Below are 47,393 nucleotides of genomic sequence, written 5' to 3'. Positions count from 1 at the left end.
CCGGCAGCACTCCGTTTTTACGGGAGATACCCTCTTTGTAGGCGATGTGGGCCGACCCGACCTGCGGGAAGAAGCCGAGCAGGCCGATACCCAGCGGGAGCACCTGGCCCGCCAGCTGTATGCCAGCACCCGCGAGGTACTCATGCAGCTTGAGCGTAATGTGCTGGTGTATCCCGCACATGGCGCAGGCTCTCTTTGCGGCAAAAACCTGAGCAAGGACCTCACCAGCACCATCGGCCGGGAGCTGGAGCAAAACCAGTCGCTGCAGCCCATGTCGGAAGCCGCCTTTGTCAGTGCCCTGCTGGAAGACCAGCCCTTTGTGCCCAAGTACTTCAAGAGCAATGTGGCCCTCAACAAGCAGGGCGCCCCTGCCTATAGCAGCAGTCTGGATGAGGTGCCCCGCCTGCCGGCCGATGCTCCCCTGGAGCCTGGCGTGCTGGTGGTGGATGCCCGGGATCAGATGAAATTCAAGAACCGCCACCTGAAAGGTGCCATAAACCTGATGGATGGGGCAAAATTTGAGACCTGGCTGGGCAGTATTGTAGGCCCGGAGGAGCCCTGGTACCTGATAGCCGAAGATGAAGAAAGCCTGGAGCGCCTGATCCGGAAAGCTGCCAAGATTGGCTATGAGCGTACGCTCAAAGGGGCTATGGCGAATGCCAAGCCCGGTCATGAGCATGATGCCTGGATCATCCTGGAACATTTTAAGGCCGCACCGGAAACCTATACTGTGGTAGACATCCGCAATGCGGCAGAAGTGAAAGAAGGAAAGTTCTTTGCCCATGCGCTGTGCATCCCCCTGCACCAGTTGCGGGAGCGCGCCGCCGAAGTACCCACCGACAAGCCGGTAGTGGTGCATTGTGCCGCCGGTTACCGATCCGCTGCAGGCTTCAGCATCCTGGAGGCAGCCCTGCCCCAGACCAAGGTATATGATCTGGGAGAGGCCATTAAAGACTTTGAACCGATCCGCTGATTTTTCCCTAAAATAAGCTCAGGGGCCGCAAACAAGCGGCCCTTTTTTTTGCTTATCCATTTAGTAGAGCAGCAGCCTGAATACCCGGATTTTTTGGCGCTACATCCCTGCCTGATGTTCAGCCCCGGCCACAGACAGGCAGTTTTACAACCCCTCTCTCAACGAGGGCTGTAAAAAGAAAAGTGCTGCTATTTGCTGGAATAAGTCTATAATTTAACGTATTTTAAAGGAAGAGTTCTGCACAGGGCGGCAGAGCCGGCTTGCGCAATTTTTTTGTACTGATTCAAAGATGGCACTGCTTGTGATGATATGGAGAAGGGGGGGCGTTTTACTGCTGTTGGCAGTACTGGTTTCCTGTGGTGTGTCTGACAAAGCAGCCCTCAGCCCCCTGCAGTTTATTGCCGCCCAAAGCACGCAGCCCGGGCAGCTGATTGATGTACGGCTCTCTGCCGAGCTGGAAACCGCTTCCATTGGCCGCGCCCTGCTGCTGAACCCCGATGATGCCCCAACCTTTAAGCGTTCCATCAATAAACTGAACCGGAAGCAGGTATTTTACCTCTACTGCACCAGCGGAAACCGCGGCGCACAGGCAGCGGCCCTGATGCGCCAGGCAGGCTTTTCCCAGGTCTATTACCTAAAAGGTGGGCTTCTGTCCCTGCAGCAGGAGGGCTATAACGTAGCCGCGCTCTAGCGTACAGGCCGTAGGCAGCTGATTCAACCGTAAGGCTCGGCCTGCTGCGCCCCCTCCGCTGCAGGCCGGCACTTCAGGCTGCTAGTCTTTTGCCGGCAGTTGGTACCCCCGCTTAGCAGATTTTTTGCTTTTTTTGTCCTAAACATCTCAGCGGCTGCGCTGGTTTTTTCGGATATGAGCATACAATCTGTTAATCCCTTCAATAACGAGATCATTCGTCAGTTCCACGAAGCTACTGATACCGATATACAAGCCGCCCTGGAGGCATCTGAAGAAGGCTTTCGCCACTGGAAGCAGGTGCCCCTGCAGGAGCGCAGCAGCCTGATGATGGCCGCAGCCCAGGTGATGGAAGATGATCTGGAGCATTACGCCCACCTGATGACCCTTGAAATGGGCAAAACCCTGCGCGAAGCACGTGCCGAAATTGAAAAATGCGCTGCCTGCTGCCGCTATTACGCCACCCATGCCGAAGCTTTCCTGAAGGATAAAGTGCTGGATGTATCCCAGGGCAAGGCCTTTATTTCCTATGAGCCCCTGGGCCCGGTACTGGCCATCATGCCCTGGAATTTTCCCTTCTGGCAGGTGATTCGCTTTGCGGCGCCCAACCTGATGGCAGGCAATGTGGGCATCTTAAAGCACGCATCCTCCGTGCCGCAGGTGGCGCTTGCCCTGGAAGAGATCTTTCGCAAAGCGGGCTTTCCCGATGGGGCGTTTCTCTCGCTACTCATTGGCAACAAAAAGACCGAGAAGCTGATAGCACACCCGACCATACGGGCTGTAACGCTCACCGGCAGCGAAAGGGCCGGCAGCAGTGTGGCCGCCCGGGCAGGCAAGTACATCAAAAAAACCGTGCTGGAGCTGGGCGGCAGCGACCCCTTTGTGGTACTGGAGGATGCCGACCTTGACAAAGCCGCCGAATGGGCCGTAAAGAGCCGCATGATCAACATGGGCCAAAGCTGTATTGCGGCCAAGCGATTTATTGTGCTGGATAAGGTATATGATGACTTCATTAACAGGTTCAGAAGCCGCATGGAAGCCCTTAAAATTGGCGATCCGCAGGATGATGATATGGACCATGGCCCCATGGCCCGGGAAGACCTGGCCGAGGGGCTGCTGGAGCAGGTGCAGAAAAGCCTCAAAAAAGGGGCTACCCTGGTAACGGGCGGTGATCGGCCCAATTCCAATGGCGCCTTTTTTACCCCTACCATTCTGGCCGATATACCTAAAAATGCGCCGGCCTTTAAAGAGGAATTATTCGGGCCGGTAGCCTCAGTGATACGGGCCATGGATGAGGCGGAGGCCATAGACCTGGCCAATAGCTCGGTATATGGCCTGGGAGGTTCGGTCTGGAGCCGGGATCTGGAGCGGGGGCAGGCCATTGCCCGCCAGATCCAGAGCGGGGCCGTGTATGTCAATAAAATGATGGCCAGTGATCCGGCCGTACCCTTTGGGGGCATTAAACTCTCGGGCTACGGGCGGGAGCTTTCCTACCTGGGCATGCACGAGTTCCTGAACCAGAAGACCATTTGGGTGCAGGAGTAGAGACCTGTATTAAATGTAGCCTGCCACCTTATAGCTTATAAAGCCTCCCCACTCCTTCAGCAGTCTGGACCAGGCCTGCACCGCTTCCGGATCGGGCACCAGCAGGTGCTCCAGCCCGTAGGCGCGTTCCATGCTGTAAAAATCCGTGCTGAAGGGGGTTACCTGCAGGCCCTGTTTCTGAAAGCAGGCAGCCGCCCGCCGCATGTGAAAGGCTGAGGTCACCAGCAGCACGCGCTGGCTCCCCTGGGGGTATAGCTGCTGCAGGGCATCCCGGCTGTAGCGTGCATTCTCATAGGTGTTTCGGCTTTGGCCTTCTATCAGCAGGGCTTCAGAAGGCACACCGGCCAGCAGCATCACCCGCTGCATGCGGGTAGCTTCGGAGATGGAATCGCCCTGCAGGCTGCCAGCGCCCCCGCTCAGCAGCAGCTTCTCTACTTTGCCCAGCTTATAGAGCTGTACCGCATGCATAATGCGGTCGGCCCCCTTGTGCAGGTGTATGCGGTCATAGGGGCCGCGGTTTGGAGCCGTTACACCAGAGAGCACCACGGCCACATCATAGGAGCCCTCCAGCTGGTTGTAGCGCAGGGCAGGGGTCTCCCACAACAACAGCATTTCATTGGTGAGCAGGGGGTTGGAGAACACAAAGGCCAGAAAGAAGAATGCGCCCAGCAACATACCCCTGATCCGGGCTCTTTTAACCAGCAGGCCGGCAATCAAAAGGGCAAATAGCAGCACCAGGGGGTTTACCAGCAAGCCCACTGTTTTGGAGAGTACAAAATACATAGCCGCAAAAATAACACTATTTTCCAAGCTTTCTACCAGTAGCCTGGCAAGGCAGGTGGCCGAGCAGAGGCAGGAGTGTGTCGGGGCTAACGGTCTGCAAATCAGGCGCATGAAAAGGGGTGTAGGTCTGGCAATACCCCTTAGATCAGGCCGGTCTCAGGCCGCCGCGCCTACGGACCTACCAGGCCCGGCGCAGCATGAGTCGGTAAAAGTGGCTCAGTTCTCCATCGGTTTCCTGCTCCCTGTAGACCATCACAAAGCGGTGGTCCTCAAATTCTGTAAAAAAGCGCTCCCAGCTGATCTCCTCAAGCCCTGCCTCCTGCGGACTATCCGCAAAGCAGATGCAAAGCTCAGGTGGAGTCTGCTGGTGCTCAGCTGCTCTTAGTGCAGGCTTACCGCCGCGGGCTTCGGCCCACGTTCTGATGGTGCTGGTATCCGTTGTTTTATGGGGTTCGGAAAGGCTTTTCGCTCTGGAAACGGGCTGTCCGTAAAAGAGATTGGTGTAAATGTTGTAGGCCATCGTATCGGTGCATTAGATGAAAAAATAGTATACCCAGGGGTAGGGGCGCCTGGCTATACAAACTAGCTGGGGCAAAGGGTTCTGCAGCAGGGGGTGGTTGCCTCCTGCGCACATGCCATTGCCGGTAAGGGGTTGGTTTTTAGTCGGTTCTTTTCTCTACGAGCTGCGGGCTACTTCAGTTTTGGCTTTTGCAGCTTTTCTTTTTTAGAAAGGGGGGTGCAGGTCTGGCAGCCCCATCACTGGGCAGGCCAGGGGAGGGGGGCAGGCATTTTTCCGGAGCCAATAAACATATCCCCCGCACAGGCGTTTTACAAAGGATACTACTACACATCACCTACAGCATGATACGGCAAGGAAGTAAGGTGCGCTGGCAGTGGGCCAGTGGTACCGCCAGCGGCAAGGTAATAGAAAGCTGGGATCACACCGTCAGCAAAACCATTAAGGGGAGCCAGATAACCCGCCGGGGCGAGCCGGGCAACAAAGCCCTGCTTATCCGTCAGGAAGATGGCGATGAAGTACTAAAGCTGGAAAGTGAAGTAGAAAAGGTGTAATTCAATTTTTTCTTCCCATGAACAAGAAAGCAGAAAAACTCTCCAAGAAGATAAAGGACCAGTCTATGCCCACCCCAGGCAAAGAATCGGCCATGCAGCCGCAGCCCCAGGTGATCCGGGAGGATTATAAGGGCAGTGGCAAGCTCAAAGGCAAAATTGCCCTGATCTCCGGCGGCGATAGCGGAATAGGCCGATCAGTAGCGGTGCACTATGCCCGGGAAGGGGCCGATGTGGCCATCATCTACCTGAGCGAAGATGCAGACGCTCACAAAACTAAAAAACTGGTGGAAGCCGAGGGGCAAAAATGCCTGCTCCTGCGCGGTGATCTGGGCGACCGCACCTTTGCCGAAAACTGCATTAAAAAGACCGTAGAAGAATTCGGCTCCCTGAACATCCTGGTAAACAATGCTGCCGAACAGCATCCGGCCGATGAACTGGAAGAGCTGGATCTGGACCTGATGGAGAAAACCTTTCGCACCAACATCTTCTCCATGTTTTACCTTACCAAGCCAGCGCTGGAGCATCTGCAGGAGGGAGACAGCATTATCAACACCACCAGCGTTACTGCTTACCGGGGCAGCCACCACCTGATCGATTATTCGGCCACCAAAGGGGCCATTACCGCTTTTACCCGCAGCCTGGGCACCAGCCTGGCCTCGCGCAAGATCCGGGTGAATGGTGTGGCACCCGGCCCCATCTGGACCCCCCTTATCCCCAGTACCAAAGACAATGTGGATGAGTTTGGAAAAGATGTGCCGCTGGAGCGCCCCGGCCAGCCAAGCGAATGCGGCCCGGCCTATGTTTTTCTGGCCTCGGATGATGCCTCCTATATGACCAGCCAGATCATTCACATCAATGGGGGTGAGGTAGTAGGCGGATGAAGCGAGCCAAAAAACGGGCTGCCACGGTCTGGACTTTTCTCAAGACCACCTACCATAAGTGGATGGAGAACGATCCCTTCCGGCAGAGTGCTGTTATTGCATACTATACCGTTTTTTCCATGCCAGGCTTATTTCTGGTGATCTTTTATGTGACCGGCCAGCTGTTTGGCGAGCAGGCAGTGCGCGGTGAGGTCTATGGTGAGATCACCGATCTGCTGGGCTCCGAAGGGGCCCGGCAGGTGGAGGAAACCATTCGCATAGCCGGTCAGGCCCAGAACTCTACGCTGGCCACCATCATTGGCATTCTGTCGCTGGTCTATGCCGCTACCGGGGTTTTTTTTCACCTCAAGATCAGCATTAACGATATCTGGGAGCTGCGCGTAGTGCCCGAGCGTGCGTTTTTGCAGGTGTTGCTGGACAGGCTCTTTTCCTTTGGGATGATCCTGGTTCTGGGCTTTTTGCTGCTTATGTCTCTGGTTATCTCCTCGGTGATCAGCGCCATGAGCGGGTATATCTCGCAGTACCTGGCTACGCTGTCGGCCTACCTGATCGATTTCATCAACTTTTCAATTTCCGTAGGGGTGATCACCCTGCTGTTTGCCACCATTTACAAGGTGCTGCCCGACGCTATCGTAGCCTGGCGCGATGTGTGGCTGGGTGCCTTTGTTACCTCCCTGCTGTTTATTCTCGGCAAAGCCATGATCGGCCGCTACATTGGCATTGCTGATCCGGCCTCGGCCTATGGAGCGGCCAGTTCGCTCATTCTTATCCTGCTCTGGACCTCCTATGCCAGCCTGGTCTTTTTTCTGGGCGCTGCCTTTACAGCAGTCTGGGCCCGTATGTACGGCAGGGGCATTGAGCCCAAAAGCTATGCCATTCCCGTCTATGAGTACTACAGGCGCATATCCAAACTGGGCGAGGCCGAGTATGTAAAAGTAGAAAGCAAGAAGGTAAAAGAAGTACTGGACCGGGATTATGCCACCCCTCGCCTGACCGACGAGGGCGAAAAGCCTTCTGATGACGAGGTTGAGGAGGAAGATGAGAAGCTGCAGGCCCCCAGAGGCCATAAAAAGCGCTAATGCCAGCAGATTGGGAAAGTTGCCTGCAACTTTTTCAGCCCGGGCAGGGGGTAATGCGAGCAGAGGCATTACCTTTGCAGGCGGTAATCAGGCCCGGCCGGCCTGCCGCCAGGCACAGCAGGCTCTGCCTGTGCCGGATCATTTCTACTAATCTGCATTTCTGTAACGCATATGAGCTTAGGCTATCTGTGGAGTACCAGGCATCTTGCCGCTATCTGTTTGCTGCTGGTTTTCCTGCTGGCGGGTTGTCGTCAGAGCAATGAAGAGCGGGCACTGGAGCTGCTGCGCGAGGGCAATTCCTACCTGCAGCAGGGACAACATCCCGAGGCAATTCGCCTGTATACCGAATCCCTGAAGCATTTTCCCAAATATGCCGATGCCTATAACAACCGGGGCATTGCCTATTACCGCACTGGCCAGCTGCAGCAGGCGCTGGACGATTACAATGCCGCCCTGCAGATACGGTCCGACTATACCGATGCCCGCTTTAACCGGGCCAATGTTTTTCTGTATACCGAAGAGTGGGAGCGGGCCCTGGACGATCTGCGTCAGATAGCCGTGCCCTACCAGGATTCGGCCTCTGTATACTTTGCCAAGGGGCTTGCCTATAGCCATTTGCAGGAAGAAGACTCGGCCCTGCTGGCTTTCAACCGGGCCCTCTCACTAGACCCGCGCCATGTAGAAGCTTATGTGAACCGAGGCATTCTGAAGATGAACCAGCAGGACTTTACCGGCGCCCGCCTGGACCTGGAAACGGCCATTAAACTCAACCGCAATGAAGGCAATGCCTACAATGCCCTGGCCATGCTGCTGGTGGAGCAGAAGAATTACGACGAAGCCCTCAAGCAGGTGAACCTGGCCGTGCGCCTGCAGCCCAAAAACCCCTATTACCTCAACAACCGGGGATTTATTCTTACCCAGCTGGAAAAATACCGGGAAGCGGCCAGCGATATTGATGCCAGCCTGGCCATAGACTCTACCAATGCCTGGGTGTACCGCAACAAGGGCATTCTGCACCTCTACCGGGAGCAATATGCCGCTGCCGAAGAACTGCTGCTGAAAGCCGCCGGCATGGACCCCTTTATGGAAGAAGTATACTACTACCTGGGCGAGCTCTACTACCGTCAGAACCAGTTTGAAAAGGCCTGCACCGCCTGGCGACGGGCAGCCGAAAAGGAAGAACCAGCAGCAGTTGCAGCGCTTAAGGAGCTTTGTTCGCAAGATCCGGAATAAATCCTACATAGCCAGTTTGCCCAGCCCGCATGGAGCCTTCCCCATGCGCCAGGTGTACAGGGAGCGCGCGCAATCGATTGCTGTTCTATTGCTGGTGCGGAATAGGTGCAAAACCAAGTGTTGTTAAGGTGATAATTCTGCGAAAAAAATGCATTCTATCACCCAAAATGGCGTCTGCTTATTCTTTAATTCGTCTTTAATATCTGCAGCAGAGTTAGGAAATACCTTTGTATTATCTAATTCTCTGTACGAATGTACATACCCCCCTTTCTTCGTATTGCTGGCTTCTTGCTGTGCGTAGCTACCGCAGCACTGGCCCAAACGCCCGGCGCCATTTACCAGGCTACCGTACCTGCCACAAGCCCGCTTAACCCCAATGGCGATGGCTGGATTTCAGGGGGTGCCGCCTTTACTACCGCCACCGGCGAAACACCCATGGAAGTGCCCTATGTGGCCATTCCGCAGTTTTCGCTGGTAGAGCCCAATGGCGATACCCGCACCGGCGGTAGTTGCGGCAATACCGATGTGGTAGACCGCTTATCGGTAGGCGCCAGTGCCAGCTATGTGTACTATACCAGCTGGAGCGGTGTACCCATTATGCAATACCGCATGCGCATTGCCCAAAACGCTACCGGTGCCTTTGGCTTTAGTGTACTGGTAGATGTAGACGGCCGCATTGGCACCTCAGACCCAAACTACATAGCCCCGGGCGGAAACAAACCCGGCAACCCGGGCTTTGAATTTGAAATTGCCTATGTAACCGGCGGCGGCAGCAATGGGGTAGTGGTATATGATGTAGATGGCGCCACCACCGGGGTAGAAGTAGCCCGCTATTCGCTCAGCACCCACAGCCAGCGCTCCTATGCCCTTTTTAGCAACTGTACCGGCCAGGCGCCTGTCTTTTACGATTTCTGGGTGCCCATTTCGGCCATGGGTCTTACCAACAGCTCTACCATACGCCTGGCCGCCGCAACCACCAGCCAGCCTGGCTCCATCTTTGGCAACGTATCCGACATTGCCGGGGTAGCCGATGCTCTTTTCCCGGTGCCGGACGATGCCTTTATTGCCCTGGTAAACCTTCAGAACCCAACCCCTGTGAGCAACCTGGGCAGTTCGGGTTGCTTTATCAATGGCACCACCGCTGCCCCTGTGGCAAGCGGCGAGCTGTTTGACAGCCAGCGCCTCATCAGCGGCACCAGCAGCGAGGCCAACGGTACGGTCATTAGCCTAAGTATTAACGGTGCTGTGTACGCCACCACCACGGTAACCAGCGGCAACTGGTCCTTTAACCTGCCCCGCTATCTGCTGCGCCCCTTCGACCAGCTTTCATTCACCGCCAAAAACGCCTGCAAATACATATCCACCCCTGTGCTGCGCTTTGTGCTCGACGATCTGGATTCTGACGGCGATGGCATTCCCGACATTGAAGAGGGCAGGGGCAAAGACCCCGGCGCCGATGATGACGGCGACCGCATACCCAACTTTATGGATTCCGATTATCCGGGCTTTGTGGATAGCAATGGCGACGGCATCAATGATTATTTTGATGCAGATGGGGATGGCATTCCCAACCACTATGATCTGGACAGTGATAACGATGGCATCCCCGATGTGGTGGAAGCCGGTGGTCGGTCACTGGATGCCAATGCCGATGGCCGTATCGACTCCCAGGCCGATGTGAACCTGAATGGCCTGGCCGATGCACTAGAGGCCGAACGAGGCGGTACCCCCCTGCGCAATCCGGATACCGACCGTGATGGCCTGCCGGATTTCCTGGATCTTGACGCCGATGGCGACGGCCTCTCCGACCTGGTTGAAGCCGGGGGCACCGATAGCGACCGCAACGGACGGGTCGATGGCTTTACCGATGCCAACCAGAACGGCCTGCATGATGGGCGGGAAGGCAGCCTGCTGCCCCTGCCCGATACCGATGCCGATGGCCTGGCCAACTACCTCGACATTGACTCCGATGGCGATGGCATACCCGATAACCGGGAAGGCCAGAGCACGGCCGCCTACCGCACTCCCCTGGGGCTGGATGCCAACAGCAATGGCCTGGATGACGCCTACGACCCCGCCCGTGGCGGAACCGGCCTGCTGCCCGTCAATACCGACGGCGATGCTCTGCCCGATTACCTGGACCCGGATAGCGACAATGATGGCATCTCCGACCTGATAGAAGGCAATGATGCCAACCGCGATGGCCGGGCCGATCGCACTCCGTTCGGTCAGGATACAGACGGCGATGGCCTGGACAATGCCTTTGATTCTGTCGCTCCCGGCTCGGGCAATGCCCTGGGCAGCAATGTGGCCCTGCAAAATACCGATGGCACCGACGAGCCCGACTGGCGCGATGCCGACGATGATAACGACGGCACCCCCAGCCGCCTGGAAGATACCAATGCCAACGGCCGCTGGGACGACGACTTCTCCAATGGCGGGGGCATTTACCCCAACTACCTCTACCATGGCGATTCGGACCGGGATGGCGTAATGGATACAGCCGATGCCGATTCCGATAATGACGGCATACCCGATCTGCAGGAAGATGGTGGCACCGGATACGATCCCAAAGGCTTTACCGGCGGCAGCCGCTTCATGAACTATATGAACGCACTGCTCCCCGGCTTTGTAGATAGCAATAACGATGGCATCAACGACCGCTTCGATCGGGATCTGGACGGTATTCCCGATTTCCTGGACCTGGACAGCGATAACGACGGCATTCCCGATCTGGTAGAAGCCGGCGGTGTAGATACCAATGGCGATGGAATAGTGGATACGTTTACAGACACCAACAGGGACGGCCTGCATGACCCCCTGCTCTCCAGCCCGCTGCCCCTGCCCGATACCGATGGCGATGGCCTGCGCAACTACCTGGATATTGACTCCGATGGCGATGGCATACCCGATAACCGGGAGGCCCAGCGTTCTGCCAACCACCGGCTGCCCCGCTATGCCGATACAAACCGCAACGGCCTAGATGATGCCTATGAAGCTGCCACCGGCGGCCAGGCGCTGGTGCCGGTAAATACCGATGGCGATGCCCTGCCCGATTACCTGGATCCGGACAGCGATGGAGATGGCATAGCCGATGCCATTGAAGGCTTTGATTTCAATAAAGATGGCATAGCCGACCGCACCCCCTCGGGCCAGGATACCGACCGCGATGGTCTGGACAATGCCTACGATACTCTGGCCCCCGGCCGGGGCAACGCCCTGGGTAGCAATGCTCCGCTCCAGGATACCGATGGGGATGGCTGGGCCGACTGGCAGGATACCGACGATGATGGCGATGGCCTGCCCACCCTCTCCGAAGGCTTTAATTTTGTACAGGGCGGCCGCCCCTCGCCCGACTATCTCTACCGTGCCGATGCCGATGCCGATGGGGTTGTAGACCTGCTGGACATTGATGCCGACAACGATGGTATTGCCAATGCGCAGGAAGATGGTGGCACGGGTTACAACCCCACCGCCGATCATGACGGTGACGGCATTCAGAACTACCGCGACCGCGATATTCCCGGCTTTGTGGATAGCAATGGCGATGGCATCAACGACCGTTTTGATACCGATGGCGACGGCATCCCCGACTTTCTGGACCTGGACAGCGACAACGATGGGATGCCGGATCTGGTAGAGGCCGGGGGCTCCGATCCTGACGGCGACGGGCGCATAGCAGGTCCCTTTGCGGCAAACGGTCTGGCCACCAGCCTCAACGGCCAGCCCCTGCAGGCGCCCGATACCGATGGCGATGGACTGCGCAACCCCTACGACCTGGATTCTGATGGCGATGGCATACCCGATCTGCTGGAAAACCGGGGCCCCGACAGCAATAAAGACGGCCGCATCGATGGCTTTACCGATACCAACCGTAACGGCCTGGACGACCGCTTCGAGAGCCTCCTGGGAGGTACGCCCCTGCTCATCCGCAACACCGATGGCGATGACCAGCCCAACTACCTGGACCTGGACAGCGATGGCGATGGCCTCTTTGATCTGGTTGAAGCCGGCGGGCAGGATGCCAATGGGGATGGCCGGGTAGATGCTGCCCAGGATACCAACCGCAATGGCCTGGCCGATGCGGTTGATCCGGCCCGCAATAACGGCCCCCTGCCGCTGGCCGATGCCGATGGCGATGGCCTGCCCAATGCCTATGATCAGGATTCGGATGGCGATGGCATACCGGACAGCATTGAAGCCCGTACCACTGCCGGCGTGCTGGTAGCGCGTGGCGTAGATTCCGATGGCGATGGCATTCCCGATTATCTGGATCTGGATAGCGACAATGATGGTATCTCCGACCTGATAGAGGGCAATGATGCCAACCGTGATGGCCGGGCCGATCGCCTGCCTACAGGGCTGGATTCGGATGGCGATGGTTGGGACAATGCCTTTGATACTTCCACCGGCGGCCTGGCCCCCGTGCGGCAGGACAGCGACAGCGATGGCCGCCCCGATTACCGTGATAATGATGATGACAACGACGGCATCCCTACCATTGACGAGCCGCTGGACATTGCTCCGGCCAATGGGGTGCGCGATTATCTCGAAAACAGGGTAGGCAGCTGTGGGCTGGGCTTTATCACAGCGCCCTTCAGCGGCAATGCCGATGATCTTCAGTTTTCTTCCGAGGTGCAACACCCGCAGCGGGCCGTAGGCTCGGCCGACGGCACCATTTCCGGCGGCACCATCAGCAATGCTGCCATTCTGGATAATACCGCAGATGTGCTGGTGCTGGACCTCACCGATCTGGTGCCCCTTAACCGGCTCATCACCATACGCTGGTATGCGCCATCGGGCCACCGTATGGTGGTCAGCGGGGGCTCGGTGGCCACTGCCTTTAGCAATCCGGCAACCTATACCTCCAGCCAGAGCACAGCCTTTGCTTCGGTTACCTACACAGTCGCACAGGCGGCAGGTGTGCGTTACCTGCGCATTGTGGTGCCGGCCAACAGCCCGGTGTACATCGATGCGGTAAGCTACCAGTACGATCTCTGCCTGGCCGATTATGATAATGATGGGGTGTCCGATCTTCTGGACCTGGATGATGACAACGATGGCATTCCCGACCTGTTGGAGAACAACGGCCTGGATGCCAGTGGCGACCACGATGGCGATGGAGTGCCCAATTTCAGAGATGCGCAGTTTCCCGGTTTTGCAGACCTGAACCGGGATGGCATTGATGACCGTTTTGATGCCGATGGGGATGGCATCCCGAATCACTTTGATCTGGATAGCGATAACGATGGTATTCCCGATGCAGTTGAGGCCTATGGCGGCCGCTTTCCGGCCAATATGACCCAAAATGGCACCTTTACGCTGGCCTTTATCCGCAACTATGATTCTAACCGCGATGGCCTGGCCAATCCGGTAGATCCGCAGGCCGGCGGCAGCGCCTTTACCCGTCCTGACACTGACGCTGATCAAGTGCGGGATCTGCTGGACTGGAACTCCGATAACGATCCTCAGCCCGATTGGGTAGAAGCCTTTGACGATGATACCAATGGCGATGCCCTCAACGACCTGCTGGCGCGTGCGCTGCTGTGGGAGACCGTTAATGGAAATCCGGGCATTTACACCCGCGCCGATGCCGACGGCGATGGCATCCCCAACTGGATGGAAGACGATGACAACGATGGCATCCCTAACTTCCTTGATCCCACTGCAGGCGCCTACTACCGCGATACCAACCGCAACGGCCTGGTAGACCTCTTTGATGTACTCATAAGCGGCAAAGCTACCAACCTGCCCGATCGCAACCGCGATGGCATAGCCGACTATCGCCAGATCAGTGTAATCATTACCCTGCCGGTAGAGATGCTGCATTTTGGCGCCACCACAAGCCCTGAAGGGGTGCTGCTGCAGTGGCGCACCGCCCAGGAGAAGAATAATGCTGGCTTTGAGGTTGAGCGTTCAGCGGATGGGCGGGCGTTTCAGCAAATTGGCTACCAGCCTGGGGCAGGCACCACCAACAACCTGCAGCACTACACCTACCTGGATAAAGGGCTGGCGCAGGGTGTGTACTATTACCGCCTCAAACAGGTGGATTATGATGGTACCTATAAATATTCCGCTATTGTGCGGGTGGCCTGGACAGGGAATACTGCCGATATATTACAGGTGTCGCCCAACCCGGTGCGTAGTCTGCAGCTGAAGGCACTGCTGGGAGTTCCTCAGGCAGGATCTGTTCACTACAGAATTCGCAACCTGCAGGGGCAAGTGGTGCAGCAGGCTGAGCTGTACCTGAGCAGTCCCGCCAGCCAGCTGGAAATTCCCCTGCATAGTGAGCTGATCAATGGGGTATATGTGCTGGAAATTAGTACCAATACAGGCAGACAAAGCCAGCGCTTTGTGCTGCTGCAATAGCATCTGGCAAGAAAGAAAGCATAAAAGACCCCGTCTCCTGGCAGGGTCTTTTTTATGAGAGGGGTATCCATGGGCAGCTCTAGGGGTGCCGGGCGCCTTCTATGATGCGGAAAATATGCAGCACTGCCGGAAAAATGGCATCTACGGATTCGGCAGCGCCCCGGGTAGAACCTGGCAGCGCCAGTACCAGCGTATCGCCGATCAGCCCCGCTACCGAACGGGAGAGCATGGAATATGGGGTGCGCAGCTGCCCGTAGGACCGAATGGCTTCTGCCACACCGGGAATTTCCCGGTCCAGGAGCGGGCGTAGGGCTTCCGGCGTCACATCCCGCTTCGAGAGGCCGGTGCCCCCGGTGAGAAGCACCAGCTGGCAGCCGGCAGCACAAAGTTCGCTCACCTTTTGCTGAATCAGCAGCAGCTCATCGGGTATTACGCTGTATTCGGCCAGGGTAAGCCCGTGCTGGGTCAGTTTCTCGATAATGGCCTTGCCGGCCCGGTCTTCTTTTTTTCCGGCAGCAATGGTATCAGAACAGACAATAACACCGGCCTGCAGGTCTTTCTTAACCTGATCGGTATAGTCCGATTTTCCTCCTTTTTTCTCCTGCAGCCGGATGTTACGGATCTCAATGCCCTTGTCGATAGGCTTTAGCATGTCATATATGGTAAGAGCCACAACTGAGGCCCCATGCATGGCTTCTACTTCTACACCCGTTTTGTAAATGGTGTGTACTTCTACTTCGATGAGAATCTCCAGTTCCTGCACCTGGTAGCGTACGGCGGTATATTCTATGGGCAGGGGGTGGCAGTCGGGGATGGTGTCGCTGGTTCTTTTTACCGCAAACAGGCCGGCTGTTTTGGCCATTTCAAATACATCGCCCTTAGGCACCTGCTTGTTTAAAAGGGCATCAATGGTTTGCTGGCTGCTAACCCGTACGGTGGCCTGGGCAATGGCCTGGCGCAGGCTGCTGGTTTTAGGGGTGATGTTGACCATGGGGTAGGGGCTGAGGATGGGGTTAAAAATCAGCTGTTTACCTTCCAGCTGTAGCTGTTGTCTTCAAATACTTCTTTGCCCCAGACGGGTACTTCCTTTTTGATGCGCTCTACAATGGCACTGCAGGCATCCTGGGCATCTTTGCGATGTTTGGAAGAGGTGAAGACAAAGAGGCAGATCTCGCCGGCTTCTACACGGCCCAGGCTGTGGTAGATGTGCATACAGGTTAAGTTATACTGGCCAAAGGCCCACTCCCGGATGCTGTGCAGGCTCTCTTCGGCCATGTCGGTATAGGCGGTATAGTCAATGGCCTTCACTTCTTTTCCCTCCAGCAGGTCATTGCGTACCTGGCCCAGGAAAATACTGTGGGCGCCAATCTCTTTCTTCACACTATGCTTGCTGATGGAATCTGCGATAAAGACCGGAGAGATTGGGCCTTCGATAAAGGAGTTTCTTTTTTGGGTTTCTTTCATGTCAAGTGAAAAAGTAAATTACCGATCACCCCCCGGAAAAAGGCGGGAGCAGGGCCAGTTCAGCCCCCTCGCTCAGGGGGGTGTCGGCTGTTATGATCTTTTTATTGAGGGCAAGGGCATAGCGCATGCCCTGCAGGGCCGGGTAGGTGGCCTCCAGCTGCTGCCGTACCTCCTCAGTACTGCGCACCCCCTGCATTTTCCATTCCCGGGCAGCCGTAAGCTCGGCAATTCTGCCAAAGGCCAGTATGTTTACTTCCATACCTGATTTCTGTAAAGATGTAGATCTGCTGCCTTAAAAACACATAGACAGCCTGTTAATCGTTCCCTGCCCCTGTTGCTTTTTCAAACTCCTCCGGCGTATTAAGGTACGCAAACAGCCGGGGCTGTTCTTTGGCCAGGGCATCCAGTGGCACAAGCTGATGGGCGGACTGCCGGATCAGGGCTTGCAGCTTAAATTCCCCGCGCCTGAGGCTCATTTCCAGCGGGGGCAGGCAGTTTTTCCGTACAGGCCAAAAAGGGGCTGCAGGTGCCCCTGTAGGCTGGCCACACAGATGTCTGCGTCTGCCGTGCCTGCCCGATCAGCTTCCCTAGGGCTTCGGCCGTGATAAAGGGCATGTCGCAGCTCAGAACCACATTATACTCGCTGGCAGAGGCTGTTAAGCCGGTATAAATGCCGCCCATGGGCCCGGCTTCTGCCACCAGATCCGGCACCACCCGAAAGCCGTACTGCCGGTAGGCAGGCGCATTGGCCACCAGCAGCACCTCGGCTACCTGCGGCTGCAACTGCTCGATCACAGGCAGCACCATGGCTTTGCCCTGCAGCAGCATCAGCCCCTTGTCCTGGCCCATGCGGGAGCTTTTGCACCCGGCCAGCACGATCCCCGTTATGGTTTGCTTATTGCTCATGTCAGTAAGAGTTTTGCACAGGCAATGATCAGCACCAGGGCCAGCATGCGTTTCAGCAGCAGCCCGCTGAAATAGCGGGCGCCCAGGTAAGCACCCAAGGCACCGCCAGCCACGGCAATGGCTACAAAATAAAGAATCTCGGGGCTAAACTGGAGTCCGCCGGCAGCATTTCCCAGCAGGCCTGCTATGGAATTTAAGGTAATGAAGAGCGCGCTAATGGCGGCCGTTTCTTTCATGCCGGCCCAGGCCAGCAGCAGGAGCAGGGGCGAGAGGATAATGCCCCCGCCAATACCGATCAGACCTGAGAAAAACCCTATGCCCGCCCCCAGAAGCAGTGCCAGCGGAAGAGAAACCTCTTTCTTTTCCGCAGCTTCCTTAGGCATAAAACCGGCAAAACGAATGATGGGAAAGAGCAGAAACAGGCCCAGTAATTGCTTGTACAAACCAGCATCAAGCGAGATGAGCCCCCCCAGAAAGGCAGCAGGTATGGCCAGCGCTGCCAGGGCCCATAACAGCCGCCAGCGGAACACCACCCAGCGGTAGTACTGCAAAAAGGCAATAAGCGATACAAAAATATTCAGCAGCAGGGCCGAGGGGCGCATCACCTCCGGACTGAGGCTAAAGAGCGCCATCAGGGCCAGGTAGCCGCTGGCGCCTCCATGCCCCACGGCGGCGTAGAGAAAGGCAACCACAAAGAGCAGCCCGTAAAAAAGCAGCTCCAATTCCGGCGATAGCGCACTCATAGCGGAGATGAAAACAGGGGGGTAGATACCAGCACCGGCCTCATGCCCACAATTGGTTGAGGGGGTACACCCGCACTAAGGTACCCCTCTGGATGTGGGTTGCGTCTTCTTCCAGCTCAACCAGGCAGTTGCTATCCAGATAGGCATTCATTTTATAGGATTCCTGTGCAGGCAGAATCGCCACCTCCTCTCCGGTCCATTTTGCCCTCAGAAAGAAGGTAAGTCCCCGCTTTTGGTGAAGTCCTCGCGTAGGGTTTTAAAGAAGGGGGGTGTGGCTTCGGCGGCCAGCCCCTTCATCTGCCGAATGGCGGGTACCACATACTGATAAAAACAGCTGAGGACGGAGGCCGGATTACCGGGCAGGCCAAAGACCAGCGTATCGCCTTTGCGGCCGCAGTAAAGGGGTTTGCCGGGTCGCTGTTTTACTTTGTAGAAAAGCGTTTCTACCCCTGCCTGCTGCAGAGCGGCATACACAAAATCATAATCCCCCACCGAAATGCCCCCGGTAATGAGCAGCAGCCGGCAGCCGGCCAGCCCCTCCTGAATGGCAGCATAGGTGGCTTCGGCTTCGTCTTCTACCTGGCGAAGCAGTACCGGGGTGATGCCCCCTTCGGCCAGGACTGCCCGCAGGCTGGCCGAATTGCTTTCATAGACCTGCCCCATCTGCAGGGGAGTGCCGGGCGCCACCAGTTCTTTGCCGGTAATCAGCAAGCCGGTTGCTGGAGCGGCAAAAACAGATGCCTCAGAAAGGCCTAGACCGGCCAGAAAGCCAATGCTGCCCGGGTTCAGGCGGGTGCCGGCCGGGGCGGCCAGGGCTCCCTTTTGGGTCTGGGAGGCAGGGGAGCGTACGTTGGCGCCCGCCTTCAGCTCCGGATCCAGCAGGCGAATGCCCCCCTCCACCAGTTCCACTTTTTCCTGCATCACCACCGTATCGGCCCCGGGAGGTACAGGCGCCCCGGTAAAGATGCGGATGGCCTCTCCGGCCGCCAGCCGGGGCAGCTCGGCAGCGCCCGCCTGTACGCTATGCCGCACTCGCAGCACCGCATCGGCCTCCAGCTGCCCGAAGTTAAGGGCATAGCCATCCATGGCCGATTGGGCAAAGGGAGGCATGTCGATGGGGGAGTAGAGGGCCTCGGCCAGCACATAGCCCCCAGCCTCGGCCAGGGAGAGTTGTACTGGTTGGGGCGGAGGGGTATTGGCCAGTAAAAGGTGTTTAGCTTCGGCGACTGAAATCATGAGGCAACATACGCATTAACCGCCAATTCTGATCATGCTGCGGTTTTGAAGGCTGGCGCCATCGGTTTGCTGATAAGTGTTTTCAAACTGCCCGCCCATTTTTTCGGCCTTGATGAGCAGGCTTTTCTGGATCAGGGGCAGCAGGGGTTCGCCCTGGCGAAGGGCCGCCAGCAGGTTCAGCTCGTCTTTGCCAAAGAGGCAGTTTTTCAGTTTGCCATCGGCGGTCAGGCGCATGCGGTTGCAGTCGCCACAGAAGGGGGCGCTCATGGTGGTAATAAAGGCAAAAGTACCCTGGTAATTCAGCACCTTGTACTTTTTGGCCGTAGCATGTTTTTCATCCTTTAATTTGATGAAAGAAAAGGCCTCTTCGGCCCGGGCCAGCAGCTGGGCGGTGGGTACTACCTTTCCCTTTTGCCAGCGGTTGCCATCAAAGGGCATGAATTCGATAAAGCGCACATGCAGGGGCAGGTCTTTGGTAAGGGCTATAAAGTCATTGACTTCCCCCTCATTTACCCCTTTCATCACCACCACATTCAGCTTTACATGAAAGCCCTCCGCCATCAGCAGCAGAATGTTGTTCCAGACCTTGTGAAAGGCATCCCGGCGGGTAAGGCCAAAGAATTTGCCCTCCTGCAGGGTATCCAGGCTTACATTCAGCGAGCGGATGCCGGCTTCTTTGAACAAATCGATGTACTGGTCTGCCAGCACCCCATTGGTGGTAAGGGTGAGCTCTATGGGGAGCTGGGACAGGCTGCGGATAATATCGCCTGCTCCTTTGCGCACCAGGGGTTCGCCGCCCGTCAACCGGATTTTTCGCACCCCCAGGCACACAAAGGTTCTGGCAATGGCCTCAATCTCCTGAGGCTGCATCAGGTGGTCATTGGGCATGCAGCTGATGGTTTCCTCCGGCATGCAATAGCTGCAGCGAAAATTGCAGCTATCCGTCAGGGAAATTCTCAGGTAGTCATGTATCCGGTTAAATCGGTCTTTGAGCATTTACTTGTACTTACTTCCGGTCTGTGCCCGCTTGCCTGTTCTGCCCTGGGGTCGGGCAGGTAACGAATTACAGCCAAACCGATCAAAAACAAAATAGTAGAGCCAATGGGTGCTGGTAGCGTCAGGACCTGGAGGCCTCTGTTTCCTCGGCCCGTTTTTGTTTCAGCTCCTGCAGGGCCCATTTGGTTTCGTTTACCTGGTTTTGCTGCTGCAGAATGCGGGGAGGCACGGCCCGCTCCTGGCAGTCTACGGCAGGGCATCGCTCGCAGGTCTCATTAACCCAGCGCACGGGGATGGCCGCATCATTCCACCAGCGCACTTTTCGTTTAAGCGCTTCGCTGATGCGCAGGCCTATGGACAGGCTGCTGTTTCGGTCGGGTTGCGGGTTATGCGCTTTGGCCAGGCTGAGCACCAGGTATTCATTTTCGCTGCCAATGTACTTGCTGCGCTGCACCCGGCAGAGCAGGGAGGGGGTAGGCTGCTGGTCAAGTTCTGCAAAGACGGTAAGCGAAATCCAGCGGCGGCAGTAGTGCTCGTTCATCATGCTGCCATGGGGGTTGTGCAGGCCGCTCAGGTGCATCTCCTTGGTCAGGTAGAAATGCTGGCTGCCAATGGGGTGGTTAAACCGCAGAAAAAAGAGCTCCCGCAGCCCAAAAAAGCGGGGGAGCAGGTTGGTAAGACGATGCAGCAACATCTCGGGGGTTGCGCCCCAGCCTTGCATCAGCTGCAGCAGAAAGTCAGGCTGCCACTCCCGTTGCTGCAGCCACTCCCTGAGCTGCTCTAGCAGGGGCTGGCGGGGCATCAGCAGGGCGCAGCTGAAATAGGATGCTTTAAAGTTGTTGAGTACCTGCTCAAAGCTATCCACCTCTACCCAACTGGTGGTGTAGGAGCGCTCGCTCAGCTTCAGGTAGGTGTAGGCCAGCTCCCGTCCATAGGCAAAGGCCTGCTGCCGCTCGTCCAGGGCAGGGTGCAGGTAGAGCATGGGCTGCCGGGGGTCGGGCAGCGTAATGGTGCGCAGGTGCTGCAGCTTGGGCATGTTGGCCAGGCTTTGCTCATCCAGCCCATAGCCATATACGTCCTGCAGCAGGCGGGCCAGATCTCCGGCTGCCAGCGCTTCTCCTTCGGGCAGCTGGTGTGCCTGTCGAAACTGCTGGGCGGCTTCTTCCAGCTCCTCAAAATAATTTTCGTGCATCTCCTGGTAGGAGCGCAGGGCCGAGAAGTAAAAATGCTCCACGCGCATATCATAGGTGCGGCTGATCTCCACCAGCGTACTCACAAACGCACTCAGCTTGCTGGGGGCATTGCTGAGAATTTCCAGCAGGTCAGGTACCTCAATGCCAAAGAGCTCCAGGGGCAGCTCGTGCAGCAGGTTGGACTGCAGCAGCTCGGCAATGGGGGCCATTTTTTTGCTGAGCTGCAGGCTTACCAGGTAGTCATATTCAGCATCGAGCGCTTCGGCCAGGGCGGCTATTTTGGTGCCTTTCGGATATTTTTTTCCCTTTTCGATCTCATTCAGATAGCTAACCGAGATGCCGGTTCGGGCGGCCAGGTCGGTCAGGGAAATCTTGCGGTCCAGCCGCAGCTGCCGCATTTTAAGGCCAAAAATCAGGCGAATGGTATCGTCGGTCAAGGGGGTAGTGAGATGGTGACAGAGGCAAAAATAGAAAATCTCCAGCCTACTTTGAAATCGTGCGAAAAAAAATCAAATAAAAGAAAAAACACTTTTAGCGAATTTTCGCTTTTAATTCTACTTTCGCTTTTATACCTTTGGTCTAGTTGATTTTTTTAATTCCCCACGTTTAGTCCTATGCCCACTGCTACCCAACCCCTTTCTCAGCTGCAGCTCAAGGGCGCAGCCTACCCCCACCTCCTAACCCCTGCGGCACAGCAGTTTCTGCTTCACCTGCACCGGCACTTCAACCCCAGGCGCAAAGCCCTGCTGCAAAAGCGGCAGGAGCAGCAAAAGCTGCTGGATGCAGGCGCGCTGCTGGATTTTAGGGAAGATACCCGCCACATCCGGGAGAGCAGCTACACCATTGCACCCCTGCCGGACGATCTGCAGGACCGCCGCACCGAAATTACCGGGCCGGTAGACCGCAAAATGATCATCAATGCCCTGAACTCCGGCGCCCGGGTATTTATGGCTGATTTTGAGGACGCTACCTCGCCCAGCTGGCTAAACCTTATGGAAGGCCAGCAGAACCTCTACGACGCCATCCGGCGGCAGGTGGATTTTACCGCAGAAGGGGGGAAGGTATATGCCCTCAAAGAGCAAGTGGCCACGCTGAAGGTACGCCCCAGGGGCTGGCATCTGGAAGAAAAACACCTGCTGCATGAGGGGGAGCGCCTGTCGGCCTCTCTGGTTGATTTTGGCCTCTACTTCTTCCACAATGCGCAGGAACTGTTGCGCCGAGGCAGCGGTCCTTATTTCTACCTGCCCAAGCTGGAAAGCTATGAGGAGGCCGCCCTTTGGAACGACGTATTTGTAGAAGCCCAGACCTATCTGGATATCCCCCATGGCAGCATTAAGGCTACGGTCCTGATCGAGACCATACCGGCGGCCTTTCAGATGGATGAAATCATTTATGCGCTCCGCCAGCACATGGCGGGCCTGAATGCCGGCCGCTGGGATTATATCTTCAGCTTTATCAAAAAATTCAAACGGCATGCCGATAAGGTGCTGCCCGACCGCCAGCAGGTGAGCATGGGCGTGCCCTTTATGAGTGCCTATGCCCGCTTGCTGGTGCAAACCTGCCACCGGAGGGGCGCGCATGCCATCGGGGGGATGTCGGCCTTTATTCCGGCCAAAGACGAAGCCCAAAATGCCCGCGCTTTCGAAAAAGTAAAAGCCGATAAGGAGCTGGAAGCCAGCAGGGGCTATGACGGTACCTGGGTGGCGCACCCCTTTCTGGTAGAAACGGCCCGTCGGCAGATCGAAGCAAAATTTGCCGCCGGGCAGACCCATCAAAAGGAGCAGCTTTTTGAGCAGCTTCAGGTAAATCAGCAGGACTTGCTCAACACCCAAATAGAAGGGGGGGAGATCACCGAAGGGGGACTGCGCACGAATATCAATGTAGGCATACTGTACATCGAGCACTGGCTGGGCGGCACCGGCGCTGCTGCCCTCTACAACCTGATGGAAGATGCCGCCACAGCCGAGATCAGCCGGGCGCAGGTCTGGCAGTGGCTGCAGCACGGAGTAGAGCTGAGCGGGGGGCAAAAGGTGACGGAAGAACTGGTGGATCTGCTGATTGCCGAAGAACTGCGCAACATCCGGCAGCTGCTGGGCGAAGAGCGCTATGAAAGGGGCCATTTTACGCAGTCCGCCGAGCTCTTCCGGCAGCTGGTGTTCTCCCCCCATTTCCCTGAATTTTTAACCCTGGAAGCGTACGAGCTTTTAGAATAGGCAATAGACAATGGACAATAGATGCTGGACTTTGCGCCTATCTGATTAAAGCAGTGTCTTTTGAACTTCTCTGATCTGGTTTTATAGCTTCAGTCTATTGTCCATTGTCCAACGTCCATTTTCCATCAACCAACAAAACACTTATATAAACTCCAATTTTTTTCTCCCATACTACTATGAACAAGCAAGACCAAATCAACCAACTGAAATTAGAATGGAAAACCAACCTGCGCTGGAAGGGCATCGAGCGTCCCTATACCGCCGAAGAAGTGCTGCGGCTGCGCGGAAATTTTTTGATTGAACATACCCTGGCCCGGCTGGGCGCCGAGCGCCTCTGGGAACTGCTGCATACCGAAGACTATGTAGCCGGACTTGGCGCCCTTACCGGCAACCAGGCCGTGCAGCAGGTGCAGGCCGGCCTTAAAGCCATTTACCTCAGCGGCTGGCAGGTAGCGGCCGATGCCAACCTGGGCGAATGCATGTACCCCGATCAAAGCCTCTATCCGGCCAATTCCGTACCGGCCGTAGTGCGCCGTATCAACAACGCCCTGCTGCGGGCCGATCAGGTCAACAGCCTGGGTGGCGAGCAGGGCATCCACTGGCTGGCACCCATTGTGGCCGATGCCGAAGCAGGTTTTGGCGGTAACCTGAATGCCTTTGAGCTGATGCGCGGCATGATTGATGCCGGGGCCGCCGGTGTTCACTTTGAGGACCAACTGTCTTCTGCCAAAAAATGCGGACACCTGGGCGGCAAGGTGCTGGTGCCCACGCAGGAAGCCATTAATAAGCTGGTAGCCGCCCGTCTGGCAGCCGATGTGGAAGGAGTGCCGACCGTACTGATTGCCCGTACCGATGCCGATGCGGCCAACCTGATCACCAGTGATGTTGATGAACGGGATAGTCGCTTTATTACCGGTGAGCGTACGCCCGAAGGCTTCTTTCGGGTGAAGAATGGAGTAGAGCAGGCCATCGACCGCGGGCTGAGCTACGCCCCCTATGCCGACCTGCTCTGGATGGAAACCAGCCATCCCGATCTGGGCGAGGCGCGTGAATTTGCCGAGGCCATCCATGCAAAATATCCCGGCAAGCTGCTGGCTTACAACTGCTCTCCCAGCTTTAACTGGGCCGCTAAGCTCAATGAAAAGCAAATGCTGGAATACCGGGAAAAGCTGGCCGAGCTGGGCTATAAATTCCAGTTCATTACCCTGGCGGGCTTCCATTCCCTGAATACCGCCATGTTTGAGCTGGCAACAGCCTACAAGGCCCGGGGCATGGCTGCCTACTCTGAGCTGCAGCAGCGGGAATTTGTGCTGCAGACCCAGGGCTTTAAGGCCGTGAAACACCAGAGCTTTGTAGGCACCGGCTATTTTGATGCCGTGCAAAATGCCGTAACCAACGGGCAGGCCTCTACTTCTGCCCTGAAAGGCTCTACCGAAGAGGCGCAGTTCTACGGCGCTACAGCGGCCAGTGCCTAGTGGTTTTCAAAGACAAAAAGAAAGGCTGCTCCTGCTAGGGGGCAGCCTTTTTCAATACCATTACTTGAGTAACTACATAAGCTGGGTTTCCAGGGAGTCGGCTTTGCGCTCATTGGCCCGCAGCACTTCCAGCTTGGAGGCGGCAAAGGCCCGCACCCGGGAATCACCGGCATTCAGGGCAGCTTCTTCAAACATGCGGATGGCCTGTTTGTAGACCGACTCAGCCGTATTCAGATAACTCTTGTCAAAGTTGCGCCGGTCGCCCACCAGTACCTCATTGGAGAGCAGCTGAAAGCGTTCGCTCATGCTGGCCGGCAGTACTACTTTTTTATTCTTGGCCAGGTTGCGTAGTTCGTCGGCCATCCGGTTGTGGTCGGCCTGGGCCTGGGTGGCATAATCTACGACCACACGGGCGTAGCCTTCCTGCAGGGCTTTGGTGTTCAGGTCCTGCAGCAGCAGGTTAAAATTGGCTACTTCTACCAGAAAGGTAGCATCCTTGCGATCCATGTCGGTTTCCAGCTTGCGGTTGTTGCGGTCGAGCGCTTCGGTATAGCTCAGGTTGCGCGGCGTGCAGGCCGAAAACAGCAGAAGTGCAAGCACAAAATAGGGTATGGTGAGGCGTATCATAAGCATGAAAAAAGGTTTAACAGATAAACAGTACGTTCAGGAAAAGGTTTTTTTCCGGCTAAGATCCAGGCTGTATTATTTGGATTTGGTCTAAATAAGAACCACCTTTGTAGCAGATCAGCACGCCTTATGCAGACACCGCAGCTTAAAGAACTCTACAGAACCCTGAATGGATGTATCTATCAGGACAACTGCCGCAATCTGCTGATCCTGGAATGGAACGGGAGCCAGTCGCTGCTGAAGCTCCCCTGCTTTTTCTCGCTGAAGAAGCAGGCCGATGCGCTGGATGTAGTGCCCTTGCTGACCGATTCCAGCCGGGCCAAGGATGTTGAGATTCTGACCCCCTGTGGCTGCGATCGCTGCTTTGTGCTGACCATCCCTGAAATTCTCGAATTTAAGGACCTTATTTCCGGCTCCCGCGTAATGATGGAGCTCAACAGCATTCTGCACGAGCGCCTTCGCCGCTCGGTCCCGGTTTGTTGAGAAGGTATGCGCTGGAAGTAAGAAACTGGAAGAAAGAAGTAAGACCGGGCAGCCAGCAGTAGGCTGCCTTTTTGTGTGTGGCTGTCCAGCGTCTGCCTTCCTCCTTCTACTATCTAACCTCTATCTTCTTACTTCCTACTTCCTACTTCTATCTTCTTACTTCTTACTTCCTACTTCTTCCTCCTACCTTCTAACCCCCTCTTATTCAGATTTAGAACAGTTCCAAATTTGGGGTTACAGGTGCATATCTGGCAACTATCTTGTAATTTCGTCAGTATACAACAAAGACGCATTACGCATTTTTAGTTATGAAAGATCTACTTAGACTCAGAACTTCCCTTTCGGAAGAAATAGAAACGGCCCTGAACGAACAAATCAAGCGCGAGGCACATTCCTCGGCCATTTACCTGGCCATGGGCTCCTGGTGCGATCGTCATGGCTTCGATAACAGTGCTACCTTCTTTTACAAGCAGTCAGACGAAGAGCGCAGCCACATGCTTCGCATCTTCAAATATGTAACAGATCTGGGCGGCCATGCCCTCTCGCCGGAGGTTACCAATATCCAGCAGGAGTATGACTCGTTCCGGGCAGTGTTTGAGCAGGCCCTGGAGCAGGAGATTGCCATTACCCAGTCCATCAACCGCATTGTAGGCAAGTGCCATCAGGTGCAGGACTATACCACGGTTACTTTTCTGCAGTGGTTCCTCAAGGAGCAGATCGAAGAAGAGTACATTGCCCGCCGCGCCCTGGAGCTGTTTGAGGTGATTGGCGAAGAGGGGGTAGGTCAGTACATGATCGACAAGCAAATTGCCAAACTCAGCTACGACGGAGACGTGGCTGAATAAAAGATAGTGCTTAATGAATAGAGCTTCTGCATGAACTGCAGAAGCTTTTTTTGTTTATTAGAGAGATGGAACAGTTTATAGACGCCTTGCGAAAGCGCCTGCAGGAACCCCTGCCCGGCATACAGGCGCAGGCACGCATGACCCCTGAATTGGACAGAGACGTACGATTTAAGATAAAAGCCCGACCCGATGCCCGCAGGGGTAGCGTGCTGTTGCTGCTGTACCCCCAGGGGGGGAGCTTTTGGTTTCCGCTGATGCAGCGGCCCACCTACGAGGGCCACCACAGCGGACAGGTAAGCCTGCCCGGCGGCAAGAGTGAGCCTGGCGACCCCGACCGGATCTATACCGCCCTGCGCGAAACCCAGGAGGAGATGGGCATTCCCATGGAGCAGGTACAGGTGCTGGGCACCCTCTCTGAACTTTACATACCGCCCAGCAACTTTGTGGTGCTCCCTGTTATAGGCTATTTGCCGGTACAACCCCTTTTTGTGCCTGATCCGCTGGAAGTTGAGCAGGTGCTGGAGGTGCCTCTTAAGGACCTGCTGGAGGAGAACCTGATAAAATTTACCGATGCGCCTCCGGGCGCCCGCTTCAGGATACAGACCCCTTACTACCCCCTGCAGGAGCGGGTGGTATGGGGGGCCACGGCCATGATGCTGAGCGAGTTCATCATGGTGGTAGAGGAGGTGCAGCAGCAACTGCCCCTTCCATAGACGCCAAAGGCCGCTAGTTCTGGAAAATTTTCTTAACTTCCCGGCCTTGTATCCTCAACCCCTCTCGTACACATGGAGCATGAAGCCCTGATCACCAACGATGCGGTCGTATTTGGTATCCTTATGGCCATTCTGGGCCTGGTCTTTTATACCTCAAAGAGTGATCATCCCTTCTGGCGCAAATTTTACGGTGTAGTTCCGGCCCTGTTGCTGTGTTACTTCCTGCCCTCGCTGCTCAATACCTTTGGCATTGTAGATCCGCATACCTCCCGCCTGTACTTTGTAGCCTCCCGCTACCTGCTGCCCGCGGCCCTGGTGCTGCTTACCATCAGCATTGACCTGAAGGGGATCCGGCAGCTGGGACCCAAGGCGGTGATCATGTTTCTGGCCGGTACACTGGGCATTGTGCTGGGGGGTCCCATTGCCATTTTTCTGGTGTCGCTGGTGAGCCCCTCTACGGTGGCGGGCGATGAGGTGTGGCGCGGCTTAAGCACCATAGCCGGCAGCTGGATTGGTGGAGGTGCCAACCAGGCGGCCATGAAGGAAGTGTTTGAGGTAGGAGATATTTTTAGTGTAATGGCTACGGTAGATGTGATCGTAGCCAATATCTGGATGGCCTTTCTGCTCTTTGGGGCAGGCCGATCCAAGCGGGTGGACAAGATCTTCCGGGCCGATGCCTCTGCCATTGCCGATGTGCGCCGCCGCATAGAGGATTACCGCCTGAGCATTGCCAAAATGCCCACCCTGACGCATGTGATCATTATTCTGGGCGTAGGCTTTGCCGCTACCGGTCTTGCCCACCTCTGTGCCGATGTGCTCACCCCCTGGCTGACGGATGTGGCCGGCCGCACCAATGCTGCCGGTGAGAAGCCCTATAGCTGGCTGATCGATTTTAGCCTTACCAGCCCCTTTTTCTGGATTGTGGTCATTGCCACTACGCTGGGCCTGATGCTTTCCTTTACCTCGGCTAAAAAGCTGGAAGGGGTAGGGGCCTCCCGCCTTGGAGGGGTCATGATCTATATTCTGGTGGCTACCATTGGTTTGGAGATGGACATCACTAAGATTGCCGATAATCCCGGCATTTTTGTGGTAGGCCTTATCTGGATGCTGGTGCACGTAAGCATCATGCTGTTTGTGGCCTACCTTATCAAAGCGCCCTTTTTCTTTACGGCCGTGGGGAGTCAGGCCAATGTAGGGGGGGCGGCCTCTGCACCGGTTGTAGCCTCGGCCTTTCATGAATCACTGGCCCCGGTAGGGGTGCTGCTGGCGGTGCTGGGCTATGCGCTGGGTACCTATGGCGCCTACATGTGCGGGCTGCTGATGCAATGGGTGGCCAGCGGCATTGGGTAGAACTTTAGCCCTGCTGTATCTGTTAGAGGGCTGTTGACGTTAAGCAAAGCATGGGAAAGAAAGATTATAGCCAAGTACAGGATTTTGTTTTTGTGTGTACCGGAGATGATTGTAAGCCTGACAGTAAGAGCCTGCAGAAGGCCTTTAAGGACTCGCTGGAGCGATCAGGGTTTAAAAAAAGTGTAAAGATCATCAAGACCAAATGCACCGGCCGCTGCAAGGAAGCGCCTGTAGCCATTATTAAAGGGGAGTGGCTGGGTGAACTCAGGCCCTCGGATGCAGACCGGCTGGTGAGAAAGCATTTTCTTTCCACCGACAAGCAGTAGCACTCCTACCTACCGCTACCCCTGTGTATATCAGGACCCTGATCAACATAAAATAAATAAGAAGCCGGCCCCGAAAAGGGGCCGGCTTTCTTTATGGGGTCTAGCTGTATAGTGCTTAAACGCCTTCCTGCTGCTTGATCAGGTTTAGCGCAGAACCTGCCCAGAACCAGCCAATCTGGCCTTCGTTGTAGGTATGGTTTACGTTAAACTCATCGGTGCTGCCATCGGCATGGGTCAGCTTCACTGTCAGCTGGCTGTCGGGTCTGAAATTGTCCAGTCCCAGGATATCGATCACATCATCTTCCTGAATGCGGTTGTAGTCGGCAGGATCGGCAAAGGTAATGGCCAGCATGCCTTGCTTTTTCAGGTTGGTTTCGTGAATACGGGCAAATGATTTTACCAGGATAGCCTTAACGCCCAGGAAGCGAGGTTCCATGGCGGCATGTTCCCGGCTCGATCCTTCGCCGTAGTTATCATCGCCTACTACTACCGAGCCAATTCCTTCGCGCTTGTAGGCACGGGCAGTGGCTGGTACTTCGCCGTACACGCCGCTCAGCTGGTTTTTTACCTTGTTGGTGGCTTCGTTGTAGAAGTTCACCGCGCCAATGAGCATGTTGTTGGAGATGTTGTCCAGGTGACCGCGGTACTTCAGCCAGGGACCAGCCATGGAAATATGGTCGGTGGTACACTTGCCTTTGGCTTTAATGAGCAGGCGCAGTTCCTGGAAATCGTCCGGACGGTTAGGCTTAAAGGGCTCCAGCAGTTGCAGACGGTCGGAGTTCGGGTCTACCACCACCTGTACCTGGCTGCCATCGGCCGCAGGAGCCTCGTAGCCGGCATCTTCTACCGAGAAGCCTTTGGGCGGCATTTCAATGCCCTGTGGCTCATCCAGCATTACCTCTTCGCCCTGCTCGTTGCGCAGCGTATCCTTTAAGGGGTTAAAGGTAAGGTCGCCGGCAATGGCCATGGCGGTTACAATCTCCGGAGAGGCTACAAACGCATGGGTATTGGGATTGCCATCATTGCGCTTGGCAAAGTTGCGGTTAAAGGAGGTAATGATGGAGTTTTTGCGGCTGGGGTCCTTCATATGACGGGCCCACTGGCCAATGCAGGGACCGCAGGCATTTGCCAGCACCACGCCGCCAATCTCGGCAAATGGCTCCAGCAGCCCATCGCGCTCGGCGGTGTAACGCACCATTTCCGAGCCGGGGGTAACCGTGTATTCAGAACGTACCTTCAGTTTCTTGTCAATAGCCTGTTGGGCCACGGACGCTGCGCGGGTAATGTCCTCATACGAGGAGTTGGTGCAGGAACCGATCAGGCCTACTTCCAGCTCCTCAGGCCAGCCGTGCTCTTTTACGGCCTGCGCAAACTCAGAGATGGGCCAGGCAGCATCGGGAGTGAACGGACCGTTGATGTGCGGCTCCAGGGCACTCAGGTTGATTTCAATCACCTGATCATAGAACTGCTCTGGATCGGCATATACTTCCTCATCGGCACGCAGGTGCTCCCGGATCTTGTCGGCCTCATCGGCAATATCCTTGCGGTCGGTCATCTCCAGGTAGCGGCGCATGGCATCGCCATAAGCAAAAAGGGAAGTGGTGGCACCAATTTCGGCACCCATGTTGCAGATGGTGCTCTTGCCGGTACAGCTGATGGCCTCAGCGCCTTCGCCAAAGTATTCTACAATATAGCCGGTACCCCCTTTAACGGTAAGGATACCTGCTACCTTAAGGATCACATCCTTGGCAGAGGTCCAGCCGCTGAGGCGTCCGGTTAGTTTTACACCAATCAGTTTGGGGAATTTCAGTTCCCAGGCCATGCCGGCCATTACGTCTACCGCATCGGCACCGCCTACACCAATGGCAATCATGCCAAGGCCACCGGCATTGGGGGTGTGGGAGTCGGTACCGATCATCATGCCGCCGGGGAAGGCATAATTTTCCAGCACCACCTGGTGGATAATGCCGGCGCCGGGCTTCCAGAAGCCGATGCCATATTTATTGGAAACCGAGGAGAGGAATTCGTATACCTCGCGGTTGTTTGTTTTTGCCTTGTCCAGGTCGGCCTGGGCACCTACTTCGGCCTGGATCAGGTGATCGCAGTGTACGGTAGAAGGTACGGCTACTGTTTTTTTACCCGCCTGCATAAACTGCAGCAGGGCCATCTGGGCGGTGGCATCCTGCATGGCTACCCGGTCGGGGGCGAACTCTACATAGGATTTGCCACGGGCGTAGGCTTCGCTGGCATTGCCTTCATAGAGGTGGGAGTAAAGAATTTTCTCAGCAAACGTAAGCGGTCTGCCTACAATTTGACGGGCCTTGGTGATGCGATCGCCCATGCGATCGTATACTGCCCTGATCATGTCTATGTCAAAAGCCATTTTTAAAACGAAAAATTATACTTCTATACCTTATGATTACGTAACACGTGCGTTTGCGGCAAAGTTAAAAATTTTGGTAAATATAGAAACATTTCCCCCGAAAGCCAGCCCGGGAAAAGCCTGTTCAGGAGGGCTAAAACTTTTGTTCCATTTTCTTACATCATCTCCGAAAAATACAAGGCTTCGCCGGCTGAGTCATGGCTGCACCGTTCAATTTTCTTCCTGAAGCGCCCTGAACTCCCGCTGATGGCCAGTCAGAAGTTAGAAGAAACAGAGCGCCTGAGCAGGGATCATAACAGGCTGTAAATTACATATTTAGGCCCTTATGATTCAATTTAGTCTTTAAACTAGCTGCTTTTTTTATCATTATTCTCTTATTTTTTTTATCTTGTCTTTCCATTTTCTGACTACATCAAAGCGGCAGCCCTTTTTTCAGATGTAGTAATTTCGGGATAATTCAATTTTTTAAGCGCGGATTAAAAAACATCTTTACTTTCTGAAAGGGTGTAAAAGCCTGTAGGAGAGTAAAATGATACGGCTTTTGTACAGGTGAATGGCCAAGTGCCAAAATCTAAAACTAGTTATGAAATACCTGATGCTCATGGTGATGCTGCTTTTCGTCTGCGGGACGGGGGTAGCTCAGAATGTAAAGAAGTTACAGCTTAGCGCCAATGTAAGCGAGTCCGGCTGCGCCGGAAGCGGCCACACAGTAGCCCTGCAGGCCAGTGGGGGTACGGCTCCTTATACCTTTAGCTGGAGTGACGGTGCCACCGGCTCCTTTAGGGAGGGCCTTCAGAGTGGAACGTATACCTGCACCGTTACCGACGGCAGTGGAGAGCGCTCGCAGAAGACGTTTCGTTTTCAACCAAGTCCGGCACCCTTACAACTTCAGATCAATAAGAGTAGAACACAGGCGGGCTATCAGGTAACCGCCAATGTGTCGGGAGGTAAAGCACCCTATGCCTATTATTGGTTTGGTCCGGGGCTTGAGGCTGGTAAAGCAACTTCCCATGCCCACACGCTCTCTCCGGGTACCTATCAGCTGGCCATTCAGGACAGCAATGGGTGCAGTTCTTCCATCACCCTTACCTTAGAAAATTAACAGCAAGGCAATGAAGCAATTTTACGCAAAGATTTCCTCACTACTTGTTGTCCTGCTTTTAGTTGGAGCGAGCGCCCTGGCACAATCCGCCAGGCCGGTAGTGGTCATTCAAAACATAAAAGATGCCTGTAATGGAGAGAACAATGGTTCTTTTGAAGTACTGGTACGCGATGGACAGGCCCCCTTTACCTTGTTTGTATTTGGTCCGGGAATATTTTTGAACAACACCCCAATAGTTATGGGGGAGCCCTACCTGATTTCCGGAGCGCATCCCAATTCTTCGTATACGGTAGTGGTTGCCGATAGGGATAATGATGCTACTCCTCTAACAGCGGAAGTTGGCTCTACCTCAGGTGTGGTAATAGATGCCTTTACCCTAACCCCTAACTCCTGTGCTACCTCCGGCGATGGCCAGATTAGCCTGGAAGTAAGCGGAGGTTCGGGGAATTACCGCTATTCACTGGATGGAGGCGCTACCTTCGTTTCCAACCCCATCGCCAATCTGGCTGACGGTACCTATACCGTTTCGGTCTATGATGCCAATACCAACTGCTTTGCGACAGGAACATATACTATCACAAACTCGCTTTCAGTTACCGTAACCTCTCCACTAAGTTTTTGCCGGAGCGATGAGGCTTATGATCTGCTGCAGGCCGTAAGCCCCAGTGCTGAAGGGGGTGTGTTTACCTTTAGCGGGCCGGGCGTAAGCGGTACCACATTTGATCCGGCACTTGCATCGGCTGGTGCCAATACTATTAATATAGTATATAGTGTAAATGGATGTTCGACCACAGCCGAGCTGATTATAAATGTAAACCAGGCTCCAACTGTAACTGCCAGTCTTACGCACATCAACTGTTTTGGTGAAAATACCGGCGCCATCGACCTGAGCATAAGCGGTGGAGCAGCCCCCTACACCTTTGACTGGGGCGGTGGAATCAGCACCGAAGATCGTACAGCGCTGCTGGCCGGTACGTACACCGTTACGGTTACCGACCAAAATGGATGTGCCGTACAGCAAAGCTTTACCATTACGCAGGCGGAGGCGATCAACATTCAGGCTACGGTAACGGATGTACGCTGTAAGGGAGAGGGGAATGGAACAATTTCTCTGAGTGTTAGCGGAGGTTCCGGATCCTATACCTACCTATGGGAGTATCAGGGCCGTACTTCGCAAAACCTCAGCGGCCTGATGCCTGGCGAATATGCGGTAACTGTAACCGATAGCCAGGGGTGTACGGCTGAAGCTTCCTTTACCATAGCCGAGCCCGAAGCGTTAACGGCCTCTATTGCACTTGGCAATCCGGTAAGCTGCGCCGGTGCCAGCGATGCCGCCCTCGCCCTGACGGTGGCAGGGGGTACAGCACCCTATTCGTATGTGTGGAATTTCAACAATGCCGATACCCAAAACCTCAATGGGGTAGGGGCAGGCACCTACAGCGTTACCGTTACCGATACCAGAGGCTGCCAGACTACGGCTTCCATTACCGTAGGCGAGCCTGCGGCGCTGACCCTTACCTATACGGTAGAAAATGCCACTACCTGTGGCGGAAGCCAGGGAAGCATTGATTTGGAAGTTGCAGGCGGTACTGCCCCTTATTCTTATACATGGGATTACAACGGCCTTACTAGCCAGGATATCAGCAGCCTGCCTGCCGGTACCTATGGCGTAACCGTACGGGACGATCGGGGCTGTACAGCAGCTGCTTCTATCGTAGTAGCAGAGCCTGCCGGTATTTCGGCTGTAAATGGTAGCCTGACGCAGATCAGCTGCAACGGAGCCGCCGACGGCGCCATTGTGCTGACCGTAAGCGGCGGACAGGCCGATTACACCTACAACTGGAGCAACGGAGCCAGTACAAAAGATATTTCAGGCCTGGTCCCCGGCACGTATACCGTTACCGTAACGGATGCCAACGAGTGCAGCTTTGAGGCCAGCTTTATCATTACACAACCCCTACCGCTGGCCCTGGAGGTTCAGCCTACGCATGTACTCTGCGCAGGAGGTACTACGGGCGCTGTAAATCTTAGCGTAAGCGGCGGCACCGCCCCCTATGCGTATAGCTGGAATGGGGGAGCCTATGCCACCGAAGACCTGGCCAACCTGCCAGCCGGTACTTATACTATTATAGTATCAGATGCCAACGGCTGTACAGAAACTGCCTCTGTAACCCTTACCCAGCCCGATGCCATTACAGCTACAGCAAGTAGTAGCCCTGCTAGCTGCTTTGGCGGAACAGATGGCAGCATCACCCTTTCGGTGAGCGGGGGTGTAGGTACCTATACCTATCTGTGGAGCAACGGCGCCACTAGCCGCGATGTTACCAACCTGGCTGCCGGTTCGTATTGGGTAGACATTACAGATGCCAATAGCTGTACCATCCGCGTAGCTGCAACTGTTGCCCAGCCTACACAGCTGGTGGCCGGCATTACCGGGCTTAGCAGCATTTGCGAAGGTTCTTCTGATGGATGGGTGCAGGTTTCGCCCTCAGGAGGTACCGCGCCTTACAGTGTTTTGTGGGATAATGGCTCAACGGCCTCCAGGATCAACAACCTGCCCGCCGGAACCTACTCGGTTACGGTAACCGATGCAAACCAGTGTACTGCAAGCGCCAGCTTTACCATTACAGAGCCAAGCATGCTGGTTGATCTGGGTGACGATCTTACGCTTTGTGCCGGACAATCTGTAACCCTTCGTTCGGGTCACAATGCCGGAAACAACAACATTCTTTGGAGCACCGGCGCTACTTCACCCAACATTAGCGTCACTACCAGCGGCACCTACTGGGTACGTGTAACCGATCGCACCAATGGATGCGAAGGCTACGACGAAGTAGTGGTAACCGTTATTCCCAACGAGCCGGTTACGGTATCGCTGGCCCCGGCGGCGCCCATTACCTGCCACACTACCAGCGTAGAGCTTGTGGCCACGCCTACCAATGGCGGTTCGGCCCCCACCTATGCCTGGTCGCTTAACGGAGCCCCTGTGGGCGGCAACAGCAGCAGCCTTCAGCTGGAAAGCTTTGCCGATGGCGATGTGGTGAGTGTACAGCTTACCCCTGACCATACCTGCAGCACGGGCCCTGCAACAGCCAGCTATACCCTTAACACCCTGCCGGGCCTGAGCCTATCGGCGACGGTAACGGATGTAAGCTGTTTTGAAGCAACTAATGGCGCCATTGACCTTAGCGTAACAGGAGGTTCCGGCAGCTACACCTACAGCTGGAGCACCACCGCCAGCACCGAAGATGTAAACGGTCTTGCGGCGGGTACCTATACCGTAACTGTTTCTGATCAGGCCGGCTGTTCTGAAAGCCTTACCGTTACGGTAGGCCAGCCGGATCAATTGCTGGCAACAGCTGTTCCAAGCCCTGTTACCAGCTGCACGGGAGGCAATGGTGCTATTGAACTGACGGTAAGCGGCGGCTCTGGCACCTATACCTATCTCTGGAGCAATGGCTCTACCGATAAGGACCTGAGCGGCCTTTCGGCGGGTACCTATCGGGTTGATATTACCGATAGCATGGGCTGCACCGCTTCGGCTGAGGCGACCATCACACAACCAGCCCCCATCACTCTTACCACCTCCGTGGTGGATGCCACCAGCTGTGGCGGAAGCAATGGCAGCATTGGCCTGAACGTAAGCGGCGGCTCCGGCACCTATACGTATAGCTGGAGCAATGGCGCCACCAGCCGGGATCTGAGCGATCTGGCTGCCGGCACATATACTGTAGACGTTACGGATGGTAATGGATGTGTTGCCACTGCAGAAGTAGTGGTAGGCGAACCTGCCGGCATCACCAGCCTTAGCGCTGTGGTGACTGACGCTGCCTGCAACGGAGCTGCCAGCGGCGCGCTGGTACTGACCGTAAGCGGCGGCACTGCCCCCTATACCTATCTATGGAGCAATGGTGCTACCAGCAAAGACCTGGAAAACCTGCTGGCTGGCAGCTATACAGTAACAGCAACAGATGCCAATGGCTGTAGCCTGCAGCAAAGCTTTACTATTGCCCAGCCTGCAGCCCTTGCGCTGTCTGCTGTAGCAACGGCTACCTCTGCCTGCGGCGCTGCCGATGGCGCTATTAACCTGACGGTAAGCGGTGGTACTGCCCCTTATACCTATAGCTGGAATGAGGGAGCCTTTACCACTGAAGACCTAAACGCCCTTACGGCCGGAATTTATACTATATATATAGAGGATGCCGCCGGCTGTGCAGCTACTGCAACCTACACAGTAACCGATGGCAATGGCCCCACCATTACCGCAAGTGTTGAAGATGCCAGCTGCTTTGGTGCAGCCAACGGCTCTATCAACCTGAGCGTAAGCGGTGGCACCGCCCCCTATACCTATGCCTGGGAGAATGGCGCAACTACCGAAGACCTGACCGACCTGCCGGCCGGAACCTATCCGGTAAGTGTGCAGGATGCCAACGGCTGTATGGCCACGGCCAGCATTACTGTAGGCCAGGCTGCCGAAATCAGCATTGTTGCCTCCGCTACCGATCTTACCAGCTGTACCAGCGCCAATGGCGCCATTTCACTGGCCGTAACAGGCGGCTCGGGCACCTATACCTATCTCTGGAACACAGGGGCTGTAACAGCTGACCTAACCGACCTTGCTGCCGGTACCTATAGCGTAACGGTAACTGATTCCAGAGGATGTACAGCCACTGCAACAGCCAGTGTAGCCGCTCCTGATGGAATTGTGCTGACTACAGAAGTAAGCAATGCCACTTCCTGCGGAAGCAGCGATGGCGCCATTGCCCTCACGGTTAATGGTGGCACCGCCCCCTATACGTATAGCTGGAATGGGGGAGCCTATGCCAGCGAAGACCTGAGCGGTCTGTCCGCGGGTGAGTATACCGTAACGGTAACCGATGCTACCGGCTGCACCGCCACAACGGTAACCCGCGTGGCAGAGCCATCCGGCATCAGCAGCCTGGATGCCACGATCAGCCATGTAAACTGTTTTGGCGCCACTACCGGTGCTATTGCCCTTACTGTAAGCGGAGGTACCGCCCCCTACAGCTATAGCTGGGATAACGGCGCAGCTACCGCAACCCTTACAGATCTTGCAGCAGGTGTCTATACAGTAACTGTTACTGATGCCAATGGCTGTACCTTCAGCCAGGGCTTTGAGATCAGCCAGCCTGCAGCCCTTGCGCTCTCTGCAGTAGCAACACCGGCATCTGCCTGTGGCGCTGCCGATGGCAGCCTGGACCTGACGGTTGGCGGCGGAAACGCCCCCTATAGCTTCCGCTGGAGCAATGAGGCCGTTACCGAAGACCTTGCCAACCTTGCGGCAGGCACCTACAGTGTAGAAGTTACAGATGCCAACGGCTGTGTTGCCACGGCTAGCTACACCATCGGCGAACCTGCCTCCATCAGCATTACTGCCAGCGTAACTGGCCTGAGTACCTGTACTGCCGCAGATGGCGCCATCGATCTTTCTGTTGAAGGGGGAGATGGCAGCTATACCTACCTCTGGAATACCGGAGCAACCAGCCAGGACCTGACAGGCCTGTCCGCCGGCGATTATACGGTGCTCGTTACCGATGCCAGTGGTTGTACAGCTACTGCAAGTGTTAGCATTGCGCCTGTTTCTTCCCTTGTAGTAACCGCTACGGCTACCGACGCCAGCAGCTGTACCGAGGCCAATGGTGCCATTAGCCTGGTAATTGAAGGAGGAGAAGCTCCTTATACCTACCTGTGGAACACCGGTGCTACTACGCAAAACCTGTCCGGCCTTGCTGCAGGCAGCTATACGGTAACCGTAACCGACGCACTGGGCTGTGAAACTACCCTTACGACCACCATCAGCGCACCTGCCGGTATCAGCCTGACGGCTGTTGCAGAAGGAGTAAGCTGCTTTGGCGGCGCCAATGGCAGCATCAGCCTGCAGGTAGAGGGTGGAACCGCTCCCTTCAGCTACCTGTGGAACACCGGTGCAACCACCCAGAATCTGACTGGCCTTGCTGCCGGTACCTATAGTGTAGTGGTGAGCGATGCGGCCGGTTGTTCGGCAAGCGAAAGCATTACCATCACCGCACCAGCAGAACTTCAGCTGGCGGCCGATGTGCGCACAACTTCAGCCTGCGGTGCCGAAGATGGCTCCATCCGGGTAGAGGTGCGTGGAGGCACGGCCCCCTACACCTTTAGCTGGAGCACAGGTGCCAGTGACGAAAGCATTTCCGGCCTGGCGCCAGGTGCCTATACCGTAACCGTAACGGATGCAGCCGGCTGTAGCCTGAGCCGCTCCTATTCCATCAGCGACCCTGCTGCTCCGGAAGTAACGGCTATTGTACAGAGCCTTGATTGCAGTGGCAACACCAGCGGATCAATTGATATTACCGTAACTGGCGGAACCGCTCCCTATACCTATGCCTGGAACACGGGTGCAACCAGCGAAGACCTGAGTGGCCTGCAAGCCGGTGCCTATGATGTAACCGTAACCGATGCGGAAGGCTGCAGCAGCAACATGCGCTTCACCATCCGTCCGGCCTCCGATCTGCAGCTGAGCGCTACTCCTGTAGCTGCCACCTGCTTTGGCTCAGCTACCGGCAGCATCAGCCTTGCCCTCACAGGGGGTACCGCTCCCTACAGCTATAGCTGGAATACAGGTGCTACCAGCGAATCGCTGACCGAGCTGGTTGCCGGTACCTATAGCGTAACCGTAACTGATGCCACCGGATGTAGTGTAAGCGCAACGGCTACTGTAACACAGCCAGAAGAACTGCTGCTTGCCATTTCGGGTACCGCCCGCCTGTGTGCCGGTGCCAGCGATGGCAGCCTGAGTGCGGCAGTTACAGGCGGTGTGGCTCCTTACACCTACCTGTGGAGCACAGGGGCTGCTACCGAAACTCTTGAGAATCTTGCCGCCGGCACCTACCAGCTTCAGATCACCGATGCCAATGGATGTGTGGCCACTGCTACGCATACCATTAGCGAAGAGCGTCTGGTGGTAGATCTGGGTGCCGACCGCGCCTTGTGTGCTCCGGCCAGCCTTAACCTGAATGCCGGATACGATCCCGCAACGCATAGCATTCGCTGGAGCACCGGATCAGAAGAAGCTGAAATTACCGTAAGCACAAGCGGTACCTATTCCGTAACCGTAACAGACCTGGCAACGGGCTGTAGCGGTACCGACGAGGTGCTGGTTGAGATAGAAAATGAATTTGTTGCCTCTGTGACAATTCGTCCGGTAGATGCCATCACCTGCAACAGTGCCCAGGTGGTGCTGGAAGCAGTGCCGGCCTATGGCGGCGATGCGCCTACCTACCAGTGGTGGAATGCCGTAACCGGCGAAATGGTTGGAACAGAAAGCCGCCTGACGGTACCAAGCTTCAACAATGGCGATAGCTTTATGGTGGAAATGACCACCAGCCTGGCCTGTGCCAGTCCGGCCACTTCCAGTGATATGTATCAGATCCTGCTGCCTACGCTGGAGGCCCCTGTGCTGAGCTCGTCCGAAGCCTCTGTTTGTATCGGCAGCACAATGCCTACTATTACTGCAGCCAATGGCGGTACACTCCGCTGGTACAAAGAGCGTGTAGATCCCTCTACCCTGGTCTTTGAAGGCACAGCCTTTACCCCGGCCGACACCGAAGAGGGTACCTACACCTACTATGTAACCGAGATCACCAGCCTGTGTGGCGAAAGCCCGGCTACTACCTTTGTGCTTAGCCTGTATACGGGCGAGTGTGAGCCTGAGACCTGTGAGGTAAGCCCTGCAGTTGCCATCCGCATCCTGCCCGGCCGGGAGATCTGTGCTGAGATCACCACCCTGCAGCTGGAAGCCGATGTAGAGCAGGTAGGTACAAACCCTGGCTTTGCCTGGTTCTTTAACGATGAAACAGCACCCTTCAGCACCGAAGCCTCGGCCAGCTATACCGCTGCCGGAGGGTTTGCCGAAGGCGATCGTTTCAGAGTGGAAGTGACCATTACCGATGCCGCCTTTATCTGCGAAGGCAGAAATCTGATATCCGCTACCGAAACGCTACGCCTGGTGGAGGAAATGCCACTGGCGGTAAATCTGAGCAGCAGCGCACCCAATGGCGCCTGTCCGGGTACCCCCATCACCTTTACGGCTTCGGCCCCGGCTGCGGGAGCAGATCCTGTCTATACCTTCTTCACCATTGCACCTGACAACAGTGTGCGCGAAGAGCAATCTGGCCGCAGCAACAGCTTTGTGCTGAATGCTGCCCAGAATGGCCAGCAGGTGTATGTGCAGGTGCGGGTGACCGACCCGGCTGTGGTGTGTACCGTCCCTGAGGCCGCTTCTCAGCCTGTAGCCGTACGGGTGCTTACATCTGAAGAATGTGTAGGCAATCCGGTGGCCTGTGAGCAGTTTACCATAGAAGTTACCGAGCTGGTACGTCCAAGCTGTGGTCTGGACAATGGCAAGCTTACCTTCTACATCACCAGCCGTACCAGTCCTTTCAGGCTGAGCTACACCCTGGGCGATCGCATTGTGCAGGAGCAGGTTAACTCTCCGTATGTACTGACAGTCGATAATATTCCGGCCCTGCAAAACCTTCGGGTAGTGCTGGGTGAGGGCGCCAACCAGTGTGTGTTCAACTACTATATTGAGCAGGCCCCTCGTCTGGACATCACCTTCGAGAAACTGCCCGATGGCGACATCGTATGCCATGGTGAGAACAGCGGCAAGGCCCGCCTGACGGTAAATGGTGGCAATGCACCCTACCAATACCTGCTGGAAGGCTCCACTGTATGGCAAACCCTCAATGGCACCAGCATCGACTTTACCAATCTGCCTGCCGGTATCAATAACATTCTGGTACGTGCCAATGCAGATGATACCTGCCCGGATGTAGCCTCGGTAGAGATCCGCAATCTGAACGAGCCGCTGCAGATCACCACTACCATGGTGCAGCAGGCCAACTGTAATGATAACATTGGCGTGTTCCGTCTGGAGACCATCTCGGGTGGCGTAACCGGCAATGGCTACCGCGTACGTCTGGCCAGCGAAGATAGCTGGAGAGATTTTGTGCCAGGCATGGAGTTCAACGGTCTTGCCCGCGGACGTCATGTACTGGTGATCAGCGATGGTCAGTGCCAGTATAACAGAACCGTAGTGGTGCCTTCACCCGGCCTTATTGCCCTGAGTGAAGAAAGTGGTGTGATCGATTTCACCTGCGAGCGACCTGAACTGCGTAACGGCATCTTCCTGAAAATTGACGGAAGCATCACTGAAGTTGCCGGCCCCTATGTGGCAGACTTCTATCTGATGAACAGCCAGGGCCAGTACCAGCTGATCAGCAGTGAGCAGATCTTCAACGGCAATGGCGAGCTGTACAAGTTCCAGCTGGAGCGGGGCAGCTACCGCGTAGAAGTGCGCAACATCAACCGCGAGGGCTGTCCTGAAGTGGCGGAGTATGTGATCGAAGGCAGCGAAATACCGGTACCCATCACCTTTGAGGCCGAAGCCCAGAGCATTTACTGCGAGGATGCTACCGGTGGTGTGCTCATCACCAACCTGCAGGGGGCAGCCGGTCTGCGCTACGAAGTGGAGATCCGGGATGCCGATGGCAACCTGGCCCTGAGCAAGACCATCACTACCTTTGAGTATGCCACCCAGGAGAGCTTTGAGATCATGGGCTTGCCTAAAGGCCTCTACCGCATGGTGATCATGCAGGATCAGGGGCTGTGCAACACCATTGAGACCTCGCGTCCCGTTGAGCTGCTAATCCGTGAAACCGACCGCAAGCTGGCGGTAAGCATTACCGGCAAAACCGTTTCCTTCCCGGAGCGTGCCACCGGTAGCCTTACCTTCCGCGTTGCCAATGGCAGCGGCACTGCGCCTTACACCGCCAGCCTTGTGTGGATGGATCGGGTAGAAGACCAGGATGACTGGGTATTTGAGTCGCATGGCGACCCTGTTACCTACAACCAGACCACCGGCCGCTACGAATTTACCTACAGCCAGCTGCCTCCGGGCGTGTATGAGCTGACCGTAGTGGATGCCAAAGGCTGTACCGTGGTGCTGAGAGATACGATCATGTACGACACCAACCTGTTCATCCCCAACATCATTACCCCGAATGGTGACGGATCAAATGAGGTGTTCTACATCCGGAACAAGCCGGCCCGCACACAGCTGACCATTACCAACCGCTGGGGTAAGGTGGTGTACGAGAGCGCCGATTACCAGAACAACTGGGATGGTGGAGACCTTTCCGAAGGCATCTACTTCTACAGCATCAAAGCGCCGCAAAACGAAAATGGCGTTATGAAAGGCTGGCTGGAGATTCGCCGCGGCGCCAGACCGAATTAAATCAAACTACTTTTATAAAAAGGCCTGCAGTGTAGAACTGCAGGCCTTTTTTTTTTTGCTGAAAGGGGCTTGGTAGTTAGGCTTCGTCGCCGGCCTCATCTTCGGGGCTGGGGCGGAATTCCTTCTCTGCCTGGGTTACCCGGGTATTGAATTTGTCCAGCAGCTCTTTGACACGATCGGCATTTTCAGAGGCGCTGGAGTAGATCTCCGATAGGCCAGCCTCTACTTCCTTATCGGGATTGTTCATCAGGTTCACTTCCATTTGTGCCAGTTTCTGTACAAGGGCTACCTGGCTATTTTGCACATCTTCCAGGGAAGCTTTGATGTTGTTGAGCTTATCTAAGGTTGCTTGATCCATATCTAAAAAATTTAAGGTACTATAGGAATAGCGCTAAAAAATAGCCTACATGCTTGTTAAACGTACAATAGGCCCGGAAGGTTAACAACGAAAGAAGGGATAGGCAGGAGGCAGGCGCTACCAGTAGAAACATAAATACAGGCCATAGACCAACCCACCCATGAGCAGAATCAGCAGGGTATAGGGTAGTATATCTTTTGCCTTGAGGCCGGTAATGGCCAGGAGCGGCAGGGCCCAAAAGGGCTGTAGCATGTTGGTGAGGCCATCGCCATAGGCCAGTGCCATGATCACCGCTTCTACCGGTACTCCCAGCCCCTGAGCCGCCTGGGTCACTACAGGGCCCTGAACCGCCCATTGGCCGCCACCACTGGGTACTAAAATATTGATGAGGCCGGCACTGAAAAACGTAAGCAGGGGGAGCAGCTGAGGCGAGGCATGGGTGATAAAAGCATTGGCCAGCACCACAATCAGCCCACTGTACTTCATAATGCCCATGATGCCTGCATAGAGGGGAAACTGCACAATAATACCCGAGGCACCCCCTACAGCATCCTGCACTGCCCCCAAAAACCTCTGGATGCTCCCATGCAGCAGCAGGCACAGGCCCAGCAGCAAAAAGTTATGTAGTTCAGGTCCAGAAAAGAGAGTCCCCCCTCGCTATCGAAGGCTAGGAAAATGGCATAACCTACAAACAGGAGCCCGGCCAGCCGGCCCAGGGTCGCACTATTGTCCAGTCGCTCGGCCCTGGGGAGTCTGTTCAGCAGTGGCAGTTAAAACAGGCCCGCCAACAGGAGGAAGCAGCTCAGGGGTAGGTGCCGCCCTGCGGCCCAGCAGGTACAGGCCCAGGGGCACCACCAGCAGCAGGCTAGCCGTTACGGCCAGGTTAAAGCCGGAAAAGAGCGTTTGGCGTACGGGCACTATCCCGATCTGATCGGCCAGGAAGTGCCCCTCGCCCGCCACCACCAGGGGTGCCGATCCGCTAAGGCCGCCGTGCCAGACCATCATGCCACTATAGCCAGCAGCAGCTACAAGGGGATAATTTAGCGCCAGTCCTCTGGCCCTGGCAGACTCGGCCAGCTTTCGGGCCAGGATGGCGCCAAAGATCAGGCACAGGCCCCAGTTCAGAAAACCGGTCAGCAGGGCTGCTGCGCCGCAAAAGGCGGCTGCCTTGCCGGGACTTGTAGCCAGGCGGGTAAGCCGGTCGATGAAGCGCTGCGCCTGCGCCGTAAGGGCCAGCGTATGGCCCAGTACCAGGATCAGCACCATCTGCATGGAAAAGCCCAGCAGCTCCCAAAAGCCCTTGTGCCAGTAGCCTGCCACCTGCAGCAGCGAGGGGGTCTGGGGCAGCAGCAGAACCGGCAGCATAAAGGCTACCACCGTTAGCAGCAGGGCAATGGTAAAGGGGGAGGGCAGGGCCTTCCGGAAATACTCGCCAAAGGTGCTAAGGGGCATGGCCGCTTAAAGGGTTAGGAGAAACTGTAGGGTATCAAGGCCATCGGCATAAGCCCCAAGAGAAGGGCGGTGTGCCTGTCCAAAGGGGGTGTTGGCCGGAAGATCATCCGAACCCACAATACACTGCAATCGCCCCTGCTGACGGGCAAGTAGGGCTTCTAGCTCCGGCAGGCTGCTATAGTATTCATAAAAGACCACCGATACGGGTGAGGCTATCTCCGCCGATTCCCGCAGCAGCAAAAAGCCATTGTCCAGGTGCGGCTCTCCGTTTACCAGGTAGATGGATTTGTGGTAATCGTAATTATTCACCCATTTGTGGTGGTGCTGCACATCGGCCCAGCTTTCCAGGGCTTCAAAGAAGGGGGTAAACGCATAGCCCTCCGGCACATATAGTTTCTTTACCGAGCGGCTGCCCAGGCCCCAGTGCTGTAGCATGTCCCGACCCAAGCGCTTCAGCTGCTCGGGACTTTCCTTGCCGCTCAACAGGGCACAGGAGCTCTGGCTTTTGCGCAGCAGGTGTGGCTTTTTGCTGAAGTAATGCGCATAAAGAGCGGCATTGGTCTTGCTGCTGCTGGCTATGTAGGCGTCCATCCCCTTGAGCATTTCACTAAAATGGAGCTGATTGGCAAAGCGAGGCTCCAGTTCCAAAAGCTTATTTGCCAGCAGGCGAGTCAGTATATCCTCTTCCTGTAGCTTGGCATGTAGCGAATGGCCGCTGATCAAGACGCACAGCAGATCATGAAATCCCTGCAGGGGGGTATCGCCAGCCAGTACCACACCCACTTTTTTAGGATCGGCAGGCGCATCGGGCAGGGGATAGGCGCTGAGCCAGTCCCTAAGCCTTTCTTCCTCCAGCTGCTCTCCCCAGTAGGTAAGCTCATGGCGTACGTTGGGCAGCATGAACCAGCCATTTTGTTCTGGGCCCGCCGGGCCAGCACCTCCAGCTCCTGGACCGGCAGCTGGCGCAGGTAGGCCCCCAGGGCAACAAATACTTTAATTCTTTGAGGAAGTAACATGCCAGGCAATCTTTATCTGTCTAATTTTTTGACTACAAACATAAACCAATTAAGTTTGTTATTCAGAACGACAACGCAAAAAGATAGAGACCAGATGGCGATAATGATAACCGACGAATGCATCAATTGCGGTGCATGCGAACCCGAATGCCCCAACACGGCCATATACGAAGGAGGTATTGAGTGGACCTGGGCAGGGGGTACCAGCCTGGAGCAGGTAGAACTGGAAGATGGCTCCTCAGTAGATGCCAATGCCCCGCAGGCCCCCCTGTCGGATGAGTTCTACTACATTGTAAGTGGTAAATGCACCGAGTGTATGGGCTTTCATGAAGAGCCCCAGTGTGCCGCCGTTTGCCCGGTAGACTGCTGTGTGCCCGACCCAGACTATGTAGAGGCAGAAGAAGAGCTGCTGGCAAAAAAAGCCTGGATGCACAACGAATAAGATTTCCTTACTAGCTGAATAGCCCGCACCCCCCCAGGTGTGGGCTTATTTTTTGCCTGGAGAAAAGAAGTTTGGGGCAGGGCAGAAGCGAAAATGCGGCCTGCCTGTCTATTTTTCCCAAAAAATACTAGCTTTAAGGAGTTACGATTTGCTGGCGAACGGAAACTCCCGGCCAGCTCCCCATTTTTACTACTTATGCTGAAAAATACAATCATATCCCGGCCGCCTGCTGCCTGGCTGGCAGGGGCTGGCGCGCTGCTCCTAAGCACCTTCCTGGGCCTGCCGCTACAGGCACAGCAAGCTGTTTCACTGGACGATCTTTCTGCCTTTCAGAATCCAGGCCCCAGCTGGCAGATTGTGGGTGATGTGCGGGCCGATCTGCAAAAAGCCAATGCCTTTACGCTGGAAAGGGGGAGGGGTGTGTTGGTCAACCTGCCCGAACGTAAAAAGCCGGGCATAGACCTGCTTACCAGCTTTGAGCATGCCGATATGGACCTGGAGTTAGAATACATGATGGCCAAAGGAGCCAACTCCGGCATTTACCTGCAGGGACTCTATGAGGTGCAGCTGGAAGACAGCTGGGGCCATACTACCCCTACCTTTGCAAATAACGGAGGCGTCTACGAACGCTGGGACGAGCGTAAGCCCGAAGGCCAGCGGGGATACGAAGGCTATGCCCCCCGGCAGAATGTAAGCAAGGCTCCAGGCCTGTGGCAGAAACTGAAGATCTCCTATCAGGCACCCCGCTTCGATGCCAGCGGTACCAAAACCGAAAACGCCAGGCTGCTGCGTGTGGAGATGAATGGGGTGCTGCTGCATGAAAACCTGGAGCTGAGCGGCCCCACCCGGGGCGCCCTCAGCCAGCAGGAAGGGCCCCGCGGACCCCTTCGCCTGCAGGGCGATCATGGAGCGGTGGCCTTTCGCAATATCCAGATCACCCATTATGACAAGCCCCGGCCCGAGCTGCAGAACCTGCGCTATACTGTCTATCAGGGCCAGTTTGATGCCATTCCCCAATACGACAGCCTGCCGCCCGAAGCAGAAGGCAGTGCGGTGATCCTGACCTCCAGCCTCTCGCCTCTGCCGGATCAGTTTCTGCTGCGCTACCAGGCCACCCTGCGCATACATGAGCCGGGCGAATACCGCTTTAACCT

General features: G+C 55.8%; 37 protein-coding genes. 19 read left to right on the top strand and 18 right to left on the bottom strand.

Annotation, left to right across the window (positions count from 1 at the left end):
- From ADICEAN_RS22565 to ADICEAN_RS05735, 3 genes are all read left to right on the top strand, one after another.
- Window positions 1-973: rhodanese-like domain-containing protein (locus tag ADICEAN_RS22565; RefSeq protein ID WP_040396341.1), on the top strand; the 973-nt coding region annotated here is incomplete at its 5' end.
- A 337-nt stretch (window positions 974-1,310) separates the two neighbouring features.
- Entirely contained in the window at window positions 1,311-1,664 is a 354-nt protein-coding gene (locus ADICEAN_RS05740) for a rhodanese-like domain-containing protein (protein WP_161622666.1), read from the top strand.
- Window positions 1,665-1,838: 174 nt separating this feature from the next.
- A complete protein-coding gene (locus tag ADICEAN_RS05735) occupies window positions 1,839-3,206 on the top strand; it encodes an NAD-dependent succinate-semialdehyde dehydrogenase (protein WP_009194604.1) in 1,368 nt (455 codons plus the stop codon).
- 9 nt (window positions 3,207-3,215) lie between these two features.
- On the opposite strand, the gene ADICEAN_RS05730 is transcribed toward ADICEAN_RS05735, so the two are convergent.
- Window positions 3,216-3,989, bottom strand: a complete 774-nt coding sequence (locus ADICEAN_RS05730; RefSeq protein ID WP_009194603.1) for a YdcF family protein — start codon at window positions 3,987-3,989, stop codon at window positions 3,216-3,218.
- Between the two features lie 178 nt (window positions 3,990-4,167).
- On the bottom strand, window positions 4,168-4,509 hold the full coding sequence (locus ADICEAN_RS05725; RefSeq protein ID WP_009194602.1) for a hypothetical protein: 342 nt from the start codon (window positions 4,507-4,509) through the stop codon (window positions 4,168-4,170).
- 341 nt (window positions 4,510-4,850) lie between these two features.
- On the opposite strand from ADICEAN_RS05725, the gene ADICEAN_RS05720 reads away from it, so the two are divergent.
- The 5 genes from ADICEAN_RS05720 (at window position 4,851) to ADICEAN_RS05700 (ending at window position 14,622) form a co-directional block, all read left to right on the top strand.
- Window positions 4,851-5,060, top strand: a complete 210-nt coding sequence (locus tag ADICEAN_RS05720) for a hypervirulence associated TUDOR domain-containing protein (protein ID WP_009194601.1) — start codon at window positions 4,851-4,853, stop codon at window positions 5,058-5,060.
- Window positions 5,061-5,077: 17 nt separating this feature from the next.
- A complete protein-coding gene (locus tag ADICEAN_RS05715; protein WP_009194600.1) occupies window positions 5,078-5,941 on the top strand; it encodes an SDR family oxidoreductase in 864 nt (287 codons plus the stop codon).
- Window positions 5,938-7,020 (top strand): YihY/virulence factor BrkB family protein, encoded by a 1,083-nt coding sequence (locus tag ADICEAN_RS05710; RefSeq protein WP_009194599.1) that lies wholly within the window; start codon window positions 5,938-5,940, stop codon window positions 7,018-7,020. The genes ADICEAN_RS05715 and ADICEAN_RS05710 overlap by 4 nt, the downstream gene beginning before the upstream one ends.
- A gap of 219 nt (window positions 7,021-7,239) precedes the next feature.
- Window positions 7,240-8,253 (top strand): tetratricopeptide repeat protein, encoded by a 1,014-nt coding sequence (locus tag ADICEAN_RS05705; protein WP_236612868.1) that lies wholly within the window; start codon window positions 7,240-7,242, stop codon window positions 8,251-8,253.
- A gap of 252 nt (window positions 8,254-8,505) precedes the next feature.
- Window positions 8,506-14,622 carry a T9SS type A sorting domain-containing protein gene (locus tag ADICEAN_RS05700; RefSeq protein ID WP_009194597.1) on the top strand — a complete coding sequence of 2,039 codons (6,117 nt, stop codon included), beginning with the start codon at window positions 8,506-8,508 and terminating at the stop codon, window positions 14,620-14,622.
- A 79-nt stretch (window positions 14,623-14,701) separates the two neighbouring features.
- Here ADICEAN_RS05700 and moaCB read toward each other — a convergent pair whose 3' ends face one another.
- The 10 genes from moaCB to ADICEAN_RS05660 form a co-directional block, all read right to left on the bottom strand.
- Entirely contained in the window at window positions 14,702-15,613 is a 912-nt protein-coding gene (moaCB, locus tag ADICEAN_RS05695; protein WP_009194596.1) for a bifunctional molybdenum cofactor biosynthesis protein MoaC/MoaB, read from the bottom strand.
- Between the two features lie 29 nt (window positions 15,614-15,642).
- Window positions 15,643-16,086 (bottom strand): molybdenum cofactor biosynthesis protein MoaE, encoded by a 444-nt coding sequence (locus tag ADICEAN_RS05690; RefSeq protein ID WP_009194595.1) that lies wholly within the window; start codon window positions 16,084-16,086, stop codon window positions 15,643-15,645.
- A 25-nt stretch (window positions 16,087-16,111) separates the two neighbouring features.
- Window positions 16,112-16,345: a MoaD/ThiS family protein gene (locus tag ADICEAN_RS05685; protein ID WP_009194594.1), complete on the bottom strand. Its 234-nt coding sequence runs from the start codon at window positions 16,343-16,345 to the stop codon at window positions 16,112-16,114.
- A gap of 55 nt (window positions 16,346-16,400) precedes the next feature.
- A complete protein-coding gene (locus ADICEAN_RS22560) occupies window positions 16,401-16,562 on the bottom strand; it encodes a glycosyltransferase family protein (protein ID WP_009194593.1) in 162 nt (53 codons plus the stop codon).
- On the bottom strand, window positions 16,537-16,992 hold the full coding sequence (gene mobA, locus ADICEAN_RS05680; RefSeq protein ID WP_009194592.1) for a molybdenum cofactor guanylyltransferase: 456 nt from the start codon (window positions 16,990-16,992) through the stop codon (window positions 16,537-16,539). The genes ADICEAN_RS22560 and mobA overlap by 26 nt, the downstream gene beginning before the upstream one ends.
- Window positions 16,989-17,735 carry a sulfite exporter TauE/SafE family protein gene (locus ADICEAN_RS05675; RefSeq protein ID WP_009194591.1) on the bottom strand — a complete coding sequence of 249 codons (747 nt, stop codon included), beginning with the start codon at window positions 17,733-17,735 and terminating at the stop codon, window positions 16,989-16,991. The genes mobA and ADICEAN_RS05675 overlap by 4 nt, the downstream gene beginning before the upstream one ends.
- 40 nt (window positions 17,736-17,775) lie before the next feature.
- Window positions 17,776-17,946 (bottom strand): hypothetical protein, encoded by a 171-nt coding sequence (locus tag ADICEAN_RS21800; RefSeq protein ID WP_083879683.1) that lies wholly within the window; start codon window positions 17,944-17,946, stop codon window positions 17,776-17,778.
- Complete coding sequence (locus tag ADICEAN_RS05670; RefSeq protein WP_009194590.1) at window positions 17,943-18,971, bottom strand: molybdopterin molybdotransferase MoeA; 1,029 nt, start codon at window positions 18,969-18,971, stop codon at window positions 17,943-17,945. Before ADICEAN_RS05670 ends, ADICEAN_RS21800 begins: the two co-directional genes overlap by 4 nt.
- Before the next feature lie 15 nt (window positions 18,972-18,986).
- Window positions 18,987-19,967, bottom strand: coding sequence for a GTP 3',8-cyclase MoaA (gene moaA / locus ADICEAN_RS05665; RefSeq protein WP_009194589.1), 981 nt, complete (start codon window positions 19,965-19,967; stop codon window positions 18,987-18,989).
- 121 nt (window positions 19,968-20,088) lie between these two features.
- Window positions 20,089-21,597, bottom strand: coding sequence for a helix-turn-helix domain-containing protein (locus ADICEAN_RS05660; RefSeq protein WP_009194588.1), 1,509 nt, complete (start codon window positions 21,595-21,597; stop codon window positions 20,089-20,091).
- Window positions 21,598-21,774: 177 nt separating this feature from the next.
- Here ADICEAN_RS05660 and aceB point away from each other — a divergent pair, with 177 nt between their 5' ends.
- Both aceB and aceA read left to right on the top strand, forming a co-directional pair.
- Window positions 21,775-23,373 (top strand): malate synthase A, encoded by a 1,599-nt coding sequence (aceB, locus tag ADICEAN_RS05655; RefSeq protein ID WP_009194587.1) that lies wholly within the window; start codon window positions 21,775-21,777, stop codon window positions 23,371-23,373.
- Between the two features lie 176 nt (window positions 23,374-23,549).
- Complete coding sequence (aceA, locus tag ADICEAN_RS05650; protein ID WP_009194586.1) at window positions 23,550-24,848, top strand: isocitrate lyase; 1,299 nt, start codon at window positions 23,550-23,552, stop codon at window positions 24,846-24,848.
- Window positions 24,849-24,920: 72 nt separating this feature from the next.
- On the opposite strand, the gene ADICEAN_RS05645 is transcribed toward aceA, so the two are convergent.
- The gene (locus ADICEAN_RS05645; protein ID WP_083879682.1) at window positions 24,921-25,481 is read right to left on the bottom strand and encodes a DUF4142 domain-containing protein; all 561 of its coding nucleotides are present in this window, start codon (window positions 25,479-25,481) and stop codon (window positions 24,921-24,923) included.
- A 123-nt stretch (window positions 25,482-25,604) separates the two neighbouring features.
- Here ADICEAN_RS05645 and ADICEAN_RS05640 point away from each other — a divergent pair, with 123 nt between their 5' ends.
- From ADICEAN_RS05640 to ADICEAN_RS05620, 5 genes are all read left to right on the top strand, one after another.
- Window positions 25,605-25,958: a hypothetical protein gene (locus tag ADICEAN_RS05640; protein ID WP_009194584.1), complete on the top strand. Its 354-nt coding sequence runs from the start codon at window positions 25,605-25,607 to the stop codon at window positions 25,956-25,958.
- Window positions 25,959-26,266: 308 nt separating this feature from the next.
- Window positions 26,267-26,803 (top strand): ferritin, encoded by a 537-nt coding sequence (locus ADICEAN_RS05635; RefSeq protein ID WP_009194583.1) that lies wholly within the window; start codon window positions 26,267-26,269, stop codon window positions 26,801-26,803.
- 65 nt (window positions 26,804-26,868) lie between these two features.
- Window positions 26,869-27,516, top strand: coding sequence for an NUDIX hydrolase (locus tag ADICEAN_RS05630; RefSeq protein WP_009194582.1), 648 nt, complete (start codon window positions 26,869-26,871; stop codon window positions 27,514-27,516).
- A gap of 72 nt (window positions 27,517-27,588) precedes the next feature.
- A complete protein-coding gene (locus ADICEAN_RS05625; RefSeq protein ID WP_009194581.1) occupies window positions 27,589-28,866 on the top strand; it encodes a DUF819 family protein in 1,278 nt (425 codons plus the stop codon).
- A 50-nt stretch (window positions 28,867-28,916) separates the two neighbouring features.
- Window positions 28,917-29,192, top strand: coding sequence for a (2Fe-2S) ferredoxin domain-containing protein (locus ADICEAN_RS05620; protein ID WP_009194580.1), 276 nt, complete (start codon window positions 28,917-28,919; stop codon window positions 29,190-29,192).
- Window positions 29,193-29,307: 115 nt separating this feature from the next.
- Here the strand turns inward: ADICEAN_RS05620 and ADICEAN_RS05615 are convergent, their stop codons facing one another.
- Complete coding sequence (locus ADICEAN_RS05615) at window positions 29,308-31,575, bottom strand: aconitate hydratase (RefSeq protein WP_009194579.1); 2,268 nt, start codon at window positions 31,573-31,575, stop codon at window positions 29,308-29,310.
- 583 nt (window positions 31,576-32,158) lie between these two features.
- On the opposite strand from ADICEAN_RS05615, the gene ADICEAN_RS05610 reads away from it, so the two are divergent.
- Both ADICEAN_RS05610 and ADICEAN_RS22280 read left to right on the top strand, forming a co-directional pair.
- Window positions 32,159-32,677, top strand: a complete 519-nt coding sequence (locus tag ADICEAN_RS05610) for a SprB repeat-containing protein (RefSeq protein ID WP_009194578.1) — start codon at window positions 32,159-32,161, stop codon at window positions 32,675-32,677.
- A 238-nt stretch (window positions 32,678-32,915) separates the two neighbouring features.
- Window positions 32,916-42,971, top strand: a complete 10,056-nt coding sequence (locus ADICEAN_RS22280) for a T9SS type B sorting domain-containing protein (protein ID WP_161622665.1) — start codon at window positions 32,916-32,918, stop codon at window positions 42,969-42,971.
- 76 nt (window positions 42,972-43,047) lie between these two features.
- Here ADICEAN_RS22280 and ADICEAN_RS05600 read toward each other — a convergent pair whose 3' ends face one another.
- The 4 genes from ADICEAN_RS05600 to ADICEAN_RS05590 all read right to left on the bottom strand — a co-directional run bounded on the left by ADICEAN_RS05600 (window position 43,048) and on the right by ADICEAN_RS05590 (window position 45,681).
- Window positions 43,048-43,329, bottom strand: coding sequence for a hypothetical protein (locus ADICEAN_RS05600; RefSeq protein WP_009194576.1), 282 nt, complete (start codon window positions 43,327-43,329; stop codon window positions 43,048-43,050).
- Window positions 43,330-43,446: 117 nt separating this feature from the next.
- Window positions 43,447-43,944, bottom strand: coding sequence for a TIGR00366 family protein (locus tag ADICEAN_RS22975; RefSeq protein ID WP_009194575.1), 498 nt, complete (start codon window positions 43,942-43,944; stop codon window positions 43,447-43,449).
- A gap of 108 nt (window positions 43,945-44,052) precedes the next feature.
- On the bottom strand, window positions 44,053-44,781 hold the full coding sequence (locus ADICEAN_RS22970; RefSeq protein WP_009194574.1) for a TIGR00366 family protein: 729 nt from the start codon (window positions 44,779-44,781) through the stop codon (window positions 44,053-44,055).
- A 6-nt stretch (window positions 44,782-44,787) separates the two neighbouring features.
- On the bottom strand, window positions 44,788-45,681 hold the full coding sequence (locus ADICEAN_RS05590) for a hypothetical protein (RefSeq protein ID WP_009194573.1): 894 nt from the start codon (window positions 45,679-45,681) through the stop codon (window positions 44,788-44,790).
- A gap of 210 nt (window positions 45,682-45,891) precedes the next feature.
- On the opposite strand from ADICEAN_RS05590, the gene ADICEAN_RS05585 reads away from it, so the two are divergent.
- Window positions 45,892-46,239, top strand: a complete 348-nt coding sequence (locus ADICEAN_RS05585) for a 4Fe-4S dicluster domain-containing protein (protein ID WP_009194572.1) — start codon at window positions 45,892-45,894, stop codon at window positions 46,237-46,239.
- 195 nt (window positions 46,240-46,434) lie between these two features.
- Window positions 46,435-47,393: 3-keto-disaccharide hydrolase (locus ADICEAN_RS05580; protein WP_040396339.1), on the top strand; the 959-nt coding region annotated here is incomplete at its 3' end.

Origin of the sequence: Cesiribacter andamanensis AMV16, assembly GCF_000348925.1 — a bacterium.
GTDB lineage: Bacteria > Bacteroidota > Bacteroidia > Cytophagales > Cyclobacteriaceae > Cesiribacter > Cesiribacter andamanensis.
Note: the sequence above shows the minus strand (reverse complement) of the source record. Positions and strands in the feature narration are given on the sequence as shown.

Coding starts and splice junctions, on each gene's coding strand:
- ADICEAN_RS05710 (WP_009194599.1), top strand. CDS start 5,938: ATGAAGCGAGCCAAAAAACGGGCTGCCACGGTCTGGACTTTTCTCAAG.
- moaCB (WP_009194596.1), bottom strand. CDS start 15,613: ATGGTCAACATCACCCCTAAAACCAGCAGCCTGCGCCAGGCCATTGCC.
- ADICEAN_RS05675 (WP_009194591.1), bottom strand. CDS start 17,735: ATGAGTGCGCTATCGCCGGAATTGGAGCTGCTTTTTTACGGGCTGCTC.
- ADICEAN_RS05620 (WP_009194580.1), top strand. CDS start 28,917: ATGGGAAAGAAAGATTATAGCCAAGTACAGGATTTTGTTTTTGTGTGT.
- ADICEAN_RS05610 (WP_009194578.1), top strand. CDS start 32,159: ATGAAATACCTGATGCTCATGGTGATGCTGCTTTTCGTCTGCGGGACG.
- ADICEAN_RS05735 (WP_009194604.1), top strand. CDS start 1,839: ATGAGCATACAATCTGTTAATCCCTTCAATAACGAGATCATTCGTCAG.
- ADICEAN_RS22280 (WP_161622665.1), top strand. CDS start 32,916: ATGGGGGAGCCCTACCTGATTTCCGGAGCGCATCCCAATTCTTCGTAT.
- aceB (WP_009194587.1), top strand. CDS start 21,775: ATGCCCACTGCTACCCAACCCCTTTCTCAGCTGCAGCTCAAGGGCGCA.
- ADICEAN_RS22970 (WP_009194574.1), bottom strand. CDS start 44,781: ATGCCCCTTAGCACCTTTGGCGAGTATTTCCGGAAGGCCCTGCCCTCC.
- ADICEAN_RS22560 (WP_009194593.1), bottom strand. CDS start 16,562: ATGAGCCTCAGGCGCGGGGAATTTAAGCTGCAAGCCCTGATCCGGCAG.
- ADICEAN_RS05640 (WP_009194584.1), top strand. CDS start 25,605: ATGCAGACACCGCAGCTTAAAGAACTCTACAGAACCCTGAATGGATGT.
- ADICEAN_RS05615 (WP_009194579.1), bottom strand. CDS start 31,575: ATGGCTTTTGACATAGACATGATCAGGGCAGTATACGATCGCATGGGC.
- ADICEAN_RS05730 (WP_009194603.1), bottom strand. CDS start 3,989: ATGTATTTTGTACTCTCCAAAACAGTGGGCTTGCTGGTAAACCCCCTG.
- ADICEAN_RS05630 (WP_009194582.1), top strand. CDS start 26,869: ATGGAACAGTTTATAGACGCCTTGCGAAAGCGCCTGCAGGAACCCCTG.
- ADICEAN_RS05720 (WP_009194601.1), top strand. CDS start 4,851: ATGATACGGCAAGGAAGTAAGGTGCGCTGGCAGTGGGCCAGTGGTACC.
- aceA (WP_009194586.1), top strand. CDS start 23,550: ATGAACAAGCAAGACCAAATCAACCAACTGAAATTAGAATGGAAAACC.
- ADICEAN_RS05645 (WP_083879682.1), bottom strand. CDS start 25,481: ATGCTTATGATACGCCTCACCATACCCTATTTTGTGCTTGCACTTCTG.
- ADICEAN_RS05690 (WP_009194595.1), bottom strand. CDS start 16,086: ATGAAAGAAACCCAAAAAAGAAACTCCTTTATCGAAGGCCCAATCTCT.
- ADICEAN_RS05585 (WP_009194572.1), top strand. CDS start 45,892: ATGGCGATAATGATAACCGACGAATGCATCAATTGCGGTGCATGCGAA.
- mobA (WP_009194592.1), bottom strand. CDS start 16,992: ATGAGCAATAAGCAAACCATAACGGGGATCGTGCTGGCCGGGTGCAAA.
- ADICEAN_RS05715 (WP_009194600.1), top strand. CDS start 5,078: ATGAACAAGAAAGCAGAAAAACTCTCCAAGAAGATAAAGGACCAGTCT.
- ADICEAN_RS05670 (WP_009194590.1), bottom strand. CDS start 18,971: ATGATTTCAGTCGCCGAAGCTAAACACCTTTTACTGGCCAATACCCCT.
- ADICEAN_RS05725 (WP_009194602.1), bottom strand. CDS start 4,509: ATGGCCTACAACATTTACACCAATCTCTTTTACGGACAGCCCGTTTCC.
- ADICEAN_RS05685 (WP_009194594.1), bottom strand. CDS start 16,345: ATGGAAGTAAACATACTGGCCTTTGGCAGAATTGCCGAGCTTACGGCT.
- ADICEAN_RS05600 (WP_009194576.1), bottom strand. CDS start 43,329: ATGGATCAAGCAACCTTAGATAAGCTCAACAACATCAAAGCTTCCCTG.
- ADICEAN_RS05700 (WP_009194597.1), top strand. CDS start 8,506: ATGTACATACCCCCCTTTCTTCGTATTGCTGGCTTCTTGCTGTGCGTA.
- ADICEAN_RS05625 (WP_009194581.1), top strand. CDS start 27,589: ATGGAGCATGAAGCCCTGATCACCAACGATGCGGTCGTATTTGGTATC.
- ADICEAN_RS05635 (WP_009194583.1), top strand. CDS start 26,267: ATGAAAGATCTACTTAGACTCAGAACTTCCCTTTCGGAAGAAATAGAA.
- ADICEAN_RS05590 (WP_009194573.1), bottom strand. CDS start 45,681: ATGCTGCCCAACGTACGCCATGAGCTTACCTACTGGGGAGAGCAGCTG.
- moaA (WP_009194589.1), bottom strand. CDS start 19,967: ATGCTCAAAGACCGATTTAACCGGATACATGACTACCTGAGAATTTCC.